Origin of the sequence: Xenorhabdus ishibashii, from assembly GCF_002632755.1 — a bacterium.
GTDB classification, from domain to species: Bacteria; Pseudomonadota; Gammaproteobacteria; order Enterobacterales; family Enterobacteriaceae; genus Xenorhabdus; species Xenorhabdus ishibashii.
This window is the reverse complement of the sequence record NZ_NJAK01000001.1, coordinates 2998919-3056589: the sequence shown is the minus strand read 5'-3', so window position 1 is coordinate 3056589 and position 57671 is coordinate 2998919. Positions and strand designations below refer to the sequence as shown.

45 protein-coding genes and 2 tRNA genes (2 of these 47 running past the window's edge) are annotated in these 57671 nt (G+C 43.3%); 18 read left to right on the top strand and 29 right to left on the bottom strand.

Annotation, left to right across the window (positions count from 1 at the left end; all coding sequences use genetic code 11):
- Both nrdA and ubiG read right to left on the bottom strand, forming a co-directional pair.
- Positions 1-1940, bottom strand: partial view of a class 1a ribonucleoside-diphosphate reductase subunit alpha gene (gene nrdA / locus Xish_RS14455; RefSeq protein ID WP_099118430.1) — the 5' portion only. 352 nt of this gene lie to the left of the window's left edge; only the first 1940 of its 2292 coding nucleotides appear in the window; it begins with the start codon at positions 1938-1940; its stop codon lies beyond the left edge, outside the window.
- Positions 1941-2370: 430 nt separating this feature from the next.
- Complete coding sequence (ubiG, locus tag Xish_RS14450; RefSeq protein WP_099118429.1) at positions 2371-3105, bottom strand: bifunctional 2-polyprenyl-6-hydroxyphenol methylase/3-demethylubiquinol 3-O-methyltransferase UbiG; 735 nt, start codon at positions 3103-3105, stop codon at positions 2371-2373.
- Positions 3106-3314: 209 nt separating this feature from the next.
- Between ubiG and gyrA the strand changes: the two genes are divergently transcribed.
- Both gyrA and rcsC read left to right on the top strand, forming a co-directional pair.
- Positions 3315-5939, top strand: coding sequence for a DNA topoisomerase (ATP-hydrolyzing) subunit A (gyrA, locus tag Xish_RS14445; RefSeq protein WP_099118428.1), 2625 nt, complete (start codon positions 3315-3317; stop codon positions 5937-5939).
- Between the two features lie 176 nt (positions 5940-6115).
- The gene (gene rcsC / locus Xish_RS14440) at positions 6116-8953 is read left to right on the top strand and encodes a two-component system sensor histidine kinase RcsC (RefSeq protein ID WP_099118427.1); all 2838 of its coding nucleotides are present in this window, start codon (positions 6116-6118) and stop codon (positions 8951-8953) included.
- Positions 8954-9034: 81 nt separating this feature from the next.
- Here the strand turns inward: rcsC and rcsB are convergent, their stop codons facing one another.
- On the bottom strand, positions 9035-9685 hold the full coding sequence (rcsB, locus tag Xish_RS14435) for a response regulator transcription factor RcsB (RefSeq protein WP_099118426.1): 651 nt from the start codon (positions 9683-9685) through the stop codon (positions 9035-9037).
- 1 nt (position 9686) lies between these two features.
- On the bottom strand, positions 9687-12434 hold the full coding sequence (gene rcsD / locus Xish_RS14430; protein WP_099118425.1) for a phosphotransferase RcsD: 2748 nt from the start codon (positions 12432-12434) through the stop codon (positions 9687-9689).
- 212 nt (positions 12435-12646) lie between these two features.
- Between rcsD and Xish_RS14425 the strand changes: the two genes are divergently transcribed.
- The 3 genes from Xish_RS14425 to tyrP all read left to right on the top strand — a co-directional run bounded on the left by Xish_RS14425 (position 12647) and on the right by tyrP (position 14420).
- Positions 12647-12734, top strand: a tRNA-Ser gene (locus Xish_RS14425).
- Positions 12735-12740: 6 nt separating this feature from the next.
- Positions 12741-12816 (top strand) — tRNA-Thr (locus tag Xish_RS14420).
- A 458-nt stretch (positions 12817-13274) separates the two neighbouring features.
- A complete protein-coding gene (gene tyrP, locus Xish_RS14415) occupies positions 13275-14420 on the top strand; it encodes a tyrosine transporter TyrP (RefSeq protein ID WP_425275039.1) in 1146 nt (381 codons plus the stop codon).
- Between the two features lie 66 nt (positions 14421-14486).
- Here tyrP and Xish_RS14410 read toward each other — a convergent pair whose 3' ends face one another.
- From Xish_RS14410 to menD, 6 genes are all read right to left on the bottom strand, one after another.
- The gene (locus Xish_RS14410; RefSeq protein ID WP_099118423.1) at positions 14487-15029 is read right to left on the bottom strand and encodes a YfaZ family outer membrane protein; all 543 of its coding nucleotides are present in this window, start codon (positions 15027-15029) and stop codon (positions 14487-14489) included.
- Between the two features lie 123 nt (positions 15030-15152).
- Entirely contained in the window at positions 15153-16574 is a 1422-nt protein-coding gene (gene menE, locus Xish_RS14405; protein WP_099118422.1) for an o-succinylbenzoate--CoA ligase, read from the bottom strand.
- A complete protein-coding gene (gene menC, locus Xish_RS14400) occupies positions 16565-17545 on the bottom strand; it encodes an o-succinylbenzoate synthase (RefSeq protein WP_099118421.1) in 981 nt (326 codons plus the stop codon). The genes menE and menC overlap by 10 nt, the downstream gene beginning before the upstream one ends.
- Positions 17546-17559: 14 nt before the next feature.
- Positions 17560-18417: a 1,4-dihydroxy-2-naphthoyl-CoA synthase gene (gene menB, locus Xish_RS14395; RefSeq protein ID WP_099118420.1), complete on the bottom strand. Its 858-nt coding sequence runs from the start codon at positions 18415-18417 to the stop codon at positions 17560-17562.
- A 12-nt stretch (positions 18418-18429) separates the two neighbouring features.
- Positions 18430-19236, bottom strand: coding sequence for a 2-succinyl-6-hydroxy-2,4-cyclohexadiene-1-carboxylate synthase (gene menH, locus Xish_RS14390; protein ID WP_099118419.1), 807 nt, complete (start codon positions 19234-19236; stop codon positions 18430-18432).
- Complete coding sequence (menD, locus tag Xish_RS14385) at positions 19197-20870, bottom strand: 2-succinyl-5-enolpyruvyl-6-hydroxy-3-cyclohexene-1-carboxylic-acid synthase (protein WP_099118418.1); 1674 nt, start codon at positions 20868-20870, stop codon at positions 19197-19199. The genes menH and menD overlap by 40 nt, the downstream gene beginning before the upstream one ends.
- A gap of 929 nt (positions 20871-21799) precedes the next feature.
- Here menD and pgaA point away from each other — a divergent pair.
- The 8 genes from pgaA (at position 21800) to Xish_RS14345 (ending at position 31950) form a co-directional block, all read left to right on the top strand.
- Entirely contained in the window at positions 21800-24298 is a 2499-nt protein-coding gene (pgaA, locus tag Xish_RS14380; protein WP_208614826.1) for a poly-beta-1,6 N-acetyl-D-glucosamine export porin PgaA, read from the top strand.
- Positions 24299-24338: 40 nt separating this feature from the next.
- A complete protein-coding gene (gene pgaB / locus Xish_RS14375) occupies positions 24339-26345 on the top strand; it encodes a poly-beta-1,6-N-acetyl-D-glucosamine N-deacetylase PgaB (protein ID WP_425275038.1) in 2007 nt (668 codons plus the stop codon).
- Positions 26338-27669, top strand: a complete 1332-nt coding sequence (gene pgaC / locus Xish_RS14370; RefSeq protein ID WP_099118415.1) for a poly-beta-1,6-N-acetyl-D-glucosamine synthase — start codon at positions 26338-26340, stop codon at positions 27667-27669. The genes pgaB and pgaC overlap by 8 nt, the downstream gene beginning before the upstream one ends.
- Positions 27666-28088, top strand: coding sequence for a poly-beta-1,6-N-acetyl-D-glucosamine biosynthesis protein PgaD (pgaD, locus tag Xish_RS14365; RefSeq protein WP_099118414.1), 423 nt, complete (start codon positions 27666-27668; stop codon positions 28086-28088). Before pgaC ends, pgaD begins: the two co-directional genes overlap by 4 nt.
- A 352-nt stretch (positions 28089-28440) precedes the next feature.
- Positions 28441-28905: a regulatory sequestration protein YfiR gene (gene yfiR, locus Xish_RS14360; RefSeq protein ID WP_244186059.1), complete on the top strand. Its 465-nt coding sequence runs from the start codon at positions 28441-28443 to the stop codon at positions 28903-28905.
- A 4-nt stretch (positions 28906-28909) separates the two neighbouring features.
- Positions 28910-30172: a diguanylate cyclase DgcN/YfiN gene (gene dgcN, locus Xish_RS14355; protein WP_099118412.1), complete on the top strand. Its 1263-nt coding sequence runs from the start codon at positions 28910-28912 to the stop codon at positions 30170-30172.
- On the top strand, positions 30169-30654 hold the full coding sequence (gene yfiB, locus Xish_RS14350) for an outer membrane lipoprotein YfiB (RefSeq protein ID WP_099118411.1): 486 nt from the start codon (positions 30169-30171) through the stop codon (positions 30652-30654). Before dgcN ends, yfiB begins: the two co-directional genes overlap by 4 nt.
- Before the next feature lie 372 nt (positions 30655-31026).
- Positions 31027-31950: an EAL domain-containing protein gene (locus Xish_RS14345; protein ID WP_244186057.1), complete on the top strand. Its 924-nt coding sequence runs from the start codon at positions 31027-31029 to the stop codon at positions 31948-31950.
- 213 nt (positions 31951-32163) lie between these two features.
- Here the strand turns inward: Xish_RS14345 and Xish_RS19220 are convergent, their stop codons facing one another.
- The 3 genes from Xish_RS19220 to Xish_RS14330 all read right to left on the bottom strand — a co-directional run bounded on the left by Xish_RS19220 (position 32164) and on the right by Xish_RS14330 (position 33916).
- Positions 32164-32295, bottom strand: coding sequence for a hypothetical protein (locus Xish_RS19220; RefSeq protein WP_279625633.1), 132 nt, complete (start codon positions 32293-32295; stop codon positions 32164-32166).
- A gap of 296 nt (positions 32296-32591) precedes the next feature.
- Positions 32592-32867, bottom strand: a complete 276-nt coding sequence (locus Xish_RS14335; protein ID WP_099118409.1) for a PAAR domain-containing protein — start codon at positions 32865-32867, stop codon at positions 32592-32594.
- Positions 32868-33166: 299 nt separating this feature from the next.
- The gene (locus Xish_RS14330; protein ID WP_208614825.1) at positions 33167-33916 is read right to left on the bottom strand and encodes an SDR family NAD(P)-dependent oxidoreductase; all 750 of its coding nucleotides are present in this window, start codon (positions 33914-33916) and stop codon (positions 33167-33169) included.
- Positions 33917-34269: 353 nt separating this feature from the next.
- Here Xish_RS14330 and Xish_RS14325 point away from each other — a divergent pair, with 353 nt between their 5' ends.
- From Xish_RS14325 to Xish_RS14315, 3 genes are read left to right on the top strand one after another with little or no spacing between them, the layout of a single operon-like run.
- Positions 34270-34602 carry an ArsR/SmtB family transcription factor gene (locus Xish_RS14325; protein ID WP_099118407.1) on the top strand — a complete coding sequence of 111 codons (333 nt, stop codon included), beginning with the start codon at positions 34270-34272 and terminating at the stop codon, positions 34600-34602.
- Position 34603: 1 nt separating this feature from the next.
- Entirely contained in the window at positions 34604-35041 is a 438-nt protein-coding gene (locus Xish_RS14320) for a YeeE/YedE family protein (protein ID WP_099118406.1), read from the top strand.
- 3 nt (positions 35042-35044) lie between these two features.
- Positions 35045-35452: a DUF6691 family protein gene (locus tag Xish_RS14315; RefSeq protein WP_099118405.1), complete on the top strand. Its 408-nt coding sequence runs from the start codon at positions 35045-35047 to the stop codon at positions 35450-35452.
- Positions 35453-35590: 138 nt separating this feature from the next.
- Here Xish_RS14315 and nuoN read toward each other — a convergent pair whose 3' ends face one another.
- The 14 genes from nuoN to hexA form a co-directional block, all read right to left on the bottom strand.
- Entirely contained in the window at positions 35591-37048 is a 1458-nt protein-coding gene (gene nuoN / locus Xish_RS14310; protein ID WP_099118404.1) for an NADH-quinone oxidoreductase subunit NuoN, read from the bottom strand.
- A 6-nt stretch (positions 37049-37054) separates the two neighbouring features.
- On the bottom strand, positions 37055-38575 hold the full coding sequence (nuoM, locus tag Xish_RS14305; RefSeq protein ID WP_099118403.1) for an NADH-quinone oxidoreductase subunit M: 1521 nt from the start codon (positions 38573-38575) through the stop codon (positions 37055-37057).
- 19 nt (positions 38576-38594) lie between these two features.
- Positions 38595-40439 carry an NADH-quinone oxidoreductase subunit L gene (gene nuoL, locus Xish_RS14300; protein WP_099118402.1) on the bottom strand — a complete coding sequence of 615 codons (1845 nt, stop codon included), beginning with the start codon at positions 40437-40439 and terminating at the stop codon, positions 38595-38597.
- The gene (gene nuoK, locus Xish_RS14295) at positions 40436-40738 is read right to left on the bottom strand and encodes an NADH-quinone oxidoreductase subunit NuoK (RefSeq protein WP_074018590.1); all 303 of its coding nucleotides are present in this window, start codon (positions 40736-40738) and stop codon (positions 40436-40438) included. The genes nuoL and nuoK overlap by 4 nt, the downstream gene beginning before the upstream one ends.
- Positions 40738-41268: an NADH-quinone oxidoreductase subunit J gene (nuoJ, locus tag Xish_RS14290; protein ID WP_099118401.1), complete on the bottom strand. Its 531-nt coding sequence runs from the start codon at positions 41266-41268 to the stop codon at positions 40738-40740. The genes nuoK and nuoJ overlap by 1 nt, the downstream gene beginning before the upstream one ends.
- Before the next feature lie 12 nt (positions 41269-41280).
- Positions 41281-41823: an NADH-quinone oxidoreductase subunit NuoI gene (gene nuoI, locus Xish_RS14285; RefSeq protein WP_045958195.1), complete on the bottom strand. Its 543-nt coding sequence runs from the start codon at positions 41821-41823 to the stop codon at positions 41281-41283.
- A gap of 15 nt (positions 41824-41838) precedes the next feature.
- The gene (gene nuoH / locus Xish_RS14280; RefSeq protein WP_099118400.1) at positions 41839-42816 is read right to left on the bottom strand and encodes an NADH-quinone oxidoreductase subunit NuoH; all 978 of its coding nucleotides are present in this window, start codon (positions 42814-42816) and stop codon (positions 41839-41841) included.
- The gene (gene nuoG / locus Xish_RS14275) at positions 42816-45539 is read right to left on the bottom strand and encodes an NADH-quinone oxidoreductase subunit NuoG (RefSeq protein ID WP_099118776.1); all 2724 of its coding nucleotides are present in this window, start codon (positions 45537-45539) and stop codon (positions 42816-42818) included. The genes nuoH and nuoG overlap by 1 nt, the downstream gene beginning before the upstream one ends.
- Before the next feature lie 61 nt (positions 45540-45600).
- On the bottom strand, positions 45601-46965 hold the full coding sequence (nuoF, locus tag Xish_RS14270) for an NADH-quinone oxidoreductase subunit NuoF (RefSeq protein WP_099118399.1): 1365 nt from the start codon (positions 46963-46965) through the stop codon (positions 45601-45603).
- The gene (gene nuoE / locus Xish_RS14265) at positions 46962-47507 is read right to left on the bottom strand and encodes an NADH-quinone oxidoreductase subunit NuoE (protein ID WP_099118398.1); all 546 of its coding nucleotides are present in this window, start codon (positions 47505-47507) and stop codon (positions 46962-46964) included. The genes nuoF and nuoE overlap by 4 nt, the downstream gene beginning before the upstream one ends.
- 2 nt (positions 47508-47509) lie before the next feature.
- Positions 47510-49309 carry an NADH-quinone oxidoreductase subunit C/D gene (nuoC, locus tag Xish_RS14260; protein ID WP_208614824.1) on the bottom strand — a complete coding sequence of 600 codons (1800 nt, stop codon included), beginning with the start codon at positions 49307-49309 and terminating at the stop codon, positions 47510-47512.
- 76 nt (positions 49310-49385) lie between these two features.
- Positions 49386-50060 carry a NuoB/complex I 20 kDa subunit family protein gene (locus Xish_RS14255; RefSeq protein WP_047769419.1) on the bottom strand — a complete coding sequence of 225 codons (675 nt, stop codon included), beginning with the start codon at positions 50058-50060 and terminating at the stop codon, positions 49386-49388.
- A gap of 15 nt (positions 50061-50075) precedes the next feature.
- Positions 50076-50537, bottom strand: a complete 462-nt coding sequence (locus tag Xish_RS14250) for an NADH-quinone oxidoreductase subunit A (RefSeq protein ID WP_099118396.1) — start codon at positions 50535-50537, stop codon at positions 50076-50078.
- A 715-nt stretch (positions 50538-51252) separates the two neighbouring features.
- Positions 51253-52245 carry a transcriptional regulator HexA gene (gene hexA / locus Xish_RS14245; protein ID WP_099118395.1) on the bottom strand — a complete coding sequence of 331 codons (993 nt, stop codon included), beginning with the start codon at positions 52243-52245 and terminating at the stop codon, positions 51253-51255.
- 795 nt (positions 52246-53040) lie between these two features.
- Between hexA and Xish_RS14240 the strand changes: the two genes are divergently transcribed.
- Positions 53041-54255: a pyridoxal phosphate-dependent aminotransferase gene (locus tag Xish_RS14240; RefSeq protein ID WP_099118394.1), complete on the top strand. Its 1215-nt coding sequence runs from the start codon at positions 53041-53043 to the stop codon at positions 54253-54255.
- A 214-nt stretch (positions 54256-54469) separates the two neighbouring features.
- Positions 54470-55051, top strand: a complete 582-nt coding sequence (yfbR, locus tag Xish_RS14235) for a 5'-deoxynucleotidase (RefSeq protein ID WP_099118393.1) — start codon at positions 54470-54472, stop codon at positions 55049-55051.
- 196 nt (positions 55052-55247) lie between these two features.
- On the opposite strand, the gene Xish_RS14230 is transcribed toward yfbR, so the two are convergent.
- Positions 55248-57077: an SLC13 family permease gene (locus tag Xish_RS14230; protein WP_099118775.1), complete on the bottom strand. Its 1830-nt coding sequence runs from the start codon at positions 57075-57077 to the stop codon at positions 55248-55250.
- 193 nt (positions 57078-57270) lie between these two features.
- Positions 57271-57671: the 3' portion of a sugar phosphatase gene (locus Xish_RS14225; RefSeq protein ID WP_099118392.1), read on the bottom strand. Its footprint extends 259 nt past the window's final position; the window shows 401 of its 660 coding nt (coding positions 260-660); its start codon lies off the right edge, out of view — the gene reads right to left on this strand; it ends in the stop codon at positions 57271-57273.

Here is a 57671-nt window from a genome sequence, read left to right as displayed (position 1 = left end):
GATGCTTTTACACTGATATAACCACGTGGTGGTTCAATGCCATTGGTCGCATTAGAGATTTGTGAAGAAGTCTCTGATGGCATCAATGCAGATAATGTTGAGTTACGCAGTCCGTATTGTTGAATGTCACGGCGCAGAGCTTCCCAATCCATGTGCAAAGGCTCGCTGGTCAGGGTATCCAGTGTCTTTTTGTAAGTATCAATCGGCAAAATACCTTGTGAATAAGTAGTTTCACCAAACCACGGACAAGCCCCTTTCTCTTTTGCCAGCTCATTTGAAGCTCTTAGCAGGTAATACTGAATAGCTTCAAATGTTTTGTGGGTCAGGTTGTTAGCGCTGCCATCAGAGTAACGTACGCCGTGTTTCGCCAGATAATAAGCGAAGTTAATTACGCCAATACCCAGAGTTCGACGCCCCATTGAGCCTTGTTTTGCGGCGACAATTGGATAGTCTTGATAATCCAGCAAGGAATCCAGCGCACGAACTGACAACTCAGACAATTCTTCCAATTCATTCAGATTTTCGATAGCGCCCAAGTTGAAAGCAGACAGCGTACACAGCGCAATTTCGCCGTTTTCATCGTTAATATTGTCCAACGGCTTAGTTGGCAGTGCAATTTCCAGGCACAGGTTAGATTGACGCACAGGTGCAATGGCCGGATTGAACGGGCTGTGAGTATTACAGTGGTCAACGTTCTGAATGTAAATACGGCCTGTTGAAGCACGCTCTTGCATCATCAAAGAGAACAGCTCAACCGCTTTAATGCTATTTTTGCGGATATTACTGTCATTTTCATACTGAGTGTACAGGCGCTCAAACTCGTCCTGATCCTCAAAGAAGGCATCGTACAATCCCGGCACATCAGACGGGCTGAACAGAGAAATGTCTTCCCCTTTAATCAAGCGCTCGTACATCAGTTTGTTAACTTGTACACCATAGTCCATATGGCGAACACGGTTACCTTCAACACCACGGTTGTTTTTCAATACCAGCAAGCTTTCAACTTCCAGATGCCACAGCGGATAGAACAGAGTTGCTGCGCCACCGCGCACGCCACCTTGAGAACAAGATTTCACCGCTGTCTGGAAATGTTTGTAGAATGGGATACAGCCCGTGTGGAAAGCTTCACCACCGCGGATTGGGCTACCCAATGCACGGATGCGACCCGCGTTTATGCCAATACCGGCACGCTGGGAAACATATTTAACAATTGCGCTGGATGTTGCATTGATAGAATCCAGGCTGTCACCACACTCAATCAGAACACAAGAACTAAATTGACGAGTTGGTGTGCGAACCCCCGCCATGATCGGCGTTGGCAGCGAAATTTTAAAGGTGGACACTGCATCATAGAAACGGCGGATATAATCCAAACGCGTTTCTTTTGGATAAGCGGAAAACAGGCAAGCAGCAACCAGCATGTAGAGGAACTGGGCACTTTCATAAATTTCGCCAGTCACACGGTTTTGTACTAAATACTTCCCTTCCAACTGTTTGACCGCTGCATAAGAGAAATCCATATCACGCAAATGATCAATAAAATTATCCATTTGCTCGAATTCTTCTTTAGAATAGTCTTCCAGCAAATGTTTGTCGTATTTACCCAGGTTGACCATTTTTACGACATGGTCATACAGTGCAGGTGGCTCAAACTGACCATAGGCTTTTTTACGCAGGTGGAAAATCGCCAGACGTGCCGCCAGATACTGATAATCAGGCGCATCACCGGAGATCAGGTCAGCCGCAGCTTTGATCATGGTTTCATGGATATCCGATGTTTTGATGCCATCGTAAAATTGAATCTGGGAACGCAGCTCTACTTGTGACACTGAGACATTTTTCAGACCTTCAGCAGCCCAGGTAACAACCCGGTGAATTTTATCAAGATCAATTTGTTCTTTATGTCCATCACGTTTGGTAACTAGCAGACTCTGGTTCATGGGGAAATACACCTTCTCTCTTTTCGTATCCCACCTCTTATTGTTCCTTGACCTCTTGACAGCACGATGCCCCCAAGATGGCTGAGAGCCAGTTGGGGCTTAGCTACAATTCATGGCTGTTTCACTATTGCTTATTACAACTTGCTACGACCTACTTGCTACTTCACAAGTTGCTACTACAAGGTGACAAGAAACACAATATATAGGGGGTAATTAAAACGGTAATAACAAGATAATGTTATTTTCGGGTTTTATCAAGTGCACAAGATCGGGAAGTTTTGTGGATAACTTGAGGATTAATTTTGGTAAAAAGCCGATAACCTGCGTAGTTACTTGATGTTACTTTCATAAGGCTATCGGCGAAACAGGGAAAATAAAATCTTAAAAATAATATCTAGTTGCCGTTTTATTAATCCCTAAACCACCTTTGTCAGACAGATCGGGTGTGCAGCATATAATTCACGTCTACATTATGGCCAAGTCGAAATTTATCTGTTAACGGATTGTAATGTAAACCAATAATATGTTGCTCTTTCAGAGTAGTCTTATCAATCCAACTGATCAGTTCAGAAGGACGAATAAACTTTTTCGCATCATGTGTTCCTTTTGGCACCATGTTCAATATATATTCAGCGCCAACAACTGCCATTAACCAGGCTTTCCGGTTGCGATTAATCGTTGAAAAGAAAACATGACCACCAGGTTTGACTAATTTGGCACAGGCATGAACTACAGACTCTGGATCTGGCACATGTTCAAGCATTTCCAGGCAAGTCACCACATCATAAGCATGTTGATGCTGTTGTGCGTGGCTTTCTACCGTTTCCTGAATATAAGAAACGGAAACACCGGATTCCAATGCATGCAAACGGGCAACTTGCAGGGGTTCAAAACCCATATCCAACCCTGTCACTTCCGCACCTTCACGCGCCATGCTTTCCGACAAGATACCTCCGCCACATCCAACATCCAGCACTTTTTTCCCAAAGAGACCGTCAGCATGTTGCAAAATATAGTTCAAACGCAATGGATTGATTCGGTGCAATGGTTTGAATTCGCCTTCGAGATCCCACCAACGGGAAGCAACGGCTTCAAATTTTTCGATTTCCTGCTGATCCACATTAGCATGGGATTGGATGTGTGAATCGGGGGTTTTGACGTTCATCAGCAATATCGCTCCTAGGCACTGCTTCACAGCAAACTGGTTCACAGCAAACTGATTCACAGAAAATGTAACAGTATTATGGGGATGTGTGATAAGAAGCTATTATACATACCTTAATCTTGAAATACCCGCGTCAGGTTTTTATAAAACTGCCATTTTGTGGTATAATTCTAAGCCTTTGAATTCGGAGTATGAGGGACAGTGGCTCCATGAGCGACATTGCCAGAGAAATCACACCGGTCAATATCGAAGAAGAGCTGAAGAGCTCGTATCTGGATTACGCGATGTCCGTTATTGTTGGACGCGCACTGCCAGATGTTCGGGACGGACTGAAGCCAGTACACCGCCGCGTACTTTTCGCGATGAATGTATTGGGAAATGATTGGAATAAACCTTATAAGAAATCTGCCCGCGTTGTTGGGGATGTTATCGGTAAATACCATCCACATGGTGACAGCGCTGTTTATGACACGATTGTTCGTCTGGCACAACCATTCTCCATGCGCTATATGCTGGTTGACGGTCAGGGGAACTTTGGCTCAGTAGATGGCGATTCTGCGGCAGCGATGCGTTATACCGAAGTGCGCATGGCAAAAATTGCCCACGAATTGCTGGCAGACTTGGAAAAAGAAACTGTCGACTTTGTGCCCAACTATGATGGCACAGAGCAAATTCCCGAAGTAATGCCAACCCGTATCCCCAACTTACTGGTGAATGGTTCATCAGGGATTGCGGTCGGTATGGCAACCAACATTCCACCTCATAACTTATCTGAGGTGATCGACGGTTGTCTGGCGTATATCGATGATGAAAACATCAGCATCGAAGGTTTGATGGAATATATCCCAGGCCCTGACTTCCCAACGGCTGCTATCATCAACGGGCGCCGTGGCATTCAGGAAGCCTACCGTACAGGTCGTGGTAAAATTTATATCCGCGCCCGCGCAAAAATTGAAACTGATGAAAAAAATGGCCGCGAAACCATTATCGTCAATGAAATCCCTTATCAGGTCAATAAAGCTCGACTGATCGAAAAAATGGCTGAACTGGTAAAAGAGAAGCGCATTGAGGGGATCAGTGCACTGCGTGATGAATCCGATAAAGATGGAATGCGCATCGTTATCGAAGTAAAACGCGATGCCGTTGGTGAAGTTGTCCTAAATAACCTGTATTCACTAACTCAATTACAGGTTTCATTTGGTATCAACATGGTTGCCCTGCATCAGGGACAGCCGAAGTTACTCAATCTGAAAGATATTCTTTCTGCGTTTGTTTGCCACCGCCGTGAAGTCGTTACACGCCGGACAATTTTTGAACTGCGTAAAGCTCGCGAACGTGCCCATATCCTTGAAGCATTGGCTATTGCTCTGGCAAACATCGATCCTGTGATCGAATTGATTCGCAGAGCCTCTACGCCTGCTGAAGCGAAAACCAGCTTGATTTCTCAGGCATGGGAATTGGGCAATGTTGCTTCTATGCTGTCACAAGCGGGTGACGATGCTGCCCGTCCTGAATGGCTGGAGCCTCAATATGGTATTCGTGACGGTAAATATTATCTGACCGAACCACAAGCACAGGCTATTTTGGATTTGCGCCTGCAAAAACTGACCGGCCTTGAGCATGAAAAATTGCTTGATGAGTATCGTGAACTACTGAAAGCTATCGCGGAACTGCTGTTCATTTTGGAAAGTCCAGAACGCTTGATGGAAGTCATTCGTGAAGAATTGTTGGTTATCAAAGGACAATATAACGATGCCCGCCGAACTGAGCTGACTGAGAATTCAGCAGACATCAATATTGAAGATCTGATTAATCAGGAAGATGTTGTTGTTACACTTTCCCATCAGGGATATGTTAAATATCAACCACTGTCCGATTATGAAGCTCAGCGTCGTGGCGGTAAAGGCAAATCAGCCGCACGTACCAAAGAAGAAGATTTCATTGAACGTTTGTTGGTAGCCAATACTCATGACACTATCCTCTGCTTCTCAAATAAGGGCAAGATGTACTGGATGAAGGTATATCAGTTGCCGGAAGCGAGCCGTGGTGCCCGCGGTCGCCCAATTGTCAACCTTTTGCCATTAGATCAAAACGAACGTATTACAGCTATTTTACCCGTGCGTGAATATGAAGATGGGCTGAATATTTTCATGGCAACAGCCAGTGGCGTTGTTAAGAAAACCAAGCTTAGCGAATTTAGCCGCCCACGCAGTGCCGGTATCATTGCCGTGAATCTGAATGAAGGGGATGAGTTAATCGGCGTCGACCTGACAGATGGCAGCAATGAGGTCATGCTGTTCTCTGCGCAAGGTAAAGTCGTTCGTTTCCTCGAAGAAGAGGAAGAAACGCTGGAAGATGGTACTGTTCGCATAAAAGGTGTACGGGCAATGGGACGTACTGCAACTGGGGTTCGTGGTATCAAACTCAGTAACGGTGATAAAGTTGTTTCCCTGATCATTCCTCGTGGGCAAGGAGAAATCCTGACCGTCACTGAAAATGGTTACGGCAAACGTACCGCCGAAAGCGAATATCCGACGAAATCCAGGGCTACCCAAGGCGTCATTTCCATCAAAGTCAGCGAACGTAACGGCAATGTTATCGGCGCAATTCAGGTAGAACCCACTGATCAGATCATGATGATTACTAATGGAGGAACATTAGTACGAACCCGTGTTTCTGAGGTCAGTGTTGTTGGCCGCAATACGCAAGGTGTTACCCTGATCCGCACCGCCGAAAACGAAGAAGTCGTTGGCTTACAGCGCGTAGCTGAGCCAGATGATGACGACGACGACGATAATGTAGCAACGCCTTCTGATGAAGGGAATAGCGAATAAAAAAGCAGCGAGTTAAAAAAGAATAAATCACAATAGCAGGCATTTAAGTGCCTGCTTTTTTTGTTCAATTTTTTGACAAAGAATTGGCAAGATGCAAATGCTACTTTGTATTCCCCGCTACACTAGTATATGCTGTAAGCAGTTATTATTAATCATATATTTCATCAGGCGATCTCTTGAGATATTTATCTTCTTTTCGGACGTCATTAAAGATATCACGTTATCTTTTTCGGGTGCTTGGATTTATGTTATGGGCGCTTGGAGCCTTATTAACCAGCTTTTATTTGACAAATCTTTTTAATGCACTCAAATCTGATATTCGTCAAGAATATAATGCCAACTACGATATAGCCTTTTCTCATATACGACATATCGCTAATATCTTGCGAGATATTCAATTTATGGCGGAACAGCGTTTATCACAAGATAATGATAAAAATCAAACAATCGTACCGCATAATAACAATATTCTCTCGTACATTCCTTTGAATGAGAGTTCTGATTGTGAGCTATTACGTCAAACCTCACATAATAATTTATATTCATTAGATCAGTTGATTACATTTTGGGGAGATAATGTAGCCGCTATACGCAGTATAAATCAGGCTTTTTTCGTTGGAGTAAAAAGCAAATGTATGGTGAATTTTTTCCCTCATAACAATATTACAGAACCTGACGCACTAAAAAAAATGATCTACGAGAATACCCGCAGGTTGATCAATATGAGAGAACAGAACAATGAAAGAACGCTCTTTTGGATCCAACCTAACCCCAAAGCCGATGGTGGTAATCTTTATGTTTTTACGCCTATTTATATTAATGGGCACATGACAGGGATCATAGGTATCGAAAAATCTATCAGGCTTGACTCTTTTTTACAAAGAAGAGATCGGCCTATCACAATCATGATGCTAAATGAGTCAAACCAACCCGAATTGCAATATTCGATAAAAACGCATAATAAACCCCTTGTTATCAATTCCAACTCGCAGCCAACGTATTTTGGTTACGATGAGGATTTTACCAGTTTGGTATTAATGCGGAATTTATCACCTTCTTCATTACGTATTATCTATTCGTTACCACTAAAACATATTTATGATGAACTAAAAATCAGTGTCATTAATGGCATTATCTTGAATATTATTTCTGCGATTGCAATTATCTTTTTTGGTTGGTTATTTGAACGTAAAATGTTTTCTCCCGCAGAGGAAAGCGCTATCCGCCTTGAAGAGCATGAGCAATTTAACCATAAAATTGTCGCCTCTGCCCCAGTCGGGATAAGTATTTTAAGGATCAGTGATGGTGTTAACATTTTGAGTAATGAATTAGCACATGATTACATTCGCATGTTGACGTATGAAGATCAAAAACGCATTGTCGAGATCATTTGCGATAAAAATAGCAGCTATATCGATATTGTTACCAGCAACAATAATCACCTGCAAATTAGCTTCGTACACTCACGTTATCGTAATGAAGAAGTCGCAATTTGTGTACTAATAGATGTCAGCACCCGTGTAAAAATGGAAAAATCATTGCAGGAAATGGCATCAGCGGCAGAACAAGCTAACCAGGCAAAATCAATGTTTCTTGCCACAGTCAGCCATGAATTAAGGACACCACTCTATGGCATTATTGGTAATTTGGAGTTGATGCAGTCCCATACATTACCTCCAGAATCCTCTCGATTACTGGCAACAATGAATCATTCATCATCATTATTACTAAAAATTATCAGTGATATTCTTGATTTCTCGAAGATAGAATCCAATCAATTGAAAATTGAACCCAAGGATTTCAATTGCAAAGAGATCTTATCCCATGTGATTTCAAACTACCTTCCCCTGATTACCAAAAAAGGCTTAGGTTTGTATTGCTATATTGAACCAGATATTCCCGATAGCATTCGCAATGATCCTGTAAGGTTACAACAAATTATCTCTAATTTACTGAACAATGCGATCAAATTTACAACATCTGGCTATATTGTTATTGAAATCAGCTCAAGGCATGGCTATTTATATATCAGCATTAAAGATACCGGACTTGGGATAGAGGACAAGTTACAATTTCAATTATTCGAGCCATTTTTCCAAATCAGCGCTAATAAAGAAAATGCCTCACAAGGTACAGGATTAGGGCTGGCTATTTGTGAAAAACTAATCAATTTGATGGATGGTGATATTGAATTCGTCTCGCAAAAATATGTTGGCAGTATTTTTTCTATCCGTCTCCCTTTATATGGCGCGAAATATCATGCCAAACAATTATCCAGTCAGCGGATGCAAAAAAGTATTTTGCTAAATATTTGTAATGATTTTCTGGAAAAATATTTGCAGAATTTTCTTACACAAAATCATTTCCAAGTTGCCCTCTATGACGATAGCCAACCAGATGGCACAGAAATATTAATTAGCGATCAAGCTAATAAATCAAATAGTCCTGTATGTTACTTTATAGAAATATCAGAAAAACATATTGGTTTGCCAAAACAAATTCGAGAAAATTATTGGTTATATAACACTTATGAACTGAATGAACTGGATAGTCTGCTGGACAACCTCCTGTCAGAACATGGTTTTTTGCCAGCTATTTCTGTATCAACAATCCCTATTACAGATAAAATTCTCCAAACTGATATTTGTTTAAATACAGTGAAAGTATTGGTCGTTGATGATCACCCTATTAATCAGAATTTACTGGTCGAACAATTAAATTCAATAGGGTTTAGTACATCAATGGCCAATGATGGTGTTAAAGCCATTGAGTACCTGAAAAACAACACAATAGATATTATTCTAACAGATGTTAATATGCCCAATATGGATGGATATGAACTGACTCAATACTTGAGGGACAAAGGCTATGCCAAACCCATTATCGGTATTACAGCTAATGCACTGGCAGAAGAAAAACAACGTTGTGCTAATGTGGGTATGAATGACTGTCTGTCAAAACCTGTATCACTGGCTATTTTAAAAGAAACATTAATTAAATACAGTAATATTTAAACTCACATACATTGAATCATGGATGATGGAAAATCGGTAACCACTGCTACCGATTTTCCATTAAAAAAGATAATTCTTTGATTAATTACCAATATTTTTATCGATAGTGACGGAAGATAAATAGTTAAGCAATGCGATATCGTTATCAACCCCCAGTTTTGTCATGGCTGATTTTTTCTGGCTACTAATTGTCTTAATACTGCGATTGAGTTTTTTAGCAATATCAGTAACAAGAAGACCTTCAGCAAATAAACGCAGGACTTCACTCTCTTTAGGGGATAAACGTTTATCTCCATATCCATTGGCATTAACCTTTTCAAGTAACTTAGAAACACTTTCAGGTGTAAATTGCTTCCCTTTTTGCAAAGCAGAAAGTGCTTTGGGCAAATCTGTTGGAGCTCCTTGCTTTAACACGATCCCCTCAATATCAAGCTCAAGTATAGCGCTTAAAATAGCCGGATTATTATTCATTGTAAGAACAACGATTGCCAATGTTGGGTAATGACGTTTAATATATTTTATCAGAGTGATACCATCACCATATTTATCCCCAGGCATTGACAAGTCTGTTATGAGAACATCTGCTTCTATATGTGGCAAACTATTAATGAGTGTCGTTGAATTTTCAAATTCACCGACCACATTAATCCACTCAATTTGTTCAAGTGACTTGCGGATGCCAAACAAAACGATAGGATGGTCATCGGCAATAATGACATTAAGGTTATTCATATTATTGGTTACCTTGCTGCAACAGCTTTGTGACAAAGGACTCAATGAAGCTGATGCTATTTTTGATTTCTACTTCATTATTGTCTGCTATGTGTTTTTCCAACGCCTCACATAATGACCTAAGAAATTTTAAATCCAACATAGCAAACGCACCCTTAAGGCGGTGTACCGTTTGCGAGAGTGATATCAAATCATGTCGTTCTATATCAGCATACAGTCTGGTAATGTCCATAGGGACTGTCTCTATAAACAACTTCATGTAGTCGCTGTTTGCCAACTGAATTTGATAACTTCTGAGGATATTGCAAACACTGCTATCAAAATTATCAATGAAATCAATTTCTTTTACCAAGTCACCTGCTGGTTTAGAGATTTCATAAATTTCTCTGGAACCAGAGAAACTAAGATTTTCTTCAACCAGAAACGATATTGCATTGATAATATCATCAGCAAGATTGTAATTGCATTGAACCATTCCTGGCTTCAACTGCTTAAATCCTGTTAAGCTCCCCACTAATAATATAGTTGGTTTTTTCTGTTTGTACTGCTTTTCTTCTTTGTACAACCTATCCGTAAGGATAATATCGTACTCTTCCGTAACGCCCTCTTTTCTCTTATCAAAATATGTTGCACCATAATTATTGAGATAAGTATGGACGATTTTGTTGATCTCTGGGTTATGGATATCAATTAAAACCGTGATCCCTTCCAAAATTTGAGGAGTCTCGCTATTTTCATCATATTGTGATAAAGGCAAATTGATAACATAATGTGTTCCCAACCCCAACTTGCTTTTAATATCTAGGCTTCCTCCCATTCTTTTGCTCAACTGATTACATAAATAAAAAGTCATGCCAGAATGGGTAGAATACTTATCTTCCACTGATTGATTCAGGAAGGGATAATTTAAACTGGTTAGATCTCTTTCACTTAAGCCAGCACCACTATCCATCAACTCAATCTGAATATAATTGTCATATTTGCTTGAACTATTACTACTAACAACCAATGATATTTTACCATAGCTGGTCGTCGTTATTGCATAATTAAGTAACAATGTAACAATTTTACTTAATGCTACCTTATCCCCTATAAATAAAGACTCACGAGAAATATTAAAATAATAATAAACTCGCAAGCCTTTGGTATTTAATATCTGAAAAGCATCTTTCAAAATCTCTTCCAACTGTGAAGACAAGGAAAATATTTCATTATTTGGCCACCAACTTCCTAGCTCTAACTCATTGATCAATGAAATATTTTCAAGCCATTCGGTGATATATTTTGATTTATCGAATAATTTATCCAATAGCTTTTGTTCATTTTCACCTTGTGACAATCGTTTCAATTGATTGACAATGTTATTAATACTATTAATAGGAGATTTTATTTCATTGTTAATATTTGAAAGCATAGAGCGCCTGATTTGAATGCTTTTATCATATTCACTATGGGCAAATTGTAATCGCTTATTTGCCATGACCTCTTGATCTTTGTCTTTCAGTAAAAAGAGGGAAGTTCCTGGTAATAAACTATTGGTATACATTTTTATTTCATAAACCGCTTCATCAATGGATGCCTGAATTACACCATGATGTTGTTGTGCCATAGCCATAACTTTATTCAAATCCAGATGAGGCATCAACTGCTCTGCAACTTTATTAATTATCATGATTTGATTTGATTCAAAATCATAAACCACGACTCCAATAGGAATATTAGAGATAATATCCCTATTTAAGGTATCTTTAATTTTCAGCTCATGAACCATAGAAGCATTCGGTGCAATATATCGCCTGCGGATATAAAATAATCCACTCAAAGAGAACAGAAAGAACAGCAATATAGAAAGCAAGAGCCAGACATTTCTGAGTAATAAATCTACAATCAGTGCCTTCAGTGAAACTTGGTAGATTAATTTATACGGCACGATATCAAGAGGCTGAGAAAATTCTAGCCAAAAACCGTTTAACGAAACCTCAACTTTATCGGAAGCTTCAGGTTCATGTAAGTTGAGCGCATTCAAACGAAAATTTGCTGGTGACATATCAACCGGCAAAAGATTATTAATGGGTAAATCAAAAGCAATAATGGTGGTTAATTGCCCTGTTGCATTAAATGCAGCTTTATAGGTGTAGAAATAAATATTTTCACTACGCAATATATTAATGGAGGAAATGCTCTCTTTTTCCTCCAATGAAGATGACTGTTCCAACATCTCAGTGCGTTTGGTTTCAGGGTTCAGAGTCAGATAGCTCTCTTTGAACCTGATTTCTGGTTTTAAAATTGGATAGGTCGTTATCAATAATAAATTATTATCCTGTCCATTGAGATAATACATAGACAAATATTCATTATGAGCCCCCCAAAGAATATCCAAATAACTGGATAGATGCTGGGCAAGTTGGACACTTGAGTTGTTATATTGGCCAAAAATAATTGCATCAACAGACTGATAACGATTTTCTAGCCAATAGACATCGGGACGCAATTTAAACAATGGCGTATTCTCCTGAGAGGAGATTGGCAGAATATTTGACTGCTCAAAAATATGACTGGCATGGTAGCGATAATCTTTGATCTGCAATCTCATCTTAGCTGTTACACTACTGATAGCATATTTTTTCTCCATCAGCCAAATATCAAAATAGTTATACCCGAATAAAAATAGAGACGTAAAAAGCAAAGCAACAAATAACGCGTAAAAACGAGGAATAGCGGATGGCTTGATAGATGGTTGTTTATACATTCTTTGGATGGTTGCCTTTAGTATGAATATATTTTGGTCAATGCGACATCAACCTGTCGATAAATAAGCCGGTATGCTGTACTTAATATTAGCAGGTTAGCCAATGAAAAGGCCATTGCAGATCGAAAATCAAGCAAACAGCAAAAAAATACGATTTTTTTCCCTTCAAGGACTAGACACATCAAAACGATATAGGCATAATCTCGCGCCATGGAAGGATGGCCGAGCGGTCGAAGGCAGCGGTCTTGAAAACCGCCGATGGGAAACCATCCTAGAGTTCGAATCTCTATCCTTCCGCCAAATTTCGCCGGCTTAGCTCAGTTGGTAGAGCAACTGACTTGTAATCAGTAGGTCACCAGTTCGACTCCGGTAGCCGGCACCATATAAGAACCCGCTATCTATAAAGTAGATAGCGGGTTTTTTCTTTATGTATCAAAAAAAAATTTTACGCATATATTCTCTTCCTTTTCTACCGTCTCAATTTACTACTTTATTGGCCTGGTTAACTAACCTTTCATATCCAAACTACAAAGCTATTTGACATACTAATAAATTATGTCACTCAACAAAGACGTTTCTGGTTATTTTTTAACTTAATATGTTTCTGCTTGCTGAGTTATTTTCTCCAAATCACATAGTTTTATGACGAATTTCCCAACGCCCCAAAGAATGTAATTATTTATTTACACTTTGTGTATTGTAAATTTGACAGACATAAATCAATCATTTAACCTGCTGGTCTTATAACTATTTCTCAACATATTCAGAAACGAGGATCGCGTGAAAAATCGCACTATTGGCAGTATTTTTATCGTTGCTGGAACGACGATTGGCGCAGGAATGTTAGCAATGCCATTGGCAACGGCAGGTGTGGGATTTGGAACTACATTTGCTATGTTAATCGCCCTGTGGGCTTTGATGAGTTATACCGCACTCTTGCTCGTGGAAGTATATCAATATAGTAAGTTTAATGCTGGGTTAGGAACAGTCGCGAAACGCTACCTTGGGTTAGGTGGGCAGATGCTGACTGGCTTCAGTATGCTTTTCCTTATGTATGCCCTGACAACGGCTTATATTAGTGGTGCCGGTGAGTTACTGGCGAGCTCCCTCTCTTCTTGGTTAGATAAACCTGTTTCTGTCTCTGCCGGTATCGGTATTTTTACCATTATTGGTGGTGGGGTAGTCTGTATTGGAACCCAATCTGTCGATTTTATTAACCGCCTGCTGTTTAGCGCTAAAATTGTTTTTCTGGTGATCGTACTCGGCGTAATGATGCCTCATGTTGATAAAATCAATCTGATCTCCATGCCCATTGAGCAAGGATTAGCACTCTCTGCCATCCCTGTTATTTTTACTTCATTCGGATTTCACGGTAGTGTGCCAAGCATCGTTGCCTATATGCAAGGTGATACTAACAAACTACGGAAAATCTTTATCATCGGTAGTGCTATTCCACTGTTAGCTTATATTCTGTGGCAATTGGTGACACTCGGCGCGATTTCTTCCAATACATTTGTTGGTATTCTTGCACAAGAATCTGGCCTGAATGGGTTATTGAAAGCGGTGAGAGAAATTGTCGCTTCACCTAAAGTGGAGTTTGCTGTTCATTTGTTTGCCGATCTGGCGCTAGCCACCTCATTTCTCGGCGTTGCCTTAGGGTTGTTTGATTACCTTGCTGACCTTTTTAAGCGCAGCAATCACGCCAAAGGGCGTTTACAAACAGGCTTAATGACTTTTGCCCCACCATTGCTTTGTGCACTGTACTACCCTAATTTCGTTATGGCACTGACATTTGCGGCTGTTGCCCTCTCCATTCTTGCTTTGTTATTGCCTTGCCTGCTGGTTTGGCGTAGCCGCGAAGAAAACAAGGAAGGTTATCGTGTCAAAGGAGGTAAGCCTGCATTAATCTTTGTATTCCTGTGCGGGCTTGCAGTTATTGCCATTCAGATTGGTATTGTTACAGGTATACTGCCAAACGTAGGGTAATTTTGTCTTGCCTAAGGTTATTCGCATCAATGTTAATGCGGATAACCTTGCAGCATTTCCGTTTAATTAAAAACTTAAACTAGCGCCAACATAAAAACCATCGGAAACTTTATTACTACGATTGCCATGACTACCCCGTATGTCAATGATACGGTAGCCAACATCTACACTTAGGGGTCTGAAAAATGTATAACGCGCTCCTCCTGTAGCTTCAGTATAAGAATCCATTCCTGACGTTAAGCCTGATGGCGAACCGTAAGCCTCACCATACAAGGATAAAGAAGAAGTCACTGCCCAATTTAGGCCCGCGCCAACAGCCAATGCAGCCCCATCTTTCCCATCTTTGGGAGATAAATAAAGCCCTTTTGCGCCGACGTTTGCAGCCAAGGGGCCAAATGGCAGACCGAAGCCTAAACCTAAACTACCTAGCTGACCATTGTGATCACTGCGGGTCCAGTTACCCGTCAGAGACAGGCCAGCATATTTATCACCAATCCCCACTGATGTGCTTGTGCTGTGTTTCCCCACCTGAGTATCTATAGAGAAAGCATTTGCTGAACCGGCGATAAAAATCAAACTAGCGGCACCAATAGCAATAAGGCCTTTCATAATCTTGTCCTTTCATGAGTAAATGCCCATATGAGCCAAGGTATTGTACTTAAACCGGCGGGACGACATAGATGACAAAAGCAAGGAAACGTTTATATTTATAAAGATATGTAAATAACGTTATCATTTATGATGTTTACTATTCATCTCTGTTACCCATTGCTTAATTTGTTGGCGCGAAACCTTTATCCCCCCATTTTTCAGTTGAGCAGGTAACATATAACAGGCAACAGGCCGTTGGAAAGCGGCGAGTTTATCCGCAAGCCAATCAATTAGTGTCTCTGTTAACGCAGGATATTGGGTTTCAATCACTGCTACTGGCCGATGACCAAATTCAATATCAGGAATGGGAACTACAAAACTCTGTTCAATTTGAGGATGTTGGCTAATGATCCGCTCAATATCTTCTGGCTGAATACCCTCCCCACCACTGAAAAATTGGTTGTCGAGACGCCCTAAGATCCGTAATTCTCCCTGTTCAAATACGCCTCGATCCTGGGTCGAAAACCATCCTTCGTTATCTGCCAATGGCTTCAATTCCCCATTAAACCAATAGCCACTCGCAATACTGTCAGCGCGGATCTGAATTTCTTCATCTACTAAGCGAATGGACTTTCCAGGGAGTGGATTACCTACCCCAGACAACCCATCAGCCCGCTTTGCACAAACAGTTGATGCCATTTCTGTCAACCCATAGCCACACCAGCAACGAATACCCAATTCCTCAGCCCGTTGGGTCAGTGATGTCGGTATCATGGCACCTCCCAATAATACTTCTTTTAACGTCAATGGGTTGTTATAGGGTTGTTCCAGTAGACGCCACAGTTGGGTAGGTACAAGTGATGCATGGGTACAACCCGATAGCGCACGATCCAGTGGATGCAAATCTCGCAGCACTATTGTTGCGCCTGTTTGTAACCAGCGCCAAAGGATACCCTGACCTGAAACATGAAACAGGGGTAATGACAGTAACCAACTATCATCTGGCTGAAAATCCATGCAGGAAAGAATGCCTTGCGCACTGGCAAGATGAGCACCAATGGAATGTACCGCAGCCTTAGGCAACCCAGAAGAACCAGATGTCAGGATCATGCTGGCAGGACGTTGACTTTCCCACAACACCAAGAGGTTGTTTTTCAATCGTGCATTATGTTTCACCGGAAACTTTTGTTGCCAGTCAAGTTCTTTTACTTGAATGACAGGCGAAGGTGAATCTGTGAAATCCACTCCATAATCCATATTGAGGTGAAGTAATAGTTCCGCCAGCAAACGATCAGGTAATTGAGGATTAAGAAGTAACACTTTTGCGCCACACCGCAGGGCAGCCAGGTAACACAACAAAAGTTCTGCACTGTTTTTGCCTCTCAGGAGCACACTACTACCTTCCACAACACCCTGTTGGTGGAAATGGGCAGCAATAGCATCGATTCTTTGCGTTAATTGATGCCAGGTGAGTTGCTCATCATATAACTGAATGGCCCGTTTTTCAGGCAAAGTCGCGGCCCAATGCTGCCATGGCCATTGAGTCCACTCTATTACTGACATTCATAACTCCACACGATTGCCAGCTTATCCAGCATGACACACGGAATATTGCTATCTGGCCAACAACGAATAAGTTGTGACTGGATAAGATCCAAAGTATCCAGACCAGGAAGGGAATCAGGTGTGAGCCATTGTGCAAGACGAGCCAATTGCGTTAAGCCAAAGCTACTTTCAATACTGGAACTCATCACTGCCTCTATCCCTAATTGATGAGCCTTGGTAATTAATTGACGACAACGATCAATACTACCTATCAATGTCGGTTTGATGATAATGGCAGAGACTCCCTCTTGGGCTTCCAGCGTAAAATCAGCTTCACGGACACTTTCATCCCATGCAATGGCAATACCCGTTTCACGCGCAAATGCCAGAGACTCTTTTTGGGTTTTACAAGGTTCTTCGATAAAAGCAATTCGGTGCCGATAATCTGGATTGACATATTTAACGAAACCCTCTGCTTTTGTGCGTGTCCAACTACGGTTAGCATCTAATCGCAAGCGAAGATCAGGCACTGCTTCAAGCATTACATTCACTACCATGCCATCCCGTACAGCTTCATACATTCCAACTTTCACTTTGGCAATTTTCTGGCCTGTCATGTTTCCTAAACGCCGGATCACATCATCGGGATCGCCTGTACATAACGGCACCTTGTGATAACTGGCTATTTCAGGCAATTCTCCGCGTAACTCAGCCAATGCACAGCTTATGCCAAACGCAACGGAAGGCCGAACGCTCTCTTCTGGTTGCGTGTTCAAACACCATTGTTGCAGCCACTCCAGCGCCGATTCTTTAGCCTGTTCAAGCGTTTCATGGCTAAATTCAGGCAATGGGGAAATTTCTCCCCAACCGTCTCGTCCATTTTCCTGCAAGTGCACCAAAAAACCGTCACGGGTTTTCAGGCGCTGGTAACGCAAAATAATACCTGCCTCCATTGGCAGGCTGAATTGGTATAAGGTTGCTTTACGCATGATGGATAACAACTTTATGGATTACGTTTAAATTTACTGAAATCAGGATGGCGTTTTTCGTTGAACGCATTACGCCCTTCCTGCCCTTCTTCGGTCATGTAGAACAGCATGGTGGCATTGCCCGCCAATTCCTGTAAACCCGCCTGACCATCGCAATCTGCGTTCAATGCCGCTTTCAGGCAACGCAATGCCATTGGACTGTTTTCCAGCATTTCACGACACCAACGCACAGTTTCTTTTTCCAGCTCAGCATAAGGCACAACGGTGTTAACCAGTCCCATATCCAATGCTTCTTTGGCATTGTATTGGCGGCACAGGAACCAGATTTCACGCGCTTTTTTCTGTCCTACGATCCGCGCCATATACGATGCTCCCCAGCCGCCATCGAAAGAACCGACTTTAGGGCCGGTTTGACCGAAAATGGCGTTATCCGCCGCGATAGTCAAATCACACATCAAATGCAGCACGTGACCACCGCCAATTGCATACCCCGCAACCATAGCAACAACAGGCTTTGGACAAGTACGGATCTGCCGCTGAAAATCTAATACATTCAGATGGTGTACTCCGCTGTCATCTTTATAACCACCATAATCACCACGGATTTTTTGATCGCCTCCGGCACAAAAAGCTTTTTCACCCATTCCTGTCAGAATAATCGTACCAACAGCCTCATCATAACGGGCATCAGCCAACGCCTGAATCATCTCTTTGACGGTCAGGGGACGGAATGCATTACGTACCTGTGGGCGATTAATCGTAATTCTGGCAATACCGTCTGTGGATTTATGGTAGAGAATATCTTCAAACCCGTGGGAACAATCTCGCCATTCAATAGGGGCATACAATTTTTCTTCGCTTGGGTAACGCATTATTGTGTTTCCTTAACCAAAAAATGATAAAAAAGAGTTCACTGCGCTGGTAAAAGCCACAGGATTGCCATAATGAGCATTATGCCCAACTTGAGGAATGGTTGTTAATGGCAGCCTATATTGCTGCGCTATGCTCTGGAATTTATGATCATTTTCTCCACATAAGTAAGAGAAAGGAATAGGTATTTGCTGTAAGGCAGGAAGTAACCAAGGTTGTCGCCCTAAAGAAGTATTTTCTAGCATATCAGCGATACGATCTCCCTTGTTTTGATCACGCAGATGAATAAGTTGCTTACGCTGTGCCGCCGTTAAATCAGCAAATATCGGTTGTTGATACCAATCAGCCAAGACTGACATCATTGGCTCTTGACGAAAACGCTGCGCCCAATGCTGATCATTGCGCAATCGTACATCACGCTCCTGCTGGGAAAACAAACCCGGATTTCCTCCCTCCACCAGCAACCCACACAAACCGTCCTGTTTGTTATAAATCGCATGGTACATCGCTATTCGTCCTCCCAGTGAATAGCCAATCAAACAGTAATCATTAATTTGATACTCAGCCAGAGTTGCCATCAGCAATTCACTCATCTCGGCAAAACCACCGGTCAAATTCACATCGACGGAATTACCGTGCCCAGGTAAATCAATAACCAATGAAGGATATCGATCACAAGCACTCACGATAGGAGACCAATCGTCGCCTGTTCCTAATAACCCATGTAACCAAACTAACCATATCCCTTGGTTATGAGAATGAAATGTTCGGCAATTTAGTTTCACAGAGCCGCCACCTGTGCCAGTAATTCTTGCAGGCATATAACTCCTTCATTACCTGAAACCTTTAACTCAACCAATGTCGTCTCCTTACGATCCCATGCTTGTTGGGCACATCGTTTTAATTCCGGCCAATTTTGTGGTGCCGCATAGTTTAGGCCGAACATAGCAGCAACATGATCAAAACTGACATCTTGCGGCATACAGTAAAAACGCTGGCGCTCTTCCTGTGGTGTTGGTAACAGAGAAAAAATCTGTCCGCCATTATTATTCACTATGATCAATAACATGGGAGCAGAAAGATTGCGTAATAAAGCCAGACTATTCAGATCATAGAGGGCGGAGATGTCACCTATAATCGTTAGTATCGGTTTATTTGTTGCCCTCTGAACACCTGCTGCGGTTGCAATCAACCCATCTATACCACTGGCACCTCGGTTGCTGTAGACCGGATACCCCACGGGAAGCTGCCCCAAAGCATCAACCAAACGCACAATCAAGCTATTGCCGACAAACAATTGCCCCTGTTCTGGCAACAATTGAGGCAGTTGATGTGCAACCGCTGCCTCGCTAAATTCTCCCGTCAACTTGGTTTCAACACACTTAAATGCGCTTTTTGACCATAAATTTAATTCATCTGCCCAAGGTGCTTGTGAATATGCAGGATGTTCCCGTAACCAATCAGTCACGCTGCAAGTGAATTTGCGCCCTCTATGATTCGCAGGATCAAGCCTGCCCGCAATCGGATCGACAATCCAATATTGCTCAGGTTGACATTTAGCCTGCCATTGCAATAACCGCTTACCTGTCAGGCTAGCACCAAATTGGATCACCAATTGCCCTTGCGCCAGAATTTCCTGGGTACGAGAGTGAGTCAGCCATAAATCTGCATATGGCAAAGGCTGCCCGGTTTGGGATAACACATCACCAATAAGCGGCCATCCCATCTCTTTTGCCCATTGGGCAACATATTTGCCCTCCTCTGCGCTCATTCTTCCTGCCAGTACAATCCCCCGTTTTTTCTGCCAGCTATCCCAATCACCGGCTTTGATTGTGGTATGCATTTCTGGCTGAGCCAACCACGGTTCATTCCCTCGCCACCACTCTCCCAATGTTTGCAACCAGTCTTGATGCAATGTCATCTCACCACCATACAAAGGCTCCGCAAACGGACAATTAATATGTAGAGCACCCTGTTTCAGGTTTGACATTGCATTATCGATGGAAGAAACCAACCAACTGGCGGGAACTTCTGTAGTTGGCAGTGGCAATGCTAAAGTTTGCGCGGGATGGGAAGCAAAAATGCCTACCTGACGAATAGCTTGATTAGCACCACAATCGATTAGTTCAGGTGGCCTATCTGCGGTGAGAAACACCAATCGTTCTCCCGTCAATCCCGCTTCAATTAAAGAAGGGTACAAATTGGCAACGGCTGTTCCAGACGTCACAATAACCGCAACCGGCTCTTTGCTCGCTTTTGACAATCCTAAAGCCAAATATCCCAATCCACGCTCATCAAAATGGGTATGACAGATCAATTTACGATTTCCTGCGCCAGCCAATGTCAATGCTGTTGAACGAGATCCAGGAGCAATGCAGATATGACGCAATCCGTGGCGGGTTAATGCTTCCAATAAAAGTTCCGCCCAGCGGCGGTTGAGTGCGCTGTTTGACATAGGGTGCTCAAAAACTTCTTTTTAAAAATGATGCCAAAGAATGAGAAATATTATATAAGGCGTTCTTGATCTTAATGCGGGTAAAAACGATTTCCTTATCTTAGTTCAAGAAATTGTCATTTAATTGGTGATATTTTAGCTATAAATGAGAAAGATAAAATCAATTGATAACAAAACTGAAAATTGATGAGTGATGAGTGATGAGTGATGAGTGATTAGGCTAATACCTCCGCTGATAAATTTGAAGGCGATTATCTAATGTTATCTGCAAGTGACAATAATATCCACATAATTATCAATGTAAATCACTCATGCAATATTGTTTTAAATTTACATGTAATCAAAAACAAAAAATGATCGGATATTTATTTCGTCACCCGATAACATCCCCGTTATTTTTTAAGCAACCACTCAGGGTATTAAAAATAGCATTTAATTTCGAGTTATGGTCATAATACGATTAATGAACCACATTTTTATGCTGAAAAATAAATTAATATAATTTCACTAATTTATTTCAAATAAAAACATCAACAACCAGAAACATTCACCATTCGGTAATAAAAAATATTTACACTCAGTCTAAGTTTTTTTTATTGAAATCAACCTCAAAATTAACCCTTATTTTTCAATATAGTTACATAACAGAAAGCCATGTTCACAAGCGATTGATTTAAAACAAATTAAAGCAAACTCAAAACAAAAATATAACCTTTATTTATTATTACAATTAGATACAGTACCAACATAAAACAAAATATCCGTAATTGTTTTACGAAATTTTCCCATTGATATAAATTCACGCAGTACGTATTATTTTGCCTCTTCAAAAATGAAGAATGTAAAAATTCATCTTAATCTAAATTAAATTAAATTCCGTCTGATCCTGTTATTTGTAAAATCAACAAGCAGTATGAAAAGGGGATAGCGTGTCATATCTTTATTTCCATCCGATGGGCTTTCATAGATATCGGTATAAGTTGTTATCGTTATTTATATCACTAAGTTGTTTAATAACAACGAAATCCGCTCTGGCAGATTACGATGCATTAATTCAACAAGCCAGAAATGGTAATACCCACCCCATGCTCGAATATATTCGTCAGGAAGAAAAACAACATCGTCTTTCTTCTTCGCAAATTGCTGATTGGTTACAAGTTGCAAGCTGGGCTGGATATGATGATGAAGTCATTTCTCTCTGGCAACGCTACCGCTCAGTGGCGATACCCGCCAGAGGGCTTTCGGCTGTTGCCAGGGCTTATCGCAACCAACGCCAATGGTCACAAGCAATCCAGATGTGGCATACAGCTCTGGCTCTGGACAAACAGAACAGAGATATCAAAGCTGGCCTTATTATGACGCTCGCCGATGCCAGACAGGACACAGAAGCTCGCCGTTTGGCACAAAATTTATTGACTGATAAACCTGATGCCGCTAATTACCGTTTGCTGGCCTATGTTGATCAAGCGGCTGGTCGGACATGGGATGCCATGCAAATGCTTTCTACCGCGCATAAACGGTTTTCCGGCAATCAAGAAGTCACCCAAGACTATCTGTTCAGCCTACAAAACAATCGGATCAGTGAACCTGCATGGCACTTGGCACAACAGCACGCAACACAATTGACCACGGCGCAACTGCGCAGGCTGAAAGCTGACGCCACAGCAGAATTAGTTCGTTTGTCAATGATCCCTAATCGTAGTGAAAAAGAGCGCTTTGACATTGCTGACAGGGCACTTTCCCGCTACGAGCATATGCTAAATCAATGGCGCAACCTACCTGATGCACAACAAGATTACCAACAGGCGCGCATTGATAGGCTTGGTGCCCTTCTTTCTCGCTATCGGATGCAAGAAGTTATTGATGAATACCTGCTCTTGCAAAAACAAGGCATACCTGTGCCGAAATATGCCCAGAAATGGGCAGCAGCAGCCTACCTGAATCTGCGCCAGCCAGAAAAAGCACGGAATATTCTGCGTTCTTTGAACTATTCCTCTTTGAATCATCCCGATGGAAATATCTCGTCGTCTGGGAAAATATCATCACCCAATATCCCCCTTGAAGATGATATCGTCCTTTTTTATGCGAATGTGGAAAGTGAGCATCTGGATGCAGCCCAACAACTTGCTACCGATATCAAGCAACGCAATCCTTATATGCTTAATGTCTTTGGTTCTCCCATTCGCGTTCCGAATGATGACTGGCTACAAGGCCAGCAGTTTTTAGCGGAATCTGCACAATTACGTGAAGATCTCCCCGAAGCAGAAAAACGCTTTACCCATTTAGCCCGCACAGCCCCCGGAAACCAGAAATTACGAATTGACCTGGCGGCTATCTGGCTGGATCGTGGTTGGCCACGTCGTGCCGAAAGTGAATTAAAACAAATTGAAGGGCTCGATCACCGCAATTTGGCGTTGGAAATCCAGCAAGGTTATACCGCACTTACCCTGCAAGAATGGCGGCAGATGGATTTGCTGGCTGATGATGTTTTTACCCGCGCCCCAGAAGATATGTCCGCAAAACGCCTTAACCGTCTGCGCAATGTGCATCATATGTCAGAATTGCAAGTTAAAGTCAATCAAGGCATTAATTCAGATAATCCAGAAAGCGGCAAACACAGTACAGACATTGACACTGTACTTTATAGTCCTCCTTTTGAGGATAACTGGCGCTTATTTGCTGGTGGTGCTTACAATCGCAGCCAATTTTCAGAAGGCCGAGGTTTGAACCGTGATTTACGCGGCGGTGTAGAGTGGCGTTCGCGGGATCTTTGGCTGGAAAGTGAGGTTTCTGCACGTCATTATCGTCATGGCAACAAGATAGGATTGCGGATCTCATCCTGGTATGATTTCAATGATCAATGGCGATTGGGCGGCTCCGCAGAACGCTTCGCCCGTAATACCCCCCTGCGAGCATTAAGCAATAATATCCACGCCAATGGCGGACAAATTTACACTCGCTGGCGATACAGCGAACGCAGCCAATGGAGTGCTCGCTTTGCCCCTGTATTCTTTTCAGATGGTAACCATCGTTTTGAATATGGCATTGATGGCCTTCAACGCCTATATACCGCCTCTTACCTGAAGCTCGATGCACAGTTGGAACTGAGTACAACTCACAATACCCGGCAAAATACACCCTATTTCAATCCTAAAAACGACTTTACCTTCCTGCCTGAACTGGAAGCCGATCACATCATGTATCGGCACTATCAAACCGTCTGGAGTCAGCAAGTTGTGGCAGGGATTGGGCAATATTGGCAGCGGGGATATGGCAGTAGCCTTATCACAATGGTGGGGTATGGCCAACGTATTAAATGGAATGATGTTATTGATGCAGGGGTAAGGCTCACGCTGGATAAACGTCCTTACGACGGTAAACGAGAAAGTAATCTGCAAGCTGCTTTTGATTTAATCTATCGGTTCTAAAGGATTTTTTATGATACACAATGTTTTTCGTCATTGGTTGATGATATCGGCACTGCTGATTAGCCTGTTGATTTCCCAATTTGGCATGCTGGCATATGCAGAAAAACCTGATTTCGTTCCACCAGCGCAACGACCTCTTCCCATGAATGAACGCCCCTGGCCTGAAAATGGTTTTGTGGTTCTTGCTTACCATGATGTCGAAGATGATGGTGCCGATCAGCGTTTTATGTCAGTCCGTACCAGCGCATTGAACGATCAGTTTGCATGGCTGCGGGAAAATGGCTACCAGCCTGTTACTGTCGATCAAATTCTCACCGCCAATCAGGGAGGGACACCATTGCCCCCCAAGGCCGTGTTACTGACTTTCGATGATGGCTATAGCAGTTTCTACCATCGTGTATTTCCGCTGCTGAAAGCCTATAACTGGCCAGCCATTTTGGCTCCGGTTGGGATCTGGGTTGATGCACCAGCCGAAAAACCCGTTGATTTTGGGGGATTGATGGTAGCGCGGGAGCGTTTCACTACCTGGGGACAAGTGGCTGAAATGTCTCGTTCTGGTTTAGTGGAAATTGGCTCCCATACTTATCAACATCATTATGGCGCTATCGCTAACCCACAAGGCAATACAGAACCGGCTGCGGCCGTTCGCATTTACAATCCGAAAACAGGTAAATATGAAAGTGAGCAAGCGTTTCGCCAGCGGATGGAAAAGGATATTGCCACTATTACCCAAAGAATTATCGCTGCCACAGGTAAGCAGCCACGAGTCTGGATTTGGCCTTATGGCATAGATAACGGTGTTACACTGGAAATAGCCAAACGCTACGGCTACAAAATGGCATTGACGCTGGACAATGGGCTGGCGAACGTCAACGATCTTGATAATGTTCCGCGTATATTGCTCACACATAACCCTTCCCTGAAAGAGTTTGCCGAGCAGGTGATTCAGGTACAGAATAAAAAAATCTTACGGATTGCCCATATTGATCTGGACTATGTTTACGATCCAGACCCCGCCCAACAAGCCCAGAATCTCGACAAACTTGTCCAGCGCATTGCCGATCTGCGCGTCAATACCGTTTTTCTGCAAGCCTTTGCTGATGCCAAAGGCGATGGCAATGTCCGTGAGCTCTATTTTCCTAATCGCTGGCTGCCAATGCGGGCTGATCTCTTTAACCGTGTTGCTTGGCAACTGCACAGCCGTCTGAATATTGAAGTCTATGCGTGGATGCCTGTTCTGGCATTTGAGCTGGAGCCTTCACTCCCGCGGGTCATGAGCTATGACGAAAGTCACAACAAACTGTTTGTAAACCCGACACAATATCGTCGCTTATCGCCTTATAACCCAGAAAACCGCCAAAGGATCAAAGAGATTTATCAGGATTTAGCCTCTCATGCCATTTTTCAGGGCATTCTGTATCACGATGATGCCGTCATGTCTGATTTTGAAGATGCTGGCACAGATGCCATCAAGGCTTATCAAGCCGCAGGTTTATCTGCCTCCATTGCAGAAATTCGGCAAGATCCCGAACAATTTGCCCGTTGGACACGTTTCAAAAGCCAATACCTGATTGATTTTACTAACGAATTAACCAGAGAACTCAAATCAGTACGGGGGTATCAGCTCAAAACTGCGCGCAATATTTTTGCCCTGCCCATTCTGGAACCAGACAGCGAAGAGTGGTTTGCCCAAAATCTGGATGATTTCCTCGCTCACTACGATTGGGTTGCTCCAATGGCAATGCCATTGATGGAAAATGTGCCTCTATCAAAAAGCAATCAGTGGTTATCCCGATTGGTGAAAACCATTGCACTACGCCCTCAGGCACTGGACAAAACTGTCTTTGAATTGCAATCCGTAGATTGGCGCAAGCCACTGGATAAAAGAGCAATTTCAGGGCACCAATTAGCAGAATGGATGCGTCAATTACAGCTCAATGGCGCACAGAGTTTCGGTTATTACCCTGATGACTTTCTCAACAATCAACCAGAAATGAATGAGATCCGCCCTGTTATTTCTCCTGAATGGTATCCACTTAATGATTGATCGTATTATTGCGTTTGTAGTGCTCTGCCTTGTATTGAGCATCCCTCTTGGCATCGCTATCACCTTTACCGGTGAAGTCATGTTGAACTTTGTCTTTTTCTGGCCTTTGTTCATGTCGGCCATCTGGATCTCAGGAGGGATCTATTTCTGGCTCTATCGGGAAAGGCATTGGAAAATCATTGATGAAGAAGCCCCGCACCTTGAAGGTGAACCTCTAATTTCAATTTTGATCCCCTGCTACAACGAAGGGCAAAATGTTCGCGAAACACTACTGGCAGCACTGAACCAGCGCTATCCCAATATTGAAGTGATCGCTATCAATGATGGTTCAACCGATAGCACCGCAGATGAACTCAATGCTATGGCGAAACAACATCAAGCCTTGAGGGTGATACACCTGAAACAGAATCAAGGCAAAGCGACTGCACTTCAAGCGGGAGCTGCTGCCGCAAAGAGTGATTATCTGGTCTGCATTGATGGTGATGCCCTGTTAGATCGCGATGCGGCTGTTTGGCTGGTCAAGCCCATGATTGATCATCCCCGTGTTGGCGCTGTTACAGGTAATCCCCGCGTTCGTACACGTTCCACCTTAGTTGGGCGCATTCAGGTTGGCGAATTTTCCTCCATTATTGGCCTGATTAAACGTACCCAACGGGTTTATGGTCAAGTCTTTACCGTTTCAGGTGTTGTTGCAGCCTTTAACCGCAGGGCATTGGCCGACGTGGGGTATTGGAGTGATGACATGATCACAGAAGATATCGATGTGAGTTGGAAACTCCAGTTACACCATTGGTCTATCTTTTTCGAACCCCGCGCCATCTGCTGGATCTTGATGCCTGAAACCCTACGGGGATTATGGAAGCAGCGGTTACGTTGGGCACAGGGTGGAGCCGAAGTTTTCCTGAAAAACCTGCGTCAATTGTGGTCATGGCAATATCGCCGCATGTGGGTGTTATTTGCTGAATTCTGCTGTTCCGTTATCTGGTCATTTACATTTGCCCTTTCCATCATTTTATTTTTTCTCGGTATGTTCCTCACATTACCGGAAAACATTCGCGTCTATACACTATTTCCACCTGGGTATACGGGATTGGTTCTGGCGGCTACCTGCCTGATCCAGTTTACCGTCAGTTTAGTGATTGAACGACGCTATGAAAAACATGTTGCTTCATCGTTGTTCTGGATGATTTGGTATCCGATGGTCTATTGGATGCTAAGTCTATTTACGACCTTGGTATCATTTCCTAAAGTGATGCTTAAAGTACACAGAAAACGTGCTCGCTGGGAAAGTCCTGATCGAGGAATAGAGAGGATAGGATCATGAAAGAACCCTTGATTTTTACTGAACAAAGATTATGGCCTCGTATAATTGATATTCTATTGACCATTCTGGCTTGGGTGGGCTTTATCTATCTATTCATATTGGGATTATTTTACGCCTCCCATAATGGTCCTAAGCCTTTTATTTCGACATTATTTACTTCAGAACTGGGAACTATCGCCCTTTATATTGCCATCGCCATATTTAATGCTTTTTTGCTCATTGGCTGGGCAAAATACAATCAGCATCGATTTAAAATCGAACGCCGTCGTCACCGACCTGCATTAACTTATGCTGAAATAGCCCAGAGTTTTGCTTTGGAACACGAATTGTTAGATACCTTAAGGCAAAGCAAGGTTTCCAGTATCACTTATGACAATCATGGACATATAATAGGCATCAATGAAAATGTATCGATATAAAAATAGCCATCTATTTACTAAAAATGAAATTTTACCCTGACGGTATCAATTGGCTTTCTAAGTCTTACTTGGAAAGCCATAATTTTACAACCTATCTCATTAAGGAAATGAAACTGAATGAGATAGGTTCTGGCTGAGAACCGATTTTATCAAAAATCTCAACGATTATTTACAATATGAAAAACAAATACTGGATGAAGAATAAATATTGGAACCCGATATGAAAGTGATTGAACGGACTCATTATCTTTGTAAACACGCTATTTTTAGACGCTGTATTTACAGATTTTTCCTGCGAATATTGATGACTTTATGCTTAATCACCGTCACATGTAATTCAGCAGTAATGGCTATGCCTGATACTAATGAAAAAATAACACTCAACGAAAATGTTGCGCGGGTAGTTTCTGGAATTATTAGTTATACCCACTGGCCTATTACACCTACTACCCTGCACTTATGTCTGGTTCCCCCATCCAATTACATTAGCGCCTTAACCCACATTGATATGATTTCTGATCACACAGAATTGCAAGTTGAAACACTCAATTTCAACGTAGAGCACCTCATAGAAAGATGTGATGTCATTTACTATGGTCAAGTCGATCCACAACTTCAACATCAGGTGATCAACCTGAAAAATGACAAACCATTGCTTACTATTGCTGAAAATAATCCGAACTGTGAAATCGGCAGCGCATTTTGCCTCAACATTAACAACGCTCAGGCAACATTTAGCCTCAATCTTGATATTCTGACGCGCAGCGGCGTGCGCATACATCCGAATGTCCTGCAATTGGCTCGTAAGGTGGAATAATCTTATGAAAAAACGTTATTCACTGATGCCATCACGCCCTACTTTACGTCATGCTTTCCACCGGATCCATTTAGTCATTACCTTTATCATATTATCCGTAGTTGGCTTGTTTTTATCTTTACTGGCATTACTTGCCATGCAGAAATATGCTGAAAACAGTTTAAAACTGATTGCCACAACCATTGCCCATTCAGCACAGGCAGCAGTGGTTTTTCAGGATAAAACCGCAGCAAACGAAATATTGGAACTGATTGCTGTTCATGATGGTTTTACAGAAGCCAAAATTTTTGATGCTAAACAGCAGGTGTTAGCCAGATGGCAAGCCAATCAGGAAACTCGCACTGGCAATTTCAAAAAATTGGTCGAGTACTGGCTTTTTCCTGAACCTTTTATCTTGCCAATATATCACCACCAGCAAAAAATAGGGGCAGTCTGGTTAATTGGTAACAGCGACCACATCATTAAATTTATTTATCAAACTCTGCTAGTACTATTTGCCTGCCTGCTGTTCAGCGCCGTAATTTCACTCTACCTTTCATTGCGCATGCACGATGGCATCGTCAGGGCCTTGCAAAACATTACGGCCGTCGCCCATGATGTGCGGCAACGCCGGACTTTTTCACGACGCGTACCCTCTGCCCATATTGCTGAACTGCATGAGCTAAGCCAGGTTTTCAATCACCTGCTAGAAGAGCTGGAAGAGTGGCAGCACCATCTGCAAACAGAAAAGGCCGTTTTAACCTGGCAAGCACAACATGACTCCTTAACAGGTTTACCAAATCGGGCTACTTTTGAGCGCGTTCTTTCAACCGTCATGAGCGATAAATTTATGCATGAAAGTGCAGCGATATTATTTATTGATGGTAACAGGCTGAAATATGTCAATGATATCTATGGACATGCTGCCGGTGATCATGTTCTTGTCACTATCGCCGCCACCTTAAGGCGAAGGGTAAGAAAAACAGATACCGTGGCACGACTAGGCGGAGATGAATTCGCTATCCTATTGCCTTCTGCCAATCTGGAAGATGCAGAGCGTGTTGCTAAAAATATCATCCATGCTCTGGATACCCCCATTCTTCTTCCTAATGGACAACATCTACGTATCACACTCAGCATCGGTATCGCATTATCCAATGGTAAGCTAACGGCAGAACAACTGCTCTCTGAAGCTGATGCGGCGATGTATCACATTAAACAACGAGGCGGTGGCTGGTATTCCGCTGATACAACGAAACGAAACTATCTATCAAGGAACCCTCTATGAGCAGAAATCGTTATTGTATATTTATCTGTGCATTTATTGGCGCACTTTTTCTCAGTGCCTGCCAGAACAAAGATGCGTTAACGGCCGCGCAAATCGCCGCACTTAAACAACAGGGATTTCAACAAACCGATGAAGGTTGGCTATTTGGTATATCAGAAAAGGTTTTGTTTGGTAATAATCAATTTCATTTGCGTCCAGAAGGTGAAGCCAAATTAAAACAACTCGCAAATGTCTTATCCAAAATTGGTATCCGCCACGCACGCCTTGATGGCCATACTGACAACTACGGAGAAATAAATTACAACAATAAACTTTCGTTAAAACGAGCCAACACAGTTGCAGATGCACTAACACAAGGAGGTATGCAACGCACGAATCTGACAACTCGTGGATTAGGATCAAGCCAACCTATAGCCGATAATCGAAGTTCAAAAGGTCGGGCGGAAAATCGGCGAGTTGCCATAGTGATAACGACACCGTAATAGCGAGCAGATAAGACGGATTTTAATACAGCCCTATTTATAACCGGTAATCTGATAATATATTGATATAAATCAAATAATAATTTAGCCACGGATGGCAGAGATATTTGTTTATCTTGATCATCCCCAGCAATTTCAAAAATTTTTCTCCAGATCTTACTGTATAGCTATTTCCCGTCTTTAAATTCTTCCTGTAATATAGCCAAAGTTGTTTTCTTAAAAAAGAGCCTCTTTTTTTTGTAATCATTAAGTTAATAAACTTTTGCATAGTTTGGATAATAAGCCTACTGTTAAGTAAATGGGCTTTATCAAGAAGGAGATATGATGGGGCTAAATCTGAAATCATACCGAACCCTGTATCGGTTGTTTGTGATGTTATTCATCACCATTACTGCCAGCACCGGCTTTATATTCTGGAGATTATTTTCCAATTATCGGGATAATATCCAACCAGATGTAGAATTATTATGTGTATTTATTTTATTGTTTCTGCTTACACTCATATCTGCGGTATTTTTTTATAACCACACCAAAACCATCACTATCCCAGAATATCGCTTGAAAAAAGCGATTAAAAACAAGCAGTTTATTCCCTATATACAGCCAATTATTTGTAACAGAAACAATAAAATCATCGGATGTGAAATCCTTGTTCGCTGGCAACATCCAATTCATGGGCTGTTGACACCCAATAAATTTATCGCACAAATTGAAAAGTCAGATTTGATTATTCCCTTAACGCATAACCTAATCACTCAAGTGAGAGATTATTTTTCACCTATTGCACATCAATTACCTGCAAATTTCCATTTCAATCTCAATATTAGTGCAAGACATTACAAAGACATTAGGTTAATTGATGATTGCCATCATTTTCTGAAATCATTTCCAGCAGATTCCATTAAACTGATTTTGGAAATTACCGAACGAGAATTATTGGAATTAGATGATCATACCATTAGTTTATTTAATAAGTTGGATGAATTAGGCGTATTAATTGCACTGGACGATTTTGGCACAGGTTTCTCTAACTACAATTATTTACAAAAAATTAAGGTTAAATTAATAAAAATCGGACATAACTTTGTTAGCAAAATGAATAACGATATAATCTCAAAGAATATTGTGGAAAATATCATTGACCTTGCCCTGCGCTTGCAACTGGAAATTGTGGCAGAAGGAATTGAAAACCAAAAATTGGCTAATCAGTTAAAGAACTATCCTGTCGATTATTTGCAGGGATATTACTTTGATCGTCCGATGCCATTGGAAGAATTTATCAAGAAATGGTTATGATTAAGATTCCCTCTGTAAACGCACCTTATTGGTGTTTTTAAAGGAAAATTGTTATTATAATGACATTTTATGGTGTTTTTTCAGCCATTATTGACACTATAATATCATATTTTCAATTCCGCCCATTTCTGTTCCATATGCTGTCCAATGCTGACTACTAATGCTTTATCGATTCCCAATTCTTTGGCAATTGAATGAAAACGACAAGTTTCGTCATAAATTTCTTTCATAAATCTTTTCAAGCATATTAATCAAAGGTCTAACGCCAGAGAAATCCACCTGCCCTGCAAGCGTGTTGCTTCCATCAGAAAATTTCCTTTTGACATTCAATGGAGTATTAAGCATTTTTCAGTACCTCAGCAATTGTAGTTGGTTCGCGCTTACGTTCCTTAGTGAATTCATGTAGCGGACGTAATTCACCTATCGCTTCCAATAACATAAGAAACTGCCGTAATGAAATGTTTCCTGTGCAAATCCGACATAATTTAGCAATATCAACTCTCCACCAATAATAGGGTGCAACATCAAGTCAGCTCTATCCATAGAGTAATTTTTATAGCTTTCCATACTATTTCCTAATAAGATCAAAAGGTGAGTTACCACAGCAAAATCATTGCTACTAAATCACTAAATTTTTAAGCCTATTTTTGATAGGTATCAGGAATAGAATGGATAAGCCCAGCATTACAAGGACAAGTAGTCCGGCTATCCAAAGTTCCTGCTAATTTCGTTCCTTTATCCAAGAAAGAGCTGACTCCGCCGACAACAGTATAATTTCCCGAATATCTCCCGCAAGTCACAGCAGAACCTTCAATCGCCGCCTGTTTTCCATAAAATTTAATATTACTGGTTCCAGTCAGAATAGCGCCGCCACATGTCGTTTTGTCGCCGATTGTCAAAAAGTTTCCTTTTGCCATCTTATTTCCTCTAGTTTTAGACTAAAGTTATAGTGAAATAACTCATTACAGTTAAATTCAACACCTGAATATTGTAGGGAATTTTCATTTTTCAGCGCATTTATTATACGCATTATGTTCCGAAAACATCAATCTATTTTAATGGCAAGAGTACAGAATAATATATTGATTATATCGTTCTATTAAAACCTATATTAATTTTTAGGTATCAGTAACTAAAAAGACGGATTGGGTACAACCATGTACCTGTCCGTCACGGATCTTATTATGTATTAATTCAATAGTCTGGTATTTAAAGTCTATTTTAGCATTAAACCACCATCAACGGGTAAACAACAACCTGTAATGAATTCTGCTTTGTTACTAGATAACCACAAGATAGCATTAGCCACTTCTTCCATTTCCCCAATCCTTCCAATTGGGTGGGTATCACCATACGCATCTAAATTATCGCCAAACACACTGATTGACATATCTGTCCTGATTAATCCTGGACACACAGAATTAATCCGAATATTTGACTTTGCCATCTCTAAAGCTGCGGACTTTGTTAATCCAACCACCGCATGTTTACTGGCAGTATAAGCGCATCCTCCTGCATAATTCGCCTTTAATCCTGCAACTGATGCGACATTTACTATTGCTCCACCTGATTTCTCCATTAACTGTATCTCATACTTCATACATTGATATACGCCTGTCACATTCGTCGCAATAACCTCATCCCATACTTCATCAGGATATGCGGTTATTTTAGTAAACGAAGCACCAAACATCCCAGCATTGTTAACAGCAATATCCAAACGACCATAATGCTCTTTAATATATGAAAATAACCCCTTAATGTCTGAACGCTTACTCATATCAGCAGAATAAAACTCACAATTGGCATTATGTGGCATTTGGGCTATTGCTTTACTTCCTTTATCAACATTTCGTCCCACCAAAAGGACTCTTGCCCCTCTTTCTGCAAAATCAATTGCAGTAGCCAACCCTATTCCAGCCGTTGCGCCAGTGATTAATACCGCCTTATTTTCAAATGAATTCATGATATATTCCTCCATAATAAAATTTTTATCCAATCTTAGATTACGGTGTTCATTTTAGATTTTATGCTTAAATTCTTATATCTTACATATTAAAATTAATAATAACCAAAATGGATTTAATTCATGAAAAAAGATGCTATCAATATTATTCCAACCATTTTTCTCTAATGTCTTTTTAAATTTATTCTACATAAACAAGTTGAATTTTATATTTCAAATATAAATAAAAACTAACACTACAATCCCCAAATGTAATGCCTGATATCTTTGGAATGAAAAATCTCCCATTTGACTTGCATTTAGTTTATAAAATAATATTATATAAAAATATAAATTGTTAAGATCAGGATATAATGATGAAGGTAAATTATCCTTTGCAACAAGCAATGCGTGAAGCTGCCGAACAGGCGGCAGATGTGTTACGAACACTTGCCAATGATGATCGCTTGCTATTGATGTGCCAGCTTAGTCAAGGAGAGTTTTCTGTTGGACAGCTTGAAGAAGCCGTGGGCATCCGCCAACCAACGCTGTCACAACAGCTTGGTGTCATGCGGCGATTGAATCTGGTGCAGACACGGCGGGAAGGAAAACAGATTTTTTATCGTGTTGAAGATGAACGCATTCTGATATTGCTGCATACGCTCTATACCTTGTATTGCCCGAAACCGGAAACAACAGGAGATTAGGATGAGCATTAACTTTGCCCAGTTTACACCATGGCTGAGCTTTGGTGGGGGAATATTGATTGGTCTGGCGGCAATTGTGCTGGTGCTGTTTTGCGGCCGAATTGCTGGTATCAGTGGTATTCTTGGTGGATTACTGCAACGTAAAACAAATGATCGCTCATGGCGGGTGGCATTTCTCGCAGGCATAATTATTGCGCCTGTGCTCTATAGCCTGCTGCACCCACTACCAGAAATCACGATCACAGCATCCTGGCCTGCCATTATTATTGCCGGTCTTCTGGTGGGAATAGGGACACGTATTGGTTCCGGTTGTACCAGCGGTCACGGCGTATGTGGACTCTCCCGTCTCTCATTGCGTTCTTTAGTCGCCACCCTGATCTTTATGGCTGTGGGATTTGTCACTGCAACAGGATTAGGTTACTGGTTCTTAGTGAGGTGAAAAATGATAGTGATATTCTCTTTTCTGTCTGGCGTCATTTTTGGTTTAGGATTAATTATCAGTGGCATGGCAAACCCAGCTAAGGTTTTGGGCTTTCTGGATCTGGCACATCCGTGGGACCCATCCCTGGCATTTGTGATGATGGGTGCTATTCTTGTCGGATGGATAGGTTTCATACTGGCTAAACGTCGTCAATATACACTTTGCGGTACACCTATGATATTACCTGACCAGCGTCAAATAGACTGGCGTTTGATGGGAGGAGCCGCGCTTTTTGGCCTGGGATGGGGAATTGCTGGGATTTGTCCGGGGCCAGGATTAGTACTATTGGGAGCGGGCTATGCAAAAGGATTCGCTTTTGTGCTGGCAATGAGTGTCGGAATGTGGTTGGTGGATCGTAAAAATAACTGACTTGCAAGTAAGATGATGATTTCCTGTTCAAGACTATATCCACAAAAAGTCAAAAAATTATAACTAACCAATAAACATAACAAAAAAACCCAGCCAACAATGACTGGGGCTTTTAAGATAGGTTCTATCGCTTATTATTTACAAAGCGCTTTTCGCTAGCTGAACAATATCAATTAACGGTTGTGGCCAAATACCAAGGATCAACACCAGCAACGCAGCAAGTAACACAACAATCCCGCCAGAGGTAAATGCCCAATTGTGTGGTGTATCACGGTTCAGCGCTTTTGGTGCCGGCAGGTACAAGCTCACCATCACGCGCAGGTAGTAGTAAAGGCCGATGGCACTACCCACGACAACTGCCCCAGTCAGCCACCATAATTTTGCTTCAACACCTGTTGCGATAACATAAAATTTGCCAATGAAGCCAAATGTTAATGGTATCCCCGCCAATGACAACATCATGACAGTCATTACCGCTGACAAAATTGGTTTATGCCAGAACAGGCCACGATATGAGAACAGTGAATCCGCATCTGGTCCTCTGTATGGGCTGGACATCAAACTGACTACGCCAAATGCCCCGATGCTGGCAAGCAAATAACCGACCAGATAAATACCTGCCGTCTCTTCTGCCAAAGTACGATCTTTGATAGCAACCAATACCACCAGCAAATATCCCAAATGAGCAATGGATGAGTAACCCAGCAGTCGTTTGATATTGCTTTGTGTCAATGCCAGCAAATTACCAAACAAGATAGATGCAATAGCAATTACAATTAGCACAATACGTAAAGTTGAGCTTTCAACCACTGGCGCTTCAATAAATAAGCGCATGACGACTGCAAAGATCGCAACCTTACTTGCCGTTGCCAGAAAGGTCGATACCGGTGCAGGTGCGCCTTGATAAACATCCGGTGTCCACAGTTGGAAAGGCACAAGGGAAAGTTTAAAGCCCAGTCCTACGATCATCATCCCCAAGCCAGCCAGCACTAACGGTTCATGCAGTTTGCTATCGCTCAGACTCTTGCCAAGTGATGCGAAAGACAAATCACCGGATTCTGCATACAGCAATGCAATACCGAACATCAGGAATGAAGACGCGGCCGCAGACAGCAGCATATATTTGATGCCCGCCTCCAACGAGCGTTTTTGGCGATATGCATAACCCACTAAACCAAACAGTGGCAAGGTGATCAGTTCAATGCCGATAAACAGTGATGCCATGTGGTTGGCAGAAGAGAGCAGAATGCCCCCAACCGCCGCAATCATCACCAACAGATAAAATTCTTCTTTATTATCGGGATAATTTTCCAACCATGAATAGGCAAATGTCGTTGTTGCTAGGCTCGCAATCAGCACAAGGCCAGTATAGAACATTGCAAAACGATCGACATGAATCAATGGCGTGACATCCATTGGCTCCTGCTGTCCCACAAAATAGAGTGAGAACAGCGCCAGGTTTAGACCAATTACCGTCAAGGTGACATTGGTGAAATGATCGCGTCGCCACGCAATGGACAGCATCACAACCACCACCGTCAATCCGACGATCAATAGCGGCAACAGTGCGATCAATTGTTCAGAAGTTATTGTCATGGCGAATTACGGCCTTGTAGTTAAAAGTGAAGCAGAATACCAATTCTGGATGTTATTCATTGCTGCGGCTGAAGTATCAAGGATTGGCTGCGGGTAAATCCCCAAAATCACCAACAAGACGACCAACAGCAGCAAAATGGAAATTTCACGTACATCCATCTGCTGTAATGGCTTATCCGTTTTTGGCGTACCGTAATAAGCCTTCTGCATCAAATACAGTGCATAAACGGAAGCAAAAACCAAACCGAACACGGAGACCGTGGTAATCAAGGTAAATTTACTGAAACTGCCAAACAGGATCATAAATTCACCAACAAAATTACCGGTTCCTGGCATACCCAATGTTGCTACCGCAAAAAACAGAGATATCGCAGGCAAGAGTTGAATTCTTCCCCACAATCCGCCCATTTGACGCATATCTCGGGTATGCAAGCGTTCATAGAGCTGACCACACAGAATGAACAGCCCCGCGGCTGACAGGCCGTGTGCAATCATCTGGATCACCGCTCCCTGATAAGCTAATTGGCTACCTGTGTAAATAGCGATAAGCACAAAACCCATGTGGGAAACACTGGTATAAGCAATCAGGCGCTTGATATCAGTCTGGCTGAATGCCATCCACGCGCCGTAGAAAATGCCAATGATACCCAGCCACATCGCAATCGGAGCAAATTCCGCAGAGGCTTGCGGGAACAAAGGCAAACTGAAACGCAACAAACCATATGCCGCGGTTTTCAGCAAAATCCCCGCAAGGTCAACTGAACCGGCGGTTGGTGCCTGACTATGGGCATCTGGCAACCAGCCGTGTAAAGGCACAACCGGCATTTTCACCGCGAATGCAATAAAGAAGCCCAGCATCAACAGATATTGAACCGTGTATGACATCGGCGTATGCAACAATTTTTCATAGTTGAATGTCCATTCGCCGGTTGCATCATGGTGAATGAAAGCCAATGCCAGAATCGCAATCAGCATCACTAAGCCACTGGCTTGGGTATAGATGAAAAATTTCGTTGCCGCAGTGATACGGGTTTTACCTTCCGAGCCTCTGTGTCCCCACAGAGCAATCAGGAAGTACATCGGCACGAGCATCACTTCCCAGAAGAAGAAGAATAAGAACAGGTCAATGGCAAGGAAGACCCCCATCACACCGCCCAGTATCCACAACAGATTCAGATGAAAGAAGCCCTGATATGGCTGGTTTTCATTCCACGAACAGAGGATTGCCATCAAACCCAGTAACGCAGTCAGCACCACCATCAGCAAGGACAAACCATCCAGTGCCAGATGAATGCTAATGCCAAAACGTGGGATCCACTGAAGCACGAACTCTGTTTGCCACTGTGGAATGCCCTGTGGGTTGGTGAGTGTATAACCGCCCTGTAGCCATAGGTACAGGGAGAGTAACAACGTCAGTCCCATCGCCAGAAGCGCTATCCAACGCGGCATACGGGTGCCGAAGCGCTCTGCCTGCCAACACAGCAGGCCTCCGATGAAGGGCAGAAGAATTAGCCAAGGTAGTAGCATGGCGCAATATGTCCCTTAATTAAACCAGAAGCAGCAGAGCTAAAACCAGCACTGCCCCCAACCCCATAGAGGTAGCGTACCAACGGACTTGTCCGTTCTCACTCCAACGAAGCCCTTTATTACCCCAACGTGACAATATAGCTGGAATGTTCATCAGTGAGTTCAAAGGATCACTTTGCAACAAGCGGGTGATGCCTTTAAATGGCTTCACAAATACCCAGCCATACAGCGCGTCAAACCCCCAGGCATGTAACCACCATGTGGAGAAGAAGCGCCCAGGTGCACTGTTCGCCGTGGCAGTAACCACACCACGTTTGCCCAGATACAGCGCTGCCGCCAGCAAGATACCGACAACGGCAACCAAACCAGAAACGATTTCCAGTGTCATTTTGCCATCATGCCCTGCATTACTTTCAGGCAAAACCCCCGTCAGCGGTGGCACAATCAGCGCGCCAACAAAAGTGGATAGCACCAGTAATACTGATAATGGCAAGGTATGGGTAATCCCCTTGACAGGATGAGCATGGGTATTTTCTTCACCGTGGAACACGATAAAGATCATGCGGAAGGTATACAGTGATGTCATCAATGCCCCAATCAGCCCCGCCAGCATCAGGTTCATATGACCATTTGCTAACGCGCCCCACAGGATTTCATCTTTACTGTAGAAACCTGCTGTCAGTAATGGCAGTGCTGACAACGCAGAGCCACCCACCAAGAAGCAGAGATAAACAAATGGGATACGCTTGCTCAGCCCCCCCATTTTGAAGATGTTTTGTTCATGATGACAGGCCAAAATCACTGAGCCAGAAGCCAGAAACAGTAATGCTTTAAAGAACGCATGGGTCATGAGGTGAAAGATCGCTGCATCCCACGCCTGTACGCCCAACGCCAGAAACATGTAGCCAATCTGGCTCATAGTGGAGTAAGCCAGCACTCGCTTGATATCTGTCTGTACCAGTGCTGCGAAACCAGCCAACAGCAAAGTGATCGCACCAATAATACCGACCAAATGCAGAATATCAGGCGCCATCAAGAACAACGCATGGCTGCGGGCAATCAGATAAACGCCCGCAGTAACCATCGTAGCAGCATGGATCAGGGCAGAAACCGGTGTTGGGCCGGCCATTGCATCCGCCAGCCAGGTTTGCAATGGTAATTGAGCTGATTTACCTACAGCGCCACCCAGAATCATCAAGGTTGCCCAATTGATCGCGCTAGAACCTGCTGCAATATGTTGGGGCGCCAATACCGCTAATTCGCGGAAACTCAATGTACCAAGCTGGTCATAAAGGATAAACATGCCAATGGCAAGGAATACGTCACCAACACGAGTCACAATGAAGGCTTTCATTGCCGCCGCACCATTGGCAGGGGTTTTGTAGTAGAAACCAATCAATAGGTAACTGCACAGGCCAACACCTTCCCAACCGAGGTACATCAGCAACATATTGTCTGCCAGTACCAATACCACCATACTGGCGATAAAGAGGTTGGTATAAGCGAAGAAACGGGAATACCCTTCTTCGCCGCGCATATACCAAGAAGCATATACGTGGATCAGGAAACCGATACCGGTCACAACACTGAGCATCGTCAGTGACAAACCATCCAGCACCAGATTAACGGGGATACTGAAATTATCCACCGTCATCCAGTTCCACAATGTTTGGCGGTAAACCAGCCCCCCTGCCCCATTCTGAGCAAGGAAATCCATTGCTACCCAGAATGTGACCAATGCAGCCAAGCCAACAGAACCACTCCCGATGGTGGCTGACAAATTTTCAGACCAGCGGCCACGGGAAAATGCTAATAGCAAAAATCCCAGCAGTGGCAGCAGAATTGTTAAATAGAGTAAGTTCATCCGCGCATCTCACTGACTGTATCAATATTCAGGTTTTGGCGACGACGGTGCAACTGTAGTAACAGTGCTAAACCGATGCTCGCCTCGGCGGCTGCCAGAGTAATGGCCAGAATGTACATCACCTGACCATCAGGCTGGAGCCAATAGCTGCCAGCAACAACAAACGCCAGCGCTGAAGCATTGATCATGATTTCCAGCCCAATCAGCATGAATAACAAATTACGACGAATAATCAGGCAGGTAAAACCCAATGTAAACAGGATAGCCGCCAGAATGAGCCCGTGATGTAACGCTATCATTATTGTTGATCCTCCGCACGATTGCTGATCACTTCCCCTTGTCGGTTTTCACGGCCAATATGGTAAGCCACAACCAATCCAGCCAGCAGGAGCAAAGAAGCTAATTCAACTGCCAGAACATAAGGGCCAAACAGGCTAATGCCGACTTCTTTGGCACTGACCACTTCACCACTGATTTCACCGGTTGGCAGAGTACTGATGGCATAAATCAACACAATCAACAACACGATAGACAGGATTGATGGGCCAATCCAAGCCCGAGGTTGTAACCATAGCCGCTCCTGTTCGACAACTGATTTTCCCAGATTCAGCATCATCACGACAAAGACGAACAACACCATAATTGCGCCTGCGTAAACGATGATCTCTAAAGCACCCGCAAAATAGGCTCCCATCGAAAAAAATACGATGGACAATGCCAATAAAGAAATAATCAGATACAACAGCGCATGCACCGGATTTGTATGGGTTATGACTCTGAGTGTTGCGAGAATAGCAACCAGCCCTGCGACATAAAATGTAAATTCCATAAATATCGCTCCTTACGGCAACAAGCTTTTAACGTCGATAGGCTTGGCCTCATTGTCGGCTTCGCCTTTATCTTTGCCGTCAATTGCCATACCTGTCTTACGGTAAAAGTTATAGTCAGGATACTTACCTGGCCCTGAAATCAGCAGATCTTCTTTTTCATACACCAGATCCTGACGCTTGAATTCACCCAGTTCAAAATCCGGCGTCAACTGAATCGCGGTAGTGGGGCACGCTTCTTCACACAGGCCACAGAAAATGCAACGCGAGAAGTTGACACGGAAAAATTCAGGATACCAGCGACCATCCTTATGCTCGGCTTTTTGCAGTGAGATACATCCTACCGGACATACCGCCGCACATAAGTTACACGCAACACAACGCTCTTCACCATCAGGATCACGCGTCAGAACGATGCGCCCACGGTAACGGGGTGGCAGATAAACCGGCTCTTCCGGATACATTTTTGTTTCGCGTTTATGGAAGGCATGAAGCCCTATCATCCAAATACTGCGTACCTGGGTGGCGAAACCGACCACTAACTCTTTCAATGTCATGGTTCAATCACCCCTTTATTGAGCGTTGTATAAAATAACTGCGGCTGTCGCCAGCATATTAAGTAACGTTAACGGCAGACAGACTTTCCAGCCAAATGACATCACCTGGTCATAACGAGGACGCGGCAGTGCGGCACGGATCAAGATGAACATCATCATGAAAAATGCTGTTTTCAGCGCAAACCAGACGAATGGCGGCAAGAGAGGCCCGTTCCAGCCACCAAAGAATAGCGTGACGATCAACGCGGATACCGTCACGATCGCGATATATTCCCCGACAAAGAACAAACCGAATTTCATACCGGAATATTCAATGTGATAGCCGTCGGCCAGTTCTTGCTCTGCTTCCGGTTGGTCAAAGGGATGGCGGTGACATACCGCTACACCCGCAATGGCAAAGGTCAGGAAGCCAAAGAATTGAGGAATAACATTCCACACGTGTTGCTGTGAGTTGACGATCTCCACCATGTTAAAGGAGCCGGCTTGTGCCACAACGCCCATCATGGACATACCAAGGAACACTTCATAACTCAATGTCTGTGCCGATGCCCGCATCGCACCCAGCAGGGCATATTTGTTGTTACTCGCCCAACCCGCAAACAGCACAGAATAAACCGCCAGACCCGCCAACATCATGAAGAACAAGATGCCGATATTCAGGTCTGCAACCATCCATGTTGGACTTATTGGTACAATCGCAAAGGCCAGAAGCATTGAGCAGAATGCAATGACCGGAGCCAAAGTAAAAATGGCCCTGTCAGAAAAACGGGGTGCCCAGTCTTCTTTAAAGAACATTTTGATCATGTCTGCGACAAGCTGCAATGAACCGCCCCAACCGACTCGGTTTGGCCCATAACGGTTTTGAAACAGTCCAAGAATGCGGCGTTCAAAGAAACTCATGAATGCCCCGCAGATAACCACGACCAGTAGAATGGCAACCGCTTTCAGTACAGCAATCAGGATTTCAATGACTTCGGAAGTAAACCAGCTCATTATGCAACCTCCCGTAAGTTATGGACTGATTTGCCTGCCAGAACCGGCGGTATACCCGACATTCCCAGTGGCAAGCCGATTTGCCCTTGTGCCAGATTACCACTCAAGCGTACTGCCAAACGCAGTTTCTGCCCTTCACACTCAAATGCCATCACCGCACCTTCTTTCACATTCAAATGCTCCGCATCTTTATGATTGATCATCACATACGGCTCAGGCATACGCGCCTGTATTACATCAGAACGTTGTGACAGCTCCTCACTACCGAACAAATGGAAATAAGGGGCAACATGCCATTGATCTTTTTGCGCAGTGAATGCTGTCGGGATAGCGTCAAAATAGTTCAACCCACCATCAACCGTTTCAATCAAACGAACCCCTGGATCGCCAAAACGCAGCTTACCACCGACTTCCGCCTGAAATTTATTCCACGCTTGTGGTGAGTTCCAGCCGGGAGCCCAGGCAAATGGGATTTGCTGACGTGGCGCATATGGGCTGTTATTCCCTTCCATTGAGAAAGCAAATGCAGTATCGATATCCTGTGGTTGACGCTGCTCGTGGACGCTGACATCAGCCAGCATCGCTGTTCGGCCACTGTAGCGATGAGGAGAACGGGACAATTTTTGCCCACGAATACGGAATGTCGCATCTGGAGCCGCGTCTACGATGCCTTTGAATTGCGGCATAGCTTTGACACAAGCTGCAATCACATGATCAAGCTGTGTCCAATCGGTCTGGCACTGTGTATAAGTGCTATACAGGGAATGCATCCAGCGCCAGCTTTCTAACATCACGATGGATTTATCATAGAATGCCGGCTCATAAACCTGGAAATAACGCTGGGCACGCCCTTCCTGATTCACCAACGTACCATCGCTTTCAGCAAAACTGGAGGCCGACAAAATCAAATGAGCCTTATCCATAATGGCGGTGCGCTGGTGATCTACGACGATCAAGTTTTTCAGGCTATCCAGTGCGCGATCAATTTTATCCGCCGGTGCATGACGATAGAGATCGTTTTCCATCACGATGGCGGTATCTGAATTCCCTTTAGCAATACGCTGTAAAGCAGAATCCAATGGCTGCGCCTCCATCATTGCCAGCCCCAGACTATTGGCATATATGGCAACGTAGGAAAGCCCCACATCCGAACCCTTATCTTTCAAGGCCCATGCGATATTGGCAGCAGCCTGAATCAAAGCATCACTGCCTGAATTGCTGCCACTGATAATCAATGGTTTTTTCGCATCACGCAATGCGTGCGCAATAATTTCTACTTTTGATTTCAGCTCATCCGGCAGATCATTAACGGCAGGGGCGATATTGTTCAAGGCATGTGCCACGGCAAAACCTAAGCGAGCCTGATCATCAACGGGTGCACGGTAGCTCCATGCTGCAATATCATCCAGATGGGTTTCATCAACACTGGTCAGGAAGAGAGGATATTTGGCGTGCTGGCCAATGTTCATCACAGCCGCAATCTGCCAGTCTGCTACTTTCTGGGCGGCGGCCATTTCACGCGCCTTGCCTTTTACTGCCTGACGCACAGATAACGCCATGCGGGCAGCCGTTTGAGTCAAGTCTTCTCCTAATACTAACACCGCATCATAATCTTCAATTTCACGCAGGGATGGCGTATAGACTCCGCCTTGCTGGAGAATTTCTAACATCGTATCAAGGCGATGTTGTTCTTCCGCTGAAATACCGCTGTAGAAGTTTTCCGCACCAACCAATTCACGCAAGGCAAAGTTACTTTCAATGCTGGCACGCGGTGAACCGATACCAATGGCATTTTTCGCCTGACGCAAAATATCTGCGCCCCCTCGCATAACCTGCTCAGCATTCAGTGAAATCCACTGATCACCACGCAACTGTTGCGGCTGACGAGGACGGTCGTCACGATTGACATAACCATAACCGAAACGCCCGCGGTCACACATAAAGTAATGGTTGACGGTGCCGTTATAACGGTTTTCTATCCGGCGCAATTCACCATAACGTTCACCAGGACTAGTGTTACAACCAATGCTGCACTGTTGGCAGATACTTGGTGCAAACTGCATATCCCATTTGCGGTTATAGCGTTCTGAATGGGTTTTGTCGGTAAATACCCCTGTTGGGCAAATTTCAACGAGGTTACCGGAAAATTCACTTTCCAATGTGCCACTTTCAGGGCGACCAAAATAGACGTTGTCATGGGCACCATAAACGCCAAAATCTGTTCCATCCGCATAATCTTTGTAGTAACGGACACAACGATAACAGGCGATACAACGGTTCATTTCATGAGCAATGAATGGTCCCAACTCCTGATTTTTGTGAGTACGTTTGGTAAAACGGTATTTTCGGAATGAATGCCCCGTCATCACTGTCATATCTTGCAAATGACAGTTACCCCCTTCCTCACAAACTGGACAGTCATGGGGATGGTTGGTCATTAACCATTCCACAACACTGGCACGGAACTGTTTAGCTTCTTCATCATCAATGGAGATATACGTGCCATCTGACGCCGGTGTCATACAAGACATCACCAGGCGACCGCGTGTATCTTCCGCATTTTGATATTGCTTCACCGCACACTGGCGGCAAGCGCCAACGCTTCCCAGCGCTGGATGCCAGCAAAAATAAGGTATATCAAGCCCCAATGAGAGGCAGGCTTGTAACAGGTTATCAGCCCCGTTTACATCATATTCTTTGCCGTCTACATGTATCGTAGCCATAGTCAGCATGCTTCCCAATGGCCTGCCGTGGCAGGCGTTAATCAAAAATTAGCACTGTTTGTTACCAACGCTGGTTGAGCAGGTTTGGTTGAATACCCGCAATCAGGTTAGTATTGCCATAATCTTTGGTGACAATTCCCGCTTCAAACTCTTCACGGAAGTATTTAATCGCACTCTGCAAAGGTTCCACAGCACCAGGCGCATGGGCACAAAACGTTTTACCTGGGCCAAGAAAACGACAGAGTTGTTCTAATGTTTCAATATCACCTGGCTGGCCTTTACCATTTTCAATAGCTCGGAGGATTTTGACACTCCACGGCAAGCCATCACGGCATGGTGTACACCAGCCACAAGATTCACGAGCGAAGAATTCTTCAAGATTGCGGGTCAGGGAAACCATATTGATTTCATGATCCACCGCCATTGCCAGTGCGGTTCCCAATCGGCTCCCCGCTTTAGCGATATGTTCAAAATCCATCGGTAAATCTAAATGGTCTGCTGTCAGGAAATCGGTTCCTGCCCCTCCGGGTTGCCATGCCTTGAATTTCAAGCCATCACGCATTCCCCCCGCGTAATCTTCAAGAATTTCACGGGCTGTTGTGCCAAAAGGCAGTTCCCAAAGACCTGGATTTTTGACCCGACCAGAAAAACCCATCAGTTTGGTTCCGGCATCTGTACTTTTGCCGGCACTCAAACCGATATACCACTCTTTCCCATGTTCAAGAATGGCAGGAACGTTGCACAATGTTTCGACGTTGTTGACGCACGTAGGTTTACCCCATACGCCAGCCGTCGCAGGAAACGGGGGTTTTGAACGGGGGTTTGCCCGACGCCCTTCAAGGGAGTTAATCAGGGCTGTTTCTTCACCACAGATATAACGACCCGCGCCGGTATGAACAAACAGTTCAAAATCAAAACCACTGCCCAGAATGTTCTTGCCAAGCAATCCAGCAGCTTTAGCTTCCTCTATGGCTCTGCGTAAATGGGCAGCCGCTTCAATATATTCACCACGCAGGAAGATGTAACCGCGATAAGCTTTCAATGCGAAGGCACTGATTAGCATGCCTTCCACCAATAGATGAGGCAGTTGTTCCATTAGTAGGCGATCTTTGTAAGTGCCCGGCTCCATCTCATCCGCATTACACAATAAATAGCGGATATTCATGCTTTCGTCTTTTGGCATCAGGCTCCATTTCAAGCCTGTTGAGAAACCTGCACCGCCACGGCCTTTTAAGCCAGCATCTTTAACCAATGTGGTAATTTCATCAGGTGCCATGCCCTTCAGTGCTTTTTCGGCTCCTTTGTAACCATTTTGGCTTCGGTATTCATCCAGCCAGACAGGTTGTTGGTCATCACGCAACCGCCATGTCAGGGGATGAGTTTCCGCGGTGCGGATAATTTCTTTCACTCCTGAATGCGTTGTCATGGATATTGCTCCAGTAATTTTTCAATTTCTTCGGGCTTCACGTAACTGTGAGTATCCTCATCAATCATCATCGTTGGTCCCTTGTCACAGTTACCCAAGCAGCAGGTTGGTAACAATGTGAAGCGACCATCTGCCGTGGTTTGCCCCGGACGAATGTTCAAACACGATTCTATCGCTGCCTGAACCCCCTGATAGCCGGTGATGTGGCATACGACACTGTCACAGTAACGGATAATGTGGCGTCCTACTGGCTGCCGATAAATCTGGCTGTAAAACGTCGCTACACCTTCCACGTCACTGGCCGGAATACCCAAAACTTCCGCAATGGCATAAATAGCACCATCTGGCACCCAGCCACGCTGCTTTTGTACAATTTTCAGGGCTTCGATTGACGCAGCACGCGGATCTTCGTAGTGGTGTTTTTCCTGCTCAATGGCATTACGTTCGTCAGCACTCAATACAAACTTATCCGGTGTCTGAGCGTCCGTTACGTTAACCACATCAAGGCGTGCTTGCTTGTTTGCGTTAAATTCACTTTGCATCGTTAGCGATCCACATCAGACATAACAAAATCGATACTGCCCAGATAGACGATAAGGTCAGAAACCAGACTGCCGCGGATCACCGATGGAATTTGCTGCAAATGGGCAAAACTTGGTGTACGGATGCGGGTGCGGTAACTCATAGTGCTACCATCACTGGTCAGGTAATAACTGTTGATACCCTTAGTCGCTTCGATCATCTGGAATGATTCATTAGCAGGCATGACCGGCCCCCATGACACTTGCAGGAAGTGGTTAATCATGGTTTCGATGTGCTGCAAAGTCCTTTCCCTTGGAGGTGGCGTGGTCAATGGATGATCCGCCTTGAATGGTCCTGCCGGCATATTTTTCAGGCATTGCTCAAGAATGCGCAGACTCTGACGGATTTCTTCCACTTTCAGCATGACACGGTCATAACAATCACCGTTGTAGCCTGTTGGTACTTCAAAATCGAAATTTTCATAGCCGGAATAAGGACGCCATTTGCGCACGTCAAAGCTAATGCCAGTGGCACGCAACCCCGCACCGGTAACCCCCCAGTCCAGAGCCTGTTTAGCATTGTAGGCCGCTACCCCAACAGAACGCCCTTTCAGGACACTGTTTTTCAGCGCTGCCTTGACATAGGAATTCAACCGCTTCGGCAACCAGTCCAGCAATTCACGCAAGAGTTTTTCCCAACCTCGCGGCAAATCATGGGCAACACCACCGATTCGGAACCATGCCGGATGCATACGAAACCCAGTAATCGCCTCGACGACATCGTAAACTTTTTGTCGGTCAGTAAAAGCAAAGAAGACAGGGGTCATCGCCCCAACGTCTTGGATAAATGTACTGATATAAAGCAGATGGCTGTTAATGCGAAACAGTTCGGACAACATGACACGAATTGTTTTCACCCGATCGGGGACTTCAATGCCTGCCAGCTTCTCAACCGCCAGCACATAAGGCATTTCGTTAACACATCCCCCCAAATATTCGATGCGATCGGTATAAGGAATATAGCTGTGCCATGACTGACGTTCTCCCATCTTTTCGGCACCACGATGGTGATAGCCAATATCGGGAACACAATCGACGATTTCTTCGCCATCAAGTTGCAGAATAATGCGGAATGCACCGTGGGCAGAAGGATGATTTGGACCGAGGTTCAGGAACATGAAGTCTTCATTATCGGTGCCACGCTTCATGCCCCACTCTTCTGGTTTGAAAGTCAGCGCTTCCATTTCCAGATCTTCTTTCTGCTTAGTCAAGACGAAAGGATCAAATTCCGTGGCACGTGCAGAGTATTCCTTGCGCAACGGATGGCCTTCCCAAGTTGGTGGCATTAAGATGCGACGCAAATTGGGATGGCCGTTAAATGTAATGCCAAACATTTCCCACGTTTCACGCTCATACCAATTGGCATTTGGGAAAATCGATGTAGTCGTTGGGATATTCAGGTCTTGTTCAGTGAGCGCGACTTTCAGCATGATGTCACGGTTACGCTCAATGGAAAGGAGGTGATAAAACACCGAAAAATCAGCCGCTGGTAAGCCTTCTCGGTGAGAGCGCTGACGCTCATCAACACCATGCAAGTCAAACAACATGATATAAGGTTTGGGCAATTTTTTCAGAAATGTTATTACTTGCAGTAACTGCTCCCGCTTAACCCAAACAACTGGCATACCGGTACGGGTCGGCTGGATGGTAAAGGTACTCGGGCCAAATTGGCGGTTAAGCTCGCTGACTACAGGATCATCAAGATGATCACGTGTTGTCCAGGCAGGCCGGGCGCTTTCTTGCGCTATCTGATCTGTCATCATTCTTCACCACAACGCTTGATCAGGGTTTTTGTGATCGCAACACATTGCTCTTGGTTACGCTATATGGCTAAAAGCCTTAAATTTCGTCTGGAGTACGCAGATTTTTCACTGCAATACGTTCACCGCGTTTTCTTTCTCTTTCTGATTGCATATTGGCGCGGTAAACCCCCTGATCGCCAACCACCCATGACAGTGGGCGTCGTTCTTTGCCTATGGACTCCTGCAACAGCAGCAGTGCCTGCATATAGGCTTCTGGGCGAGGAGGACAGCCAGGAATATAAACATCAACGGGGATAAACTTATCAACTCCTTGAACTACGGAGTAAATATCGTACATACCTCCAGAGTTTGCGCAGGCTCCCATTGAAATGACCCATTTCGGCTCCAGCAACTGGTCGTACAGACGTTGAATGACAGGCGCCATTTTGACGAAACAGGTTCCGGAAATCACCATGAAATCAGCCTGACGGGGAGATGCTCGCAATACTTCTGCACCAAAACGCGCAACATCGTGAACAGCGGTAAATGACGTCACCATTTCCACGTAGCAGCAAGAAAGCCCGAAGTTATAGGGCCACAGGGAATTTTTCCTCCCCCAATTCACCATATTGTGCAGAGCATGTTCCAATTTCCCCATATAGACACTTCGGTGAACATGTTGCTCCAAGGGGTCGCTGACAGTTTCCTGTTTTTGCAGGGGATAACGGTCATTCTCACCATTCGGATCTATGCGGGTGAGCGTATAATCCATCTTTATGCCTCGCTATTACTTCATGTGACTGTTGTTGGTAGTGGTGTCAGTGTTGATATAAGTATCAGCACTCGGTTTACTGACCTGACGTTTTGAACGTGCAGGTGTCCAATCCAACGCCCCGATGCGCGCCAGATAAACCAAACCTGCCAATAACACCAAAATGAAAATGCTTGCTTCGGCAAAGCCTAGCCAACCGCTCTCTTTGATTGAGACGGCCCATGCATACAAATAAAGGACTTCAATGTCGAAGATAACAAAGAACATGGCAACCAGATAAAACTTCGCCGACAAACGTAAACGTGCACTGCCGACAGAATCGATACCTGATTCATAAGGTATGTGTTTTGCTCTGGCTTTCGCCTTGCCTCCCATGAAGTACCCACCCAGTAACATGAGTGCGCACAAACCAAGAGCACCTATTAGAAAAACCGCGAATGCCCAGTGATGGGCTAAAATTCCAGTGGATGTAGACATACTCGTTGCTTACTCATCAAAAGTGGTGTCAAGGTATCTGCTCTTTCTCTTTTTGCCGGCAGTGTTGCACCACATCGATTCATGGGAAGGAATAACAACCAAATCTGAAACAACGCTAATCAATTCACCTTATAGCTTGAATCATCTTGGTTTTTATTCCTCTCAACAAAATTTGCCATAACGGCAAAACCACTTGCATATTTATTTACAAACCACAAACCATTAATTAACGGATTGTGTTGATATATCGCTAAAACGTGTCAGTCATACAAAAAAACGTCTTTCCGATATAACTAGTCTAACCGATAACTCGACTTTACTACACCATTATCGCAGGAAAAACCTGTCTTTCCACTGTACCGCTTGGGATATTTTTATGATCAAGTGCACAATTTCATGGAAAAACATTCAGCACTTGAATGTAATTTATTCAACTTTTAATGAATTGTTTCTAAAAACAACTAATAAAGTGCAATAAGCGAGCTATTCCTGAAAACGTTTTTATTTTATCAAGTTAGGAAAATGAAATTTGTTAACGAAGCAACATTCTTTTAACTAAAATTCGAAAGGTATAGGAAAATTAACAGGGTATATTTCTTATTAGAAATATCAGAAATGGAAATGAAAACTTGGAAGGATTATTAATAAGTAATTAACAACAGGCTAATACTTCCATGAATAAAATGGAAATATTAGCCTATAAAACACATAATACTTATTCGTCTATATTTTCAACGGAATTTTCATCAACTATTTCAGTTGATTTATTGGGTTCAATCGTGTCGATAGATTCATCCATCTCGTCGGATTCATCGGATTCAACAGTTGTTACAGTATAAGGTGTTTTCTTATTTTCTATTGCACCAAAAACAGTCAGAACAGATTCGTTCTGTTCGTTACTATTACGATATAAGAAGAATTGGATTTCCGGCAGACGTGGTAATCCTTCAATTTCACCTAAAATTCTCAGATCTGCATTCTGCATTTCCAGAGGGCGAGCGGTAATACCGACTTCTGCATTCACAGCCGAGCGAACAGCGGATAAGGAAGCAGCTTCATACGCAACACGCCATGAAATGCCTGACATATCCAAAGTTTCCTGAGCAATCTGGCGGAAAGGATTGGTTTCATCCATCACAACTAATGGTACAGGTTCATTCGTCTGCAATTGGAAATCTGGTGCACAATGCCATAAAACAGGCGAAGAGCGTAAGATCGTTTTAGGATGGTGGTTGATTTTTGCTGTGGTTAATGCCAAATCAATCTCATGGTTATCCAACATGTTTTCGATAAATTGAGCGCGCTTAATGCGTACATCAACCGCTACACGTGGATAGACAGAGGCAATACGGTTTAATAAGAAAGGAAGCAGTGTATCAACAGCGTCATCTGATACGCCTATTCTTAATTCACCGTCTGCATCATTATAGGTTAATGATGCTGTTGCATCGTCATTGGCACGCAAAATTTGGCGTGCGTAACCAAGAAGTTGAAGCCCATGTTCAGTCAGAAGCTTATTACGGCCGTGACGAGCAAACAACTCTCTCCCCACGAGATGTTCCAACCGCTGCATTTGCTGACTAACAGCCGACTGCGTTCTAGAAACAGCTGCCGCTGCTGCTGCAAAAGTATTTAAGTCAGCAACAGCAACAAAAGTTCTTAGCAGATCGAGATCGAGGTTTATTATCTGACGATTTGCATTTATCATTGTTTATTCATCACTTTTTTTTGATTTTAATTACTAACTAACCTGGTGTTTTTACTTCAACAGTATCAAATAAAATAATACCGATTGTGACATTACTCTACTCTATTAAATAGGGCAAAGGTTTACTGCTTTTTTTTACTATTTAGATCATCATGGGTTTTATTTTCTCCTTTTTTAACAAAATTTATGCAATCCTAAAATAAGTTGGAGAGAAAATCCTATTTACATCACATAATCACCAATTTCCAGTACAAATACCCTTTTTCTGACTTGCTTCAAAAAATAACCTAATCTGAATTAGGAACACTTAACATTATCAGATAGTATTAGAATTTTTAATAAATTAACATTTTCAGTAAATAGGCTTAAAAATGTTATGGATAAAAACTCAAAAAAATTGTCAAAGTATCATGTGATAAAAACCTAAATTAACTTTAGGTCGATAAAGATAAATTATAAGAATACATTATACAAATCTTCTTACTTTTATTGACAATTTGAAGATCCTTAAACAAAACGGCACATAATCTCGTAAAAATGACCTATCCTTTCTCTCTTACCAACTAAAAACCAGCCATTAATCAAAATTTAAACCCAATCTAACACATATTATTGAAATAAAACACCAATAAAAGACAGTAATTCAGATGGCAAACTTATTCATTTATTCTTAAAACAACCATTTTAACCAAAGATATCAAAGTCTCTTCAAAATACAGACTGAGAAGAGTACATTGATCATCACACTTTTTATGCCGGTTAGTATCCATTTTGCCAAAGAGGTCAAGGCACCCTATGTTTTCCATTAATAAATCCAGTAAATTAGATAATGTCTGCTATGACATTCGAGGAAATACCCTCAAAGAAGCTAAGCGACTCGAAGAAGAAGGTAATAAGGTACTGAAATTAAACATCGGTAATCCGGCGCCATTCGGATTTGAAGCACCAGATGAAATTTTAGTCGATGTTATCCGCAATCTGCCAACTGCTCAGGGTTACTCGGATTCAAAAGGGTTGTATTCAGCGCGTAAGGCAATCATGCAGCATTATCAAGCCAGAAATATGCTGGATGTTACCGTTGAAGATATTTTTATTGGTAATGGTGTTTCTGAACTTATTGTCCAATCCATGCAGGCCCTGTTGAATACTGGGGACGAAATGTTGGTTCCTGCGCCTGACTATCCTCTTTGGACTGCGGCAGTTTCACTTTCCAGCGGTCATGCCGTCCACTATCTATGTGATGAGCAACAAGGCTGGTTTCCTGACTTAGATGACATACGCCGTAAAATTACCCCACGTACCCGCGGTATTGTTATTATTAACCCGAATAACCCAACCGGAGCGGTATATAGCAAAGAATTGTTGCTGGAAATAGTAGAAATCGCCCGCCAACATAATTTGATTATCTTTGCGGACGAGATTTATGACAAAATCCTGTACGATGATGCCCAACACCATTCCATCGCAGCATTAGCGCCTGATCTCTTTACTGTTACGTTTAATGGTCTGTCCAAAACCTATCGCGTCGCTGGTTTCCGTCAAGGCTGGATGGTATTGAATGGCCCTAAAAAGCAGGCCAGGGATTATATTGAAGGATTAGAAATGCTGGCATCAATGCGCCTTTGTGCCAATGTACCAATGCAGCACGCCATTCAAACAGCATTAGGCGGTTATCAAAGCATCAGCGAATTTATTTTTCCAGGTGGCAGACTCTATGAACAGCGCAACCGTGCATGGGAGCTGATTAACCAGATCCCTGGAATTTCCTGTGTGAAACCCATGGGTGCTCTCTATATGTTCCCGAAAATAGACACCAAACGTTTCAATATTTATGATGACCAAAAAATGGTACTAGATCTCTTACTACAGGAAAAAGTTTTACTGGTTCAAGGCACCGCATTTAACTGGCCCGATCCAGACCATTTCCGTATTGTTACACTGCCACATGTCACTGACTTACAAATGGCAATTGAAAAATTCGCCCGTTTTATCGGTAACTATCGTCAATAACCACAATCCCCCTTATTAAAGCCAATCCCATTAAATATTAATAGATTAATGGGATGGCTATTCTCTGAGATAAATAGTTATTTCTTTACTGGCCGCTATTTTTTCCAGAAGTGAATATTCCCGTCATTTTTCAAGTTATAGATACTCCGCTCACAATTAATCATATTATTCCGCTACAATTTGGCTACAAATCACTCGGCTACAAGAGGAAATTATGAGTCATTTTTTCGCCCAATTATCCCGCCTAAAATTAATTAGTCGTTGGCCTCTTATGCGAAATGTGCGTACAGAAAATGTTTCAGAGCACAGTTTGCAGGTTGCTTTTGTCGCACACGCTTTGGCAATAATCAAAAATCGCAAATTCAACGGTAATGTTAATCCTGAACGGATCGCCCTGTTGGCTATGTATCACGATGCCAGCGAAGTCATCACCGGCGATTTACCAACGCCAATTAAGTACTACAATCCCCAAATCGCCCATGAATATAAGAAAATAGAAAAAATAGCCCAACAAAAACTATTGGGTATGTTACCGACTGAACTACAAGATGATTTCCTCTCCATTTTGGATGAGCATCACCATAGTGAAGAAGAAATTCATATTATCAAGCAAGCTGATGCATTATGCGCATATTTGAAATGCCTGGAGGAACTCTCAGCAGGCAATACTGAATTCAATCAAGCCAAAAGCCGATTGGACAAGACATTGACAGAACGCCGCAGTGAAGAAATGGATTATTTTATGGCTGTGTTTGTACCGAGTTTCAGTCTCTCCCTTGATGAAATCAGTTTATAAATTTATTTAGATACTGCTAATGCATTGCCACTGTTACATCTCTACAACTATTTGATTACTAATTACAACTATCTGGCAGGGATCACTCGACCATAATCATTAAGTGTTACCATTGTTAGCCATACATTTATTTAATAATATTAATCTATAGTTACAATGCAGCTCCCTGCCATGTGGAGCTGCCTGAATAAAAACATTAGAATGGGAAAAGTATTGGGATAATCGTGACACTAATTCCCATTACAATTAACGTAAAAGGCACACCAAGTTTCACAAAATCAGCAAACCGATACCCACCAGGCCCCAATATCAATGTATTAACGGGTGATGAAACTGGTGTCATAAATGCTGCCGAAGCCGCCACGCCAATAATCATTGCAAAAGGCAGAGGAGAAACAGCCATCTCATTCGCTGCCGCAATCGCAATCGGAGCCATTAGCACTGCCGTCGCGGTGTTAGAAATAAACAACCCTATAATGGCGCAAAGTATAAACAGACACACCAGCATCACCCGTGGCCCCATATTACCTGCGATATCCATCAATCCCTGGACAATGAGAGCAATGCCTCCCGTCTTCTGTAATGCCAACGCAAAAGGCATCATGCCAACAATCAAAATAATACTCGGCCAGTGAATGGAACGATAAGCACTTTCCATATCAATACAACGGAATTTCCCCATTAGCAGACAGGCAATTAACGCAGCAATAAAGTTCGGGATTTCATTGGTCAGCATCATAGCAACCATCAGGGCCAGGCAGAATAAGGCATGAGGTGCCTGTGAGGCCGCAGGAGCCGCATTTTCCACCTCAACGGGCAGATTTAACACAATAAAATCAGGAGTTTTTGTTTTTAACGCGTGGATCAATTTCCAGTCGCCGATCAACAGCAGTGTATCGCCAAGCAACAAAGGTTCATCGACTAACTTCCCCTCTAACGCTTTTCCCCCGCGACGGATCCCTACGACAGTGAGACCATAACGTGTACGAAATTTCATGTCCCGCAATGATTGTCCCAATAGTTCGGATTCAGGGAGCACTGAAACCTCAGCCATCCCAACATTACGAGAATGCTCGGAAAAATACTCCCCGCGCAATACCATCGGTTCTAACCGTTGCTCACGGCAAAATTCTCGTAAATCAACATCACTATCCGACATATCCACCAGCAAAACATCCTGCCCCTGCAATTCCATATCTCCAGTGGCAGCAACCATCACTCGGCGAAATTTACGCCAACGTTCAATACCAATGACATTGGCACCATAACGGGCACGCAACCCTAATTCATCCAAGGTATGTCCAACCAAAGGTGAACCTTGACGGATAGTAAAACGACGAGCGCGACCAGACAATTTATAGTCACGTATCAAATCACGAAATGTCCGGTGATAACGTTCGTCCGCTGCCTGATAGTTTTCTCCCCCTAGCCAACGACGAGCGACTAACATGTAAACCACGCCAGACATCAACACGAATATGCCGATCGGTGTAATAGAAAAGAAATCAAAACCCCGCAGACCTTCACGCACCAACTCACTATTGACGACCATATTAGGAGGCGTTGCCACCAGAGTCATCATGCCACTGATCAAACCGGCAAATCCCAATGGCATCATCAATCGCCCTGAAGATATTTTCATTTTGGCGGCCACGCTCAAGACAACAGGAATAAATATCGCCACAACGCCCGTAGAACTCATGAACGCCCCCAATCCGGCAACTGATACCATTAACCAAACTAACATCTTGGTTTCACTGTTACCTGCGACACGAACCAGCCAGTCTCCCATCTGATAAGCCACCCCAGTCCTCACCAGCCCTTCACCAATGACAAACAGGGCAGCAATCAATAACACGTTGGGATCACTAAAACCGACAGTAGCTTCACTTAACGTCAGTGTGCCACTCAGGACAAATGCGATGATCAGCAATAAAGCCACAACATCCATTCTGACTTTATTGGTGGTGAAAAGCACAATGGCTATTAATAGCAGGGTTAATACCCACAACAGTTCGCTACTCAATTTGGCCTCTATCAACGATACCTTTCAAATATGACTTATCCGCACAGCCAATCTGCTCATTGACAGATTGGCTATATATCAAAAAGACTACATATCAAAGTATTACAGGTACAAACGTTAACAAAGTAAGTAGACCATGTTTTTCAGAGAAAATCCCTCTTTCTGATCAAGGAACTTTCTGATTTAGGGGGTCTCAATCGGTATAAATAGATACATAACTGCCAGATTTGACAATCTCAATATCTTCCAGACTATTAATCGTCAAATGGATTTCATCACGGCGCGGAATATCCGGCGAATCGTGGACAACAACAACCTGACAACCCGCATCCAGTCCGGCATTAATTCCCGCAGCAGCATCCTCAAACACGACACACTCTTCTGGCAAGAGTCCCAGTTTTTTCGCCCCCAATAAATAAGGCTCAGGGTTTGGTTTTCCATTTGTAACAGACTCTGCCGTCACCCAATAAGCAGGTTCCGGTAACTCCGCCACTTTATGACGTGCAGAAGCAAGAGTAACCGTTCCTGATGTTACAATGGCCCACGGGATATCCAGCGCATTCAACTTATCAATCAGGGCGATGGCACCAGGCA

What these genes read in the sequence shown, in the direction of transcription:
- menH (WP_099118419.1), bottom strand. Translation starts at nt 19,236, where the DNA reads ATGCCTGCAAGAATTACTGGCACAGGTGGCGGCTCTGTGAAACTAAAT.
- dgcN (WP_099118412.1), top strand. Translation starts at nt 28,910, where the DNA reads ATGAAAAAACGTTATTCACTGATGCCATCACGCCCTACTTTACGTCAT.
- Xish_RS14320 (WP_099118406.1), top strand. Translation starts at nt 34,604, where the DNA reads ATGAGCATTAACTTTGCCCAGTTTACACCATGGCTGAGCTTTGGTGGG.
- nuoH (WP_099118400.1), bottom strand. Translation starts at nt 42,816, where the DNA reads ATGAGCTGGTTTACTTCCGAAGTCATTGAAATCCTGATTGCTGTACTG.
- menE (WP_099118422.1), bottom strand. Translation starts at nt 16,574, where the DNA reads ATGTCAGTAATAGAGTGGACTCAATGGCCATGGCAGCATTGGGCCGCG.
- nuoE (WP_099118398.1), bottom strand. Translation starts at nt 47,507, where the DNA reads ATGCAAAGTGAATTTAACGCAAACAAGCAAGCACGCCTTGATGTGGTT.
- yfiR (WP_244186059.1), top strand. Translation starts at nt 28,441, where the DNA reads ATGCCTGATACTAATGAAAAAATAACACTCAACGAAAATGTTGCGCGG.
- Xish_RS14410 (WP_099118423.1), bottom strand. Translation starts at nt 15,029, where the DNA reads ATGAAAGGCCTTATTGCTATTGGTGCCGCTAGTTTGATTTTTATCGCC.
- rcsB (WP_099118426.1), bottom strand. Translation starts at nt 9,685, where the DNA reads ATGAATAACCTTAATGTCATTATTGCCGATGACCATCCTATCGTTTTG.
- Xish_RS14330 (WP_208614825.1), bottom strand. Translation starts at nt 33,916, where the DNA reads ATGAATTCATTTGAAAATAAGGCGGTATTAATCACTGGCGCAACGGCT.
- hexA (WP_099118395.1), bottom strand. Translation starts at nt 52,245, where the DNA reads ATGATAAATGCAAATCGTCAGATAATAAACCTCGATCTCGATCTGCTA.
- Xish_RS14240 (WP_099118394.1), top strand. Translation starts at nt 53,041, where the DNA reads ATGTTTTCCATTAATAAATCCAGTAAATTAGATAATGTCTGCTATGAC.
- nuoK (WP_074018590.1), bottom strand. Translation starts at nt 40,738, where the DNA reads ATGATAGCGTTACATCACGGGCTCATTCTGGCGGCTATCCTGTTTACA.
- Xish_RS14345 (WP_244186057.1), top strand. Translation starts at nt 31,027, where the DNA reads ATGTTATTCATCACCATTACTGCCAGCACCGGCTTTATATTCTGGAGA.
- nuoJ (WP_099118401.1), bottom strand. Translation starts at nt 41,268, where the DNA reads ATGGAATTTACATTTTATGTCGCAGGGCTGGTTGCTATTCTCGCAACA.
- Xish_RS14250 (WP_099118396.1), bottom strand. Translation starts at nt 50,537, where the DNA reads ATGTCTACATCCACTGGAATTTTAGCCCATCACTGGGCATTCGCGGTT.
- pgaD (WP_099118414.1), top strand. Translation starts at nt 27,666, where the DNA reads ATGAAAGAACCCTTGATTTTTACTGAACAAAGATTATGGCCTCGTATA.
- menD (WP_099118418.1), bottom strand. Translation starts at nt 20,870, where the DNA reads ATGTCAAACAGCGCACTCAACCGCCGCTGGGCGGAACTTTTATTGGAA.
- yfbR (WP_099118393.1), top strand. Translation starts at nt 54,470, where the DNA reads ATGAGTCATTTTTTCGCCCAATTATCCCGCCTAAAATTAATTAGTCGT.
- rcsD (WP_099118425.1), bottom strand. Translation starts at nt 12,434, where the DNA reads ATGTATAAACAACCATCTATCAAGCCATCCGCTATTCCTCGTTTTTAC.
- nuoI (WP_045958195.1), bottom strand. Translation starts at nt 41,823, where the DNA reads ATGACATTGAAAGAGTTAGTGGTCGGTTTCGCCACCCAGGTACGCAGT.
- nuoG (WP_099118776.1), bottom strand. Translation starts at nt 45,539, where the DNA reads ATGGCTACGATACATGTAGACGGCAAAGAATATGATGTAAACGGGGCT.
- Xish_RS14335 (WP_099118409.1), bottom strand. Translation starts at nt 32,867, where the DNA reads ATGGCAAAAGGAAACTTTTTGACAATCGGCGACAAAACGACATGTGGC.
- Xish_RS14255 (WP_047769419.1), bottom strand. Translation starts at nt 50,060, where the DNA reads ATGGATTATACGCTCACCCGCATAGATCCGAATGGTGAGAATGACCGT.
- menC (WP_099118421.1), bottom strand. Translation starts at nt 17,545, where the DNA reads ATGCGTAAAGCAACCTTATACCAATTCAGCCTGCCAATGGAGGCAGGT.
- pgaC (WP_099118415.1), top strand. Translation starts at nt 26,338, where the DNA reads ATGATTGATCGTATTATTGCGTTTGTAGTGCTCTGCCTTGTATTGAGC.
- pgaB (WP_425275038.1), top strand. Translation starts at nt 24,339, where the DNA reads ATGATATCGGCACTGCTGATTAGCCTGTTGATTTCCCAATTTGGCATG.
- nuoC (WP_208614824.1), bottom strand. Translation starts at nt 49,309, where the DNA reads ATGATGACAGATCAGATAGCGCAAGAAAGCGCCCGGCCTGCCTGGACA.
- Xish_RS14315 (WP_099118405.1), top strand. Translation starts at nt 35,045, where the DNA reads ATGATAGTGATATTCTCTTTTCTGTCTGGCGTCATTTTTGGTTTAGGA.
- Xish_RS14325 (WP_099118407.1), top strand. Translation starts at nt 34,270, where the DNA reads ATGATGAAGGTAAATTATCCTTTGCAACAAGCAATGCGTGAAGCTGCC.
- nuoN (WP_099118404.1), bottom strand. Translation starts at nt 37,048, where the DNA reads ATGACAATAACTTCTGAACAATTGATCGCACTGTTGCCGCTATTGATC.
- ubiG (WP_099118429.1), bottom strand. Translation starts at nt 3,105, where the DNA reads ATGAACGTCAAAACCCCCGATTCACACATCCAATCCCATGCTAATGTG.
- gyrA (WP_099118428.1), top strand. Translation starts at nt 3,315, where the DNA reads ATGAGCGACATTGCCAGAGAAATCACACCGGTCAATATCGAAGAAGAG.
- nuoM (WP_099118403.1), bottom strand. Translation starts at nt 38,575, where the DNA reads ATGCTACTACCTTGGCTAATTCTTCTGCCCTTCATCGGAGGCCTGCTG.
- nuoF (WP_099118399.1), bottom strand. Translation starts at nt 46,965, where the DNA reads ATGACAACGCATTCAGGAGTGAAAGAAATTATCCGCACCGCGGAAACT.
- tyrP (WP_425275039.1), top strand. Translation starts at nt 13,275, where the DNA reads ATGTTAGCAATGCCATTGGCAACGGCAGGTGTGGGATTTGGAACTACA.
- menB (WP_099118420.1), bottom strand. Translation starts at nt 18,417, where the DNA reads ATGCGTTACCCAAGCGAAGAAAAATTGTATGCCCCTATTGAATGGCGA.
- nuoL (WP_099118402.1), bottom strand. Translation starts at nt 40,439, where the DNA reads ATGAACTTACTCTATTTAACAATTCTGCTGCCACTGCTGGGATTTTTG.
- Xish_RS19220 (WP_279625633.1), bottom strand. Translation starts at nt 32,295, where the DNA reads ATGCTTAATACTCCATTGAATGTCAAAAGGAAATTTTCTGATGGAAGC.
- yfiB (WP_099118411.1), top strand. Translation starts at nt 30,169, where the DNA reads ATGAGCAGAAATCGTTATTGTATATTTATCTGTGCATTTATTGGCGCA.